The organism is Roseateles paludis, assembly GCF_039872745.1.
GTDB classification, from domain to species: Bacteria; Pseudomonadota; Gammaproteobacteria; order Burkholderiales; family Burkholderiaceae_C; genus Pelomonas; species Pelomonas paludis.
Window position 1 is genome coordinate 1 of the sequence record NZ_JBDPZD010000007.1, and the last position, 55,492, is coordinate 55,492.

Consider the following 55,492-nt stretch of genomic DNA (forward strand, 5'->3'; position numbering starts at 1 on the left):
CCGATCAACCAACCCGCCCACCGCCCCAACAAAACTCAAGCCACCAACCGCCCCGCCTCAATCCTCAACTGCCGCTCACACCGCGCCGCGATCTCTCGGTCGTGGGTGACGAGCACCAGCGTCGTGCCGGCCTCACGGTTGAGTTCAAACATCAGCTCCATCACCGCCGCGCCGGTCGCAAAGTCGAGGCTGCCGGTGGGTTCGTCGGCCAATAGCAAAGCGGGCCGCTGCACAAAGGCCCTGGCCAGCGCCACGCGTTGCTGCTCACCGCCCGAGAGCACGCGCGGGTAGTGGCCGAGGCGCTCGGCCAGCCCCACGCGGGCCAACATGGCCTTGGCTTGGGCGGCGGCGTCGGGCACACCGCGCAGCTCCAGCGGCAGCATCACGTTCTCCAGCGCCGTCAGGTGCGCCAGCAGCTGGAAGCTCTGGAACACAAAGCCCAGTTCGCGGGCTCGCAGCGCGGCGCGGCCGTCTTCGTCGAGGCTGAAGAGATCCTGGCCCCGCAAGCGCACCGTGCCGCCCGAGGGTGTGTCCAGGCCCGCGAGCAAGGCCAGCAAGGTGCTCTTGCCCGAGCCCGAGGCGCCGACGATGGCGACCGACTCATGCGCCCGAAGCTGAAAGCTCAGCGCATGCAGAATCGTCAGCTCGCCGGTGGCGTCCTGGACGCGCTTGGTGAGCTGATCGACTTCGACGAGGACTTCGGACATGGTGTGGCGCGCGTGGCGGGTGACGAGACGACAGGGGCTGGCGCACTGTAGCTTTGGGCTGCTGGCATTGCTTTCGTCAGGGCTCACGCTCGCGCAGGGCATCAACCGGCAGCAGATCGTCGTGGTGGGCGACAGCCTCTCGGCCGAGTACGGCCTGGCCGCGGGCACCGGCTGGGTGGCCCTGCTGCAGGACAAGCTCAAGGCCCAGAAGCTGCCGCACCAGGTGCGCAATGCCAGCATCAGTGGCGACACCACTGCCGGCGGGCGCAGCCGCCTGCCCGCCCTGCTGCGCGACGTGAAGCCGGGCATCGTGATCATCGAACTAGGTGGCAACGATGCGCTGCGCGGCCTGCCGCTCAAGAGCACGCGCGAGAACCTGCTGGCGATGACCGAGGCCGCCCAAGCCACGGGCGCCAAGGTGCTGATCGTGGGCATGCAGGTGCCGCCCAACTATGGCCCCAGCTATGGCCGCGAGTTTGCTGGCCTGTTTGCCGAGGTGGCGCAGGCGCGCAAGGCGGCCCTGGTGCCCTTTTTGCTGGCCGGCGTGGCGGACCGGGCGGATGCGATGGAGTGGTTCCAGCCCGACCGTATCCACCCGCTGGCCAAAGCCCACCCGGTGATGCTGGAGACGGTGTGGCAGGGGCTCAAACCCCTGCTCAAGTAGCCAGCGCCGCTCAGCGCTCTTGCATGCGCTCGCGCTCCTTGTCGCCGCGCATGCCGCCGTTGCGGCGGGTGGCGCCTTCATCGTTGCGACGCTCGGGCTGGGCCTGAGGCTGCGGCATGGGGCGTGGTGGCTCAAAGCCGCGCTGCGTGGACTGGGGCGGCATCTGGGTCGGCATCTGCGTCTGCATTTGGGGCTGCGGCTGTTGAGGCCGCTGGAAGCCGCCAAGACCCGGCTGCTGACCTTGGCCGCCTGAGCCCCAGGCCTCGCGGCGGGCTTGCTCGTCGCGTTGGCGTTGTTGCTGCTGTTGCAACTGCTGTTGCTGGCGCTGCAACTCGTCGAGCTGCTGTCGCTGCTGTTGGTCGCGCTGCATCTGTTCGCGCTGGAACTGCTCACGCTGCATCTGCTCGCGTTGCCGGGCCTGCTGCTCGGCCTGCTGGCGCTGCTCTTCGGCGGCGCGCTGCTGCTGGATCTGCATCGGCGCCGGCGACATCTGCGTGTGTGGCACCTGCTGCTGTTGTTGCTGCTGTTGCTCACGCTGCCGCTGCTCCCACTGCTGGCGGCGCAAGGCCTCCTCGCCGCCGACGGGCAAGCCTGGGTTCTGAGCTTGGGCCGGCGGCTGCGCTTGCATTTGCGGCGCGCTGGTCACCGGCTGCCCGGTGGCAGGGTTGAATGGCGCGGCCGGGGCGCGTGGCACGCGGCGTTCGGGCTCGGCGCCCTGGCCCATGCCGATGCCTTGGGGAACCTGCGGCTGGCCGGCTTGGGGCAGGGGCTGTGGGCGGGTGGGCCCGGGCGGGTTGAAACCATCGCGATCGGGGCCGCGCTCGCGGCGGGGGCGGCCGCCGTCGCTGCGCCATCCGATGTCAGGGCCCGGTTCACGCATCGCGCCCGCCGGCTGAGGCTGTGCCGGGCGCGGGGGCAGCATGGCGCTGAACTCACCACGCGAGGGCGCGCCGGGCAGCGGCTTGGCGCCGCGCCAGCCATCATCCTGGCCGCGCGGCAGGGGCTCGAAGCCGTGGCCGACGCCGGGGCGCGGCACCACGCTGACGGCGGCCGGCTGCTCGCGGTAGAGGTGCGGGCGGCCGGGGGGGATGGGGTCACGCGCGGCGCGCCAGTCGGGGCGGTCGTTCACCCGGTATTCGTAGCGGGGGCTGTGGCGGTAGGTCGGCACATAGACCTCACGCGGCGCCAGCGGGTACCAACCGACGCGCGGCGGCGCCGCGCGGCTGCCCAGCGTGATGCTGACGCTGACGCCGCCCGTGCCCACCCAGCCCACCAGGGCGGGCGCGTAGACCGGGCGGTGCACGTAGCTGCCCGGCGCCCAGCACCAACGCCCACCCCAGATGACCCAGCGTCCGTAGTGGAAGGGCGCAAAGCCCCAGGGCGCGTCGTCCACCCAAGTCCAGCCCCAGTGGCGGGTCCAGGCCCAGTGGCCAAAGCGGTAGGGCGCCCAGTTGGGGACGACGACGCTCGGGATCCACACCGTGCCCCACTCGGGCGCGGTCTCCCAGCGGCCGTGGCGGTCGAGGTCTTCGGCGCCGGTCATCTCGGGCGAGACGTAGCGGGCCACCTGCCAGTCGCCCTCGGCGCGGCTCTCAGCGAGCACCCAGTCGCTGAAGGCGTCAGCGTAGAGGCGCGAGCGCTCGGCGCGCGGGCCGCCGGGCCACCAGAACTCGACCTGCTCCCCCTCGGCCAGCCACAAGGGCGTAGCCTCCGCGGCACGTTGCCAATCAAAGCGCAGGCGCCCCTGGAAGGCATAAGCCTTGGTGCCGCGATCGAGTTGCTCGACGCGGTAGAGGCCCGCGGTTTCAGCGCCCAGCGTGCCTTCGCGGGTGCGCAGCCGCGTCTCCTGCACCGCCTCGGTGGTGCGCAGGCGCAGGGCCACGTCGCCGCGCTCGATGCTGATGAGGGTGCGATCTTCGTCGAGCTGGGTCAGTTCGACATCGCTGCGCTCATCGATCCAGAGGCTGGTGGAGCCGACGCGCACGGACACACGGGCGCGCTCGTCGGTGCGCAGGCGGTCGCCCTCGCCGACGGTCTGGTTGCGCACCAGGCGCTGCCATTCGCGGGTGTCGGCGTCGAAGAGCCAGGCATCGCCCAGCACCGCCGCAACACGGCCCGCGCGCGTGGGTGGGTCCTTGGGCTCGTCCGCCTGCGCGCGGCCGGCCTGGCCGAGCGCCATCAGGAGACTGAAGGCCACAGCGCGCCACATGGCGCGCGTGAGTGTGACGTTTCGGGTGGCGCTACCGGTACTGCGGTGGGCAACGGAAGGGGTGACGGTCGTCATGGCTCAAGGCCTCCTTGCGAGGCCTCAACGTGCTAGAGCGACCGCCGGTGGACCCGGATTACAAAAATCTACCCTTGCACGGTCAGCACGGCGGACTTGAGCTGCTCGCTGTCCGGCCCGGCGTAGATGGTGAAGGTGCCGGGCTCAACCACCCACTTCATCGCCACGTTGTAGAAGGCCAGATCCGCCGGCTTGAGCGTGAAGCTCACCTGCTGGCTCTCGCCCGGCTGGAGGTGGATGCGCTTGAAGTGCTTGAGCTCCTTCACGGGGCGGGTGACGCTGGCGAAGTCGTCGCGCACATAAAGCTGCACAACCTCGTCGCCCGCGCGGCTGCCGACGTTCTTGACCGTGACGCTCACCGCCACCGAGTCGTTCACGCCGATGCTGGCCTTGGCGAGCACGGGCTCAGAGATCTCGAACTTGGTGTAGCTGAGCCCGTAGCCGAAGGGATACAGAGGCTTCACGCTGCCCGCCAGGTAGCCGCGGCGTGCACTGGGCTTGTGGTTGTAGAACACCGGCAGTTGGCCGACCGAGCGCGGGATGCTGACGGGCAGCTTCCCGCCCGGATTGGCGCGGCCGAAGAGCAGGTCAGCGGCGGCGTGGCCGGTCTCCTGGCCGAGGTACCAGCCCTCGACGATGGCGTTGGCCTGGGCGTCCAGGAAGTTGATGCTGAGCGGCCGGCCATTGAGCAGGAAGACCACGGTGGGCTTCTTGAGCGCAAAGATGGCGGCGGCCAGTTCGTTCTGCTCGCCCATCAGCTCCAGGGAGTCGCGGTCGCCGAGGTGGGCGTCGGCCCAGGCCTCGCGGCTGGTCTGCTCGTTGTCGCCCAGCACCATGACGATGTGGTCGGCGTGCTTGGCGCGCTCCACAGCCTCGCGGATGTGCTGGCGGTTGACCTCGGGGTCGATGAAGTTGACGGCATCCTGGCCCCAGATGCGCTCCTTGGTGATGCCCACGCCGACGGCATAGTCCACCTCGAAGCCCGCTTGCTTGCCCTCGGCGCGCAGGCCGTCGAGCACAGAGACGACATGGGTGGGGATGTCGGAGTAGCCGCCGATGGGCGTGTCCACCGCGTGGGTGCCCAGCACCAAGAGGCGCTTGATCTTCTTGGCCTCCAGCGGCAGCACGCCGTCGTTCTTGAGCAGCACGGCCGAGCGCGTGGCGGCGCGGCGCGAGAGGGCGATGGACGCGGGCGTGGCGAAGAGTGCGTCGGCGGCAGCCTCCTCCACATACGGGTTCTCGAAGAGCCCCGCCTCGAACTTGAAGCTCAGCACGCGGCGCACGGCCTCGTCGATCAGGGCCTCGGGCACGGCGCCTTCGCGCACCAGGGCAGGCAGCTCTTTGTAGGTCTCGGGGTCGGGGGTCTCGACGTCCACACCGGCCAGCAGCGCGCGGATGGCGGCCTCGCGGTTGTCAGCGGCCAGGCGGTGGCGGGTGATGAGCTCGCGGTTGCCGAAGTAGTCGGACACCGTCAGGCCCTGGTAGCCCCACTCCTTGCGCAGGATGTCGCGCAGCAGCCAGACGCTGGCGTGCGAGGGTTGCCCGTCGATCTCGTTGTACGACGGCATGATGGCGCCGACGCCGGTCTCTTCGATGATGCGCTTGAAGGGCGGGAAGAAGGCTTCCCGCAACACGCGCTCGCTGACCTGGGCGGGGCCGATGTTGGTGCCGCTCTCGGGCTGGCCGTGGCCGGTCATGTGCTTGAGCGTGGCCAGCACCTTGCCGTTGGCCAGCGGCAAGCCGCGACCCTGCAGACCCAGCACGGCCGCCTTGCCGATCTCGGTGCTGAGGTGGGGGTCTTCGCCAAAGGTTTCTTCGATGCGGCCCCAGCGCGGGTCACGCGCCACGTCCACCACCGGCGCGAGCGCCAGTTGGGTGCCGGCGGCGCGCATCTCCAAGGCCGCGACGCTGAACACGGCTTCCACCAGTTCGGGGTCGAAGCTGGAGGCCAGGCCGATGGCCTGCGGGAAGCTGGTGGCGCCGCGCGCCACGTAGCCGTGCAAGGCCTCTTCGTGCATCAGCATCGGGATGCCGAGCCGGGTCTTTTCCATCGCCCACTTTTGCGCGGCGTTCACATAGCGCGCGGTCTCGCTCGCGGTGCGGTTGACGATGGTGCCGCTGTTGCCGGCCACCTGGGCCGCGCCACCCAACTGGCGGTCAGACGGCCGGGCGATCATGCCCATGCCGTGCGGGCAGGACTCGCTGGCCTTGACAGGGTCGAACTCGCCGTCCGGCGTCTGGATCTTGGGCTTGGTCTGCCAGAGGCACAGCATCTGCGCCACTTTTTCTTCCAGCGTCATCAGCGACAGCAGATGCTCGACGCGCGCGGCCACGGGGGCAGCTGGGTCCTTGTACATGCGTTTCTCTCCAGGATTCGGGCTGTTGGCGAGCGCGCCACGCACCACGGAACAGGCACCAAGCAGGCCAACAAAGCCGCGCCGGCGGATACGGGGGGTGGATCGGTCAGACATTTTGGGCGCGAAGCTTAGAGCATCGCGCGCGACCTGGCGCCAAGGCCCCCACGCAAAACCGCCCGCCGCGCCAACAAAGGCGGGGCGGGCGGCAGCCCGAGCAGAGCCGAAGCCGGTCAGGCCAGCAGCGTCTTCAGGTAGGCGCTGATCTCGGCGTCCTGGCTGTTGGCAAAGAACAGCTCCTGGAACTTCTCGCCCGCGCAGGCGGCCTTCAGCAGGTCCTGATCCACACTCTTGAGCACCTCGATCATCGGGCGGCAGCTGGCGCCCTTCAGGTCCTTCAGGATGCCGCGGTTCTTGGCCATGATGGCCGCGCGCTCCTTGGGGTAGCCCACGCCACGCTCATGCTCGAAGAGCTTGCGGTAGCAGTCCTGCAGGTTCAGCTCGGCCGCCCAGCCAAAGCCCTTGGCATAGGGCATGGACAGGCAGTTGCCGTCGTTGATCTGGCCGAAGAGGAAGGCGTCGGTCGGGTCGATCACCAGGCCGCAGAACACGCCCGGCATCGAGTTGCAGGCCAACATCGAGCCCATGCCCGTGCCGCAGCCCGTGACGACAAAGTCCGCCGCCTTGGCGTTGAGCAGGATGCCGGCCAGCAGGCCGTTCATCACATAGGTCAGCGAGGCCTTGTCCTCGGGCGCGTACATGCCGTAGTGGTGGACCGAATGGCCCAGCGGCTCGGCCACAGCCTTGAGCGCAGAGTGGACGATCTCAGACTTGGCGGCCTGGCTGTTTTCGATGATGAGGGCGATCTTCATGGTGGGTGGGGGCTGCACAAAACCGGCCGTGCGCACAGCACAAGGCCACAGTCAAAAAGGGGCGCCAAAGGATCAGCCAGCAGGGCCAAGGCAGGCGCAACAGGGGCCGAAGCGCGCACCTGCTCCAGTCGGCATGGACTGGCTCAGCGGCCCGGCCGGCTACGGCAGGCTCACAGGCCGCCGCAGCGCGTGACCGCCATTGTGCCGGAATTGGAACGTCGTTTCATCAAGAAGAACTAGGTACCCGTGAGCGCCGGACCGCCTGCGTTGCGGATGGGCTGCCGCCAGCGTGAGCTGGTTCCAGTCTGCTTAAACACCCATGAAAAAGGCCTCGACTCCAAAGAGTCGAGGCCCGGTTGAAAGCGCGCGGCTTTAAGCGGCGGACTGTCGGCGGCGGATTGCCAGCAGGAGGCCACCACAGAGCAGCAGAACCGCCGTCTCGGGCTCAGGTACGGCGCTGACTTCCAACGACAGGGTGTAGGGCAACACAAAGGCGCCTGGCTCAACCGCAACCTGGCCGAACACGGTCAAGCTGTACACACCCGGGCCGAGCGGCCGATCCAGCAGATTGGGACTGACGCCATTGATGGGGATGAACACGTTGACTGTCGGCGCCCAAGATTCGTCCGTCAGGTAGAAGTTGGCGCTGAAGCCTTTCGGCCCGACGGTACCGACGCTACTGAGGACGAGGCTGCGCAACTGAGTGCCCGCCTGAACGGTCAACAGAAAACTGTCTTGGGTATCTCCGTCACCAGGAGTGGCGGAATTGCAGCCGCCTGGGGCCAGTATGCAAACGCCGTTCAACGCGCCGGACACCGTGTTAGAGCCCACATCCAGCGCGCCCACCGAAGCGCTGGGATCTAAGGACATGTTGTCGGGCAGGTCGACTGACTCAACGTAGGTCAGCGCATTGGCAACGGTAGTGACGCAGAATAGCGCTGCGCAGATCAGGCGGTTCATCATCATGCTTCCTCCGAGGCGAACTGATATTGGCGTTCGTAAGCAGGAAGGATTGTCACCGCTGTCACCAGCACGGGTCGCCACCCGTTTCCGGGACGGGAAGCCCCTAGCTCAGCGGTGCATCTGGAGAGGCAGGCCGTGCGGAGGCAGGTCCGAGTCGGCACGACGACACCCGAACGCCCTGCCGTCAATCCTCGCCGGCCGCCTCCACCCCGGGAAACAGCACCTCCGTATACCCAAACCGTGTGAAGTCCTTAACCCGCATCGGGTAGAGCACCCCGACGAGGTGGTCGCACTCATGCTGGACGACGCGGGCGTGGAAGCCCTCGGCCTCGACATCGAGGGGCCGGCCTTCGAGGTCGAAGCCGCGGTAGCGGACGCGGTCATCTCGCTCGACAACGCCGCGCAGGCCGGGGACGGACAGGCAGCCCTCCCAGCCCTCGACCCTGCTGCTGCCCGGCAGTACCTCGATGACGGGGTTGATCAGCACGGTGGCGGGCAAGGGCGGTGCCTCGGGGTAACGGGCGTTCTGGCTGAAGCCGAAGATGACGAGTTGCAGATCAACGCCGATTTGCGGTGCGGCGAGGCCAGCGCCGTTCACGGCGGCCATGGTCTCGAACATGTCGGCCACGAGAAGCCGCAGTTCGGGCGTGCCAAACGCGGTGACGGACTGGGCCACGCGCAGCAGGCGGGGGTCGCCCATCTTGAGGATCTCTCGAACGGCCACGGCGCCCTCCTGGGTTGTGCTCGGGTATCGTGCGGGCCATTCTAGGAAGCCCCCTGGCGCGCCACGCGCGCCCTGCCCCATGCCTGATTTCATCGAAGACCTTGGCCACGGCATCTATGCCATCGACACGGGCTTCCAGCGCCCCCGCTTCGATGCGGCCTACCTGATGGTGGAAGCGGGCCGCGCGGCCTTCATCGACACGGGGACCAACTTTGCGGTGCCGCGCCTGCTGGCGGCGCTCGACCACCTAGGCCTGGCGCGCGAGGCGGTGGACTGGGTGATCCCGACGCATGTGCATCTGGACCATGCAGGCGGTGTGGGCCTGCTGATGCAGCAACTGCCGCAAGCACGCGCGCTGGTGCACCCGCGCGGGCTGCGCCACATGGTGGACCCCAAGGCGCTGTGGCTGAGCGCGCTGTCCGTCTATGGCGAGGTGGAGATGGAGCGCAGCTACGGCAAGCTGGTGCCGGTGGCGGCCGATCGGGCGCAGGCCAGCAGCGATGGGCAGGTGATTGAACTGGCCGGCCGTCCCCTGCGGCTGATCGACGCGCCGGGGCACTGCAAGCACCACCATGCGATCTGGGATGCGCGCAGCCAGGGCTGGTTCTGCGGGGACACGTTCGGGCTGTCGTACCGCGAGTTCGACCGCCAGTTGGGGCAAAACAGCCAAGCGTGGATCCTGCCGACGAGCACGCCGGTGCAGTTCGACCCCACCGCGCTGAAGACGACGGTGGCACAGCTGCTGGAGACCGGCCCCACCGCGATGTACCTGACCCACTATGGCCGCGTGGGCCACGATGCGGCCGACGTGCGGCGTCTGGCGGCAGGCATGCTGGCGCTGGTGGACGGGATGACGCAGATCGCGCTGGCGCTGCGTGAATCGCCCGAGCGGCATCGGCTGCTGAAGTCGGAATTGCTGGCGCTCTACCTGGCCGACCTGGTGCAACACCAGGGCCCCTTCGACGCCGACCGCGCCGCCGAATGGCTGGCGATGGACGTCGAACTGAACGCGCAGGGGCTGGAGGTCTGGTTGGGTCAGTCCTCCAAGCCCCTCGTTCAACGAGTACCTTGAACGGTCCCCCGAGGGGACGGCGCGCTGTGCGGCATTGAGCCGCCCGCGCACCAGACGGGCCGGCTTGGGGCGGCCCGGCGCACGGCCCGAGCCGGGGTACCGGTCACACGTCCAGCCCCAGCTCCTGGATCTTGCGCGTGATGGTGTTGCGGCCGATGCCGAGCTTTTGCGCGGCCTCGATGCGGCGGCCCCGGGTGATGTCCAGCGCCGTGATGATGAGCTGAGCCTCGAACTGACGGGTCAGCGCGTCCCAGACCTCGGGGTCGCCGGCCACCAGCAGGCGCCGCGCTTCCTGGGCCATGTCGGAGAGCCAGCCACCTTCGGACAGCGACGAGTTACCGCTGCCATTCCCGCCACCATTCACGGGCACCGCGCTGCGTGCCGGCTGGCCAGGGAAGCCCACGCCAGCCCCCGCCTCGGGGCGGCTTGGGTCCAGCGATACAGGCGCCGCCAGTGCACCGGAGGCGAGTAGCGACGCGCCACCTCCCAGGCTCGCGGAGCTGTCCTGCACTTCGGTCGGCAGGTCCTTGGGCTCGACGGTCTGGCTCGGGGCCATGACGCTGAGCCAGTGGCAGATGTTCTCCAGCTGCCGCACGTTGCCGGGGAAGTCGAACTGCGTGAGCTTGGCCAGCGCAGCTTCGGAAAGCCGCTTGGGCTCGACACCGAGCTGGGTGGCGCTGCGCTGCAGGAAGTGGCGTGCGAGGCCGGGGATGTCTTCACGGCGCTCGCGCAGCGGGGGCAGGCGCAGGCGGATGACGTTGAGGCGGTGGAACAAGTCCTCGCGGAAGGCGCCTTGCCGCACGCGGTCTTCAAGGTTCTGGTGGGTGGCGGCGATGACGCGCACATTGCTGCGCAGCGGGCTGTGGCCGCCGACGCGGTAGTACTGTCCGTCTGACAGCACGCGCAGCAATCGCGTCTGCAGCTCGAAGGGCATGTCGCCGATTTCGTCGAGGAAGAGCGTGCCGCCGTCGGCCTGCTCAAAGCGCCCGCGCCGCGAGGTCTGCGCGCCGGTGAAGGCGCCGCGCTCATGGCCGAAGAGTTCACTCTCCAGCAGGTCGCGCGGAATGGCGGCCGTGTTGATGGCCACGAAGGGGCCTTCGGCGCGCGGCGAGTGCTTGTGCAGTGCGCGGGCGACGAGCTCCTTGCCCGAGCCGCTCTCGCCGGTGATGAGCACGGTGACGTGGCTCTGCGAGAGGCGGCCGATGGCACGGAAGACGTCCTGCATGGCCGGGGCCTGGCCCAGCATCTCGGGCACCTCGGCGGCGGCCTCCTGCTCGGACGCTTCGCGTTGGCTTTCCTCCTGCGCACGGCGGATCAGCTCGACGGCGCGAGGGAGGTCGAAGGGTTTGGGCAGGTATTCAAAGGCACCGCCCTGGAAGGCGGAGACCGCACTGTCCAGGTCGGAGTAGGCCGTCATGATGATGACGGGCAAGCCCGGCAGCCGGGCCTTGACCTTGGCCAGCAGCTCGAGGCCCGAACCACCCGGCATTCGGATGTCGGAGACGAGGACCTGGGGGGTCTCGTCGTCGAGTGCAGCCAGCATGTCGCGGGCGTTGGAAAAGGTCCGCACAGGCAGACCCTCGCGGGCGAGCGCCTTCTCCAACACGAACCGGATGGAGTGGTCGTCGTCAACAACCCAAATCGATTTCATCAGGGCAATGGCAGAGTGATGCGGAAGTCGGTGTGACCTGGTTCACTCTCGACGTCGATCATGCCCTGGTGCTGCTGGGCGATGGTCTGGGCGAGCGTGAGGCCCAATCCTGAACCGCCATCCCGCCCCGACACAAGGGGCAAGAAGATGCGGTCTCGGATATCAGGCGGTATGCCAGGTCCGTTGTCCTCGACATGCAATTCCAATGCCAAGCGCCAGCGCTGCTTGCCGATGGTGATCTGGCGGGCCACGCGCGTGCGGATGACGATCTCGGCATCGCCCCGGGCAATCCGGGGTGCGAGGGCCTGGGCGGCGTTCTGGACGATGTTGAGCACGGCCTGGATCAACTGCTCGCGGTCACCCCGGAAGTCCGGCAGCGAGATGTCGTAGTCGCGCTGGATGGACAGGCCCTTGGGGTGCTCGATCAGGACGAGAGACCGGACCCGCTCACAGACCTCGTGGATGTTCACGTCGCCGATCACCTGGGCCTTGCGGTGCGGGGCCAGCAGGCGGTCCACCAGAGACTGGAGCCGGTCCACCTCGTGGACGATGACCTGGATGTATTCATTCAGCTCGGCCCCGCCGTCGAGGCTTTCAAGTTCGAGCATCAGCAACTGCGCAGCGCCCCGGATGCCGCCCAGCGGGTTCTTGATCTCGTGGGCCAGGTTGCGGGTCAGCTCCTTGGTGGCCTGGACCTGGTCGATGTTGCGCTCATCGCGGTCCTGCCGCGCCTGCTGCGCGCTCTCGATCAGCTCGACGACGAAGCGCTGCGAGCCCGGCCCGTCCATCTGGGAGACAAAGATATGGACCGGGCGCTGCTCGTCCTGCGCCCAGGCGCCCAGGCGCAGCTCGCCATCGAAGCGGCTGCTGGCATAGCGGTTGGCCGAGACGCCATCCAGCGTTTCGGTCAGGCGCAGTGGCTCGGAGAGCATGTCCTGCAATCGGGTGCCGACCAGGGTCTTGCGCGAGACCCGGGTGACGTTCTCGAACGCCATATTGGCGAACAGGCAGGCACCTTCGGCGTCGACGACGACGACCATGGTGGCCAGCAGGTCGAAGCTGGAGAGCTCCTGCTGGAGTGGCGGGATATCAGTCATGGCCAGACAACTGGCCGAAGCCAGACTTAGGGCAGTTTGGAGATTTCGCGCTTGAGGGCCTGCACATCGCCTTCCAGGCGCGTGATGCTGTCCTTGAGGCCGGCCATGCGGTCGAGGTAGCGCTGGTAGTTGCGCTCGTCGCCCCGGCGTTCGCCCTGGCCGTTGTTGAACTCCGCTCGCGCGGCAGACAGGCGGTCCTCGGTGGCACGCAGTTCGGCCTCCAGCAGGCGACGGCGTTCGGTGTCACGGAACTTCTGCTGATTGGCATCGATGCGCGCATCCCCTGGCGACTTGGCATTCGGATCGGCCGGCGCGCCTGACCGTGGGCGCGGCGCCTGCACGACGGTGATGGGCGTGCCCTCGATCGTGCGGCAGCCCTTGTCGGCCGCCTCGCGTGCGGACAGCGCGTCGGTGTAGAGCACCGGCGGCCCCGGGCAACGGTAGACGGTACCCTGGGCATGCACCGCCGATGCCAGCAGCATCAGGGCTGAGATCGCAAGGAAGGGACGGATCAGCATCGGGCGATTGTCGAACAACACGTCGGGCAACAAAAAAGGGGCCGCGCAGGCGGCCCCTTGATCGTGGAGCAGCAGGGATGCTGCCCGCTGCCATCACAGCGCGTAGTACATGTCGAACTCGACCGGGTGCGCAGCCATGCGGAAACGCGTGACCTCTTGCATCTTGAGCTCGATGTAGGCGTCGATGTAGGCATCGGTGAACACACCACCCTTGGTCAGGAAGGCGCGGTCCTTGTCCAGGTAGTCCAGAGCCTGGTCGAGGCTGTGGCAGACGGTCGGGATCTTCGCGTCTTCTTCCGGCGGCAGGTGGTACAGGTCCTTGGTGGCGGCTTCGCCCGGGTGGATCTTGTTCTCCACGCCGTCCAGACCCGCCATCATCAGTGCAGCGAAAGCGAGGTAGGGGTTGGCAGAAGGATCGGGGAAGCGCGCTTCGATACGACGGCCCTTGGGGTTGGCGACGTAAGGAATACGGATCGAGGCCGAGCGGTTCTTGGCCGAGTAGGCCAGCTTCACCGGGGCTTCGAAGCCGGGGACCAGACGCTTGTAGCTGTTGGTGCCGGGGTTGGTGATGGCATTCAGCGCGCGAGCGTGCTTGATGATGCCGCCGATGTAGTACAGCGCGTAGTCGGACAGGCCAGCGTAGCCGTCACCAGCGAACAGGTTCTTGCCGTCCTTCCAGATGGACTGGTGAACGTGCATGCCGCTGCCGTTGTCGCCCACCAGGGGCTTGGGCATGAAGGTCGCGGTCTTGCCGTAGGCGTGGGCGACGTTGGTGATGACGTACTTCTGCAGTTGCAGCCAGTCAGCGCGCTGCACGAGCGAGCTGAACTTGGTGCCGATTTCCATCTGGCCAGCGTTCGCCACTTCGTGGTGATGCACTTCGACCGGGATGCCCATCTGTTCGAGGATCAGGCACATCTCCGAGCGCAGGTCCTGGCCGCTATCGACCGGGGGCACGGGGAAGTAGCCGCCCTTGACGGTGGGACGGTAGCCGCTGTTGCCGTGCTCGTATTCCTTGGAGGAATTCCAGGCACCTTCTTCCGACTCGATCTTGAAGAAGGAGCCGGACATGTCATTGCCCCAGCGGACGCTGTCGAACACGAAGAACTCGGGCTCGGGACCGAAGAAGGCGGTGTCGCCCAGGCCGCTGCTCTTGAGGTAGGCCTCAGCGCGCTTGGCCAGCGAGCGGGGATCGCGCTCGTAGGGCTTGCCATCGGTCGGGTCGATGACGTCGCAGGTCAGGATCAGGGTGGGCTCTTCGAAGAAGGGGTCCACATTGGCGGTGCTGGGATCCGGCATGAGCAGCATGTCGGACGCCTCGATGCCCTTCCAGCCGGCGATCGACGAACCGTCGAACGCGTGGCCGGAGACGAACTTGTCTTCGTCGAAGTGCGAGACCGGCACGGACACGTGCTGTTCCTTGCCCCGGGTATCGGTGAAGCGGAAGTCAACGAACTTGACCTCGTTGTCCTTCACCATCTGCATCACATCAGCGACGGTCTTGGCCATCAAATGCTCCTCGCGAGAAAACGCTGTGGTTGGGTTGGATTGATCGGGCACACGCCATCGAAATCGCGTGCGTCCTCAAGGGGTGGTTGTAAGCAGTTTGCATGCCAGTCGGCCCGATCTGGTGCGTCTGATGGGGCGCTGGGAAGCAGGCGCATTATGCAGAGAGCGCCTCGCCCCTATCGCACCAGTTCGGTGCTTATGTTTGCACCAAATTGGATCACGCCCTGTTTCAGCGCAGCGTAGGCGGGATCGAGCCGGTCGGCGGCGCCCTTGACGCCCAGTTCGATGCAGCGGCCCCACTGGGGGTGATCGACGCTTGGCAGGCTAAACACCTTGATGCCCGGATGGGCCTGTTCGACAGCCTCCATCAGAGGCGTGAGGCTGGCTTCCATCGCGCCCTGCACGATGAACGAGAGCTCGCGGCGCTCGACGGGGCGGTGCAGCTCGGGGTGCTGGTCCAGGGCCCAGGCCATCATCGGGTGGGCCATCACGGGGAAGCCTGGCACGAAGTACACCTTGCCGACGAAGAAACCCGGGATGCGGTTGTACGGGTTGGGGACGATGCCCGCGCCAGCCGGAAAGACGCCCATCTCGAAGCGGCGCAGGGTGTCGGGGTGGCCAGGGTCGGGCGTGAGGCCGCGCTGGCGGTCCAGCTCCTGCACCCGCTCCCAGATCAGCTCGCGCGCTTCGGGGTGCAGGGCCAGCTCGCGGCCCAGCGCCGCAGCGGCAGCCTGGCGGGTGTGGTCGTCGGGCGTGGCGCCAATGCCGCCGCAGCTGACGACGAGGTCACCACTGGCAAAGACCTCACGCAGCTTGGCCACCAGCAGCTCACGGTCGTCGCCCAGGTACTGGGCCCAGTGCAGCTCCATGCCCCGCTCGGCCAGCAGCTCGATGAAGCGCGCCATGTGCGCGTCGCGCCGCTTGCCCGACAGGATTTCGTCACCGATGACCAGCAGTCCAATTTTCATCACACCACCAGTTCCACAGTGCCTCGCTGTGCGGCCAGCGCCGCCAGCGTGTAGTGGGCGAACCAGGCCGTGGCGAAGCAGAACACCCAGGTGTAAAGCCAGACCGAGACCAGGATCAAGAAGGGCGCCAGGAAGAGCGCCGCCGCATTCAGGGAAAAGATCAGCGCGGGCGCCGCCCCCAGGTAGCCGCAGGCCACGCCGATGGCCAGCAGCGGCAGCCGGTGCTGGCGGCGCAGGGCGATGCGCTCTTCAGCGGACGCATGCTCGGCCAGCACGTCATAGCTGAAGACCTTGTAGGTCAGCCAACCCCAGATCAGCGGCGGCAGGATGAGCACCAGCGGCGGGATGAACAAGAACGGCAGCGATGCAATCAGCATCAACAGCGCAGCCAGCGTGGCGCCCACTGCCGCGAACACGCCCACCAGGGCCGAGCCGCCCCGCCTGGCCTCCAGCCCCGGGAAGCGGCGCCGCGCCACGAGCTTGACGATCACCGGCGTCATGATCAGGCCCACCGACAGCAGCGCGACGGCCATGACCGCCGGCACCAGCATGGCCATCAGCACCAGGGGCGCGAGCACGCTGCGGAACTGCGGCAGGCCCATGCGGTCCAGAAACGCCAGCAAGGCCTCGACCACCGACCACTGTTCCAGCGTGGCGCGCACGGCGTCGATGGCGCTCTCCCAGAAGAAGAACATGAAGCCAAAGGCCAGCCCGCCGGCGATGAACAGCGGCAAAAAGGACAGCGCAATGACGCGCGGCAGCAGGCAGTAGCCCACGGCGCGCGCGGCCGCGTCGGCCAGCCGGCTCAGCGTGGGGCCCATCCAAGCATCCGCTTCAAGCCCAGGCCCTGTTGGGCCCAGAAGCCCTGGCCGTAGTCCACCGCGCCCTCGTCGGGCAGTTGGTCGCGTACGCCGGTGGGGTCGTAGCGCAGGTCGAAGTTGGCCGTGCCAAAGAGCTGGTCCCACCAGGGCAGCAGCACACCAAAGTTGTGGCCGCCCAGGGTGCCTCGGCCGCTGGACTCGTGCCCGATGCCGATGCTGTGGTGCAACCGGTGAAAGCGCGGGCTCACCAGCAGACGCTCACCCACGCGGCCAAAGTGCCAGCGCAGATTGGCGTGCTGCAGGCTCTGAAGCAGCCGCGTGATGACGGTGATGGCCACGAACTGCCCGGGCTCGACGCCCACCAGCACCGCCAGCAGCGCAAACACGCTGGCCAGCAAGGCGTCGTCGAGCAAGTGGTTGCGGTTGTCACTCCAGACCGTCATCTGGCGCTGGCTGTGGTGCACCGCATGCAGGGCCCACCACCAGTGGAACTGATGCTGGGCACGGTGCACCCAGTAGCCGACGAAGTCGAACAACACCAGGTAGATCAGCAGCGAGACCCAGCCCACATCGGTCACCCCGGGCCAGAGGCTGTCCAGGTGCCAGGTCTCCAGACCCCAAAGGCGTGCCTGCCCCAGCAGCGCGTCCCACAGCGGCTCCAGCGTGAAGAACAGCACCAGGCGGAACAGCCCCAGGCGATGCACCAGGCTGTAGATCACATCCACCGCCACGGCGGGCCGGTCGGTCACGGGCTCCACGGGCCAGCGGCGCTCCAAAACCAGCATGATGAGCAGCATGGCCGCCACCTGCAGCAGCCCGAGCAACAGCCAGCCTGTGGCCGCGTAGGCGTCTTCCAGCAGATTGCCAAGGCCGAGCGAGAACACCAGGGGCTGGACAAAGCCCTCGAACAGCAGGGTCTGGGCGGAATCGAAAAGATCAGCGATCACGGGGGCGAGTGTCGTTGGCGGCACGCAGGCGTGCAGCGTAGCGCGGGTGATCCCGCAAGGGCGCGAAGCACATGCCGCGAGCCTCCAGGCCCGCCATCAAGGGTTCCAGCACGGCCGGCGCCCAGGGTTCCTGGCGCTGCCAGATGCCGAGATGGGCCAGCAGGATGTCACCCGGCTTGATGTCGCGCAGCGCCTTGTCGAGCAGTTGCGCATTGGGGAAGCGGTCGCTCGGCAACTCGTCACCCAGGAAGCCCGCGCTGTTCCAGCCCACATGGGCATAGCCGCAACGCTGCGCGGCCGCCACCAAGGCTGGCGAGGTACGCCCACCCGGCGCCCGGAAGATGGGGCTCAGGCGGCGGCCCGTCATCTCCTGGAAGCGCTGATCGACGCGGCGCAGGCTGGCGCAGTAGTCATCCGCCGTCAGCTCCGCCACCTGCGGTGGCTGGATGCCCGCCTGGGTGCGCACCTTGAAGCGAGCGGGCTTGCCGTCTTGCTCGGGCAGGTCTTGCAGGAAGACGTGGTGCTCCCAGGTGTGGCTGCCAAAGTCATGCCCCTCGGCCACGCGCTCGCGCCACCAGGGCGCCCATTGCTCGTCCAGCGTGGTGCCGCCGGTCAGCGTGGGTTCACTCGCCAGAAAGAAGGTGGCTTTGGCGTTGTGGCGCTTGAGCGTCTCGGCGATCAAGGGCGCCACGCCCATGTGGCCGGTGTCGAAGGTCAGGTACACCGGTTTGTCGCAGGCCGGCTGTGCACAGGCAGCGCCTGACGCCAGCGCCACGACCAAGCTGCGCCATCGCGCCAGAAACTTCATAGTCTGGGCTGGTGGTCCAGCGTCCACACGCCGTGCGGCGACTTGCCCACCTTCACCTGCCGCAGCACCTTGCGCTGCGTGAGGTCGATCTCGGTCAGCTTGCCGGCCCAGCGCGAGGTAACGAGCAGGGTCTTGCCGTCGCCCAGCACCTCCATGTCGTCGGGGCCGCTAGGGCCGGGGATCTTGTCCACCACGGCCAGTGTGGCCGTGTCGATCTTGCTGATGAAGTTGGCCGCGCGATTGCTCACCAGCACATGCCGCCCATCGCCCAGCGCGCGGAAGCTATGGGCACCGTCGCCTGTGGCAATGCGCTTCACGAGCTTGGGCGCCGTACCGCTCACGTCATAGACCTCCACCTCGCGCCCGCCGGTCAAGGCCACCAGCAGGTGCTTGTCGTCGCCGGTCAGGAAGATGTCGGCCGGCAGCTTGCCCACGGCCTGCTTCCAGCGCACGCCCTGCGTGGCCAGGTCGACGGCCAGCACCTCATCGCTGTCCTGCAGGCTGACGTAGAGCACCGTGCTCTTGCGGTCGATGAAGAGGTGGCTCGGGGTCTTGGGCGCCGGGATGCGCTTGACGAGCTGCAAAGGCTCCTTGGCATCCGAGCCCAGCCAGCGGTAGAGGTCAACGTGATCGAGCCGGTTCGAGGCGGTCACGAACCACTTCATGTCGGGCGAAAAGCGCAGGTGGTAGGGGTCGGCAATGCCACGCACCACGCGCTGCACTTCGGCCGTGCGCGGGTTGATGAAGGTGAGCGAGTCACCCAGCGCATTGGCCACGATGAGGCTCTTCTCATCGGGCGTCAGATAGAGGTGGTGCGGCTCCTTGCCGGTGGGGATGCGCTTGATCTGGGTGAAGCTCACCGGGTCGATCACGGAGACGTCGGCGTCCAGCGAGTTCAGTACGAAGACCGGCGGCCGCGCCTCGGCCCAAGCCTGCGCGCCCCACACCAAACCCAAGACCAAAACCAGACTGCGAAGCATCGTGAATCCCAATGAAAAGGGCGGCCCTGGCCGCCCTGATACCTGTCGTGCGCAGCAGTTTAGTGCGCTGCACCACACGCCACTTGAGCCACCTCAATCGTCGTTGTCACCGCCGATCAAGCCGCCCAGCAGGCCCGCGCCGGCAAAGCCGCCGAGCACCGAGCCCTCTTCACGCCCGCCGCCGTTCTGCGGCGCAGCTGCAAAGATGCGCGAGGCCAGGCGCGAGAACGGCAGGCTCTGCAGCCACACCTCGCCCGGGCCCGTCAGCTTGGCCAGGAACAGGCCCTCGCCGCCAAACAGCGCCGTCTTGATCTTGCCCACGTACTGGATCTCGAAGTTCACATTCGGCGTGTGCGCCACCAGGCAGCCGGTGTCCAGCAGCAAGGTCTGCCCGGGCTGCAGCGTGCGCCGCACCACCGTGCCGCCGGCATGCACAAAGGCCAGGCCGTCGCCCTCGAGCTTCTCCATGATGAAGCCCTCGCCGCCAAAGAAGCCAGCCGACAGCTTCTGCTGGAAAGCAATGCCCAGCGACACCCCGCGCGCCGCGCACAGGAAGGCGTCCTTCTGGCAGATCAGCGTGCCGCCCAGCTGGCGTAGGTCCATCGGGATGATCTTGCCCGGATAGGGCGCCGCAAAAGCCACGCGCTGCTTGGAGGGCGCCTGGTTGGTGTAGACCGTGGTGAAGAGCGACTCGCCCGTCAGCAGCCGCTTGCCCGCGCCCAGCAGCTTGCCCAGGAAGCCACCGCCCGAGTTGGAGCCGTCGCCAAAGACCGCGTCCATGCTGATGCCCGCGTCCATGAAGAACATCGAGCCCGCTTCGCCAATCGCCGCCTCGCCGGGATCCAGCTCGACCTCGACAAACTGCATCTCCGAGCCCTTGATCTCGAAGTCAACCACATCCATTGCCATTGCAAACACTCCTGAGGGAAGGCACAAACGGCGCGGATCTTAGCCAGCCGCGCATCACGGGCCAGAGGGCATGGCCTCCCATGCCCGAGCCCTACCATGCGCGCCATGAAAAGTACGAAGTTCAAGGGCCGCGATTGGCCTCTCGCATCACTGGCCCTGGCGGTTGCCGCATTGGCCGCACCGCTTGCATCCGCACAAGAAGCCAACAGCGCAGGCACCACAAGTCTGCGCCGCAGCGAAGCCCGCCTGATGCTGGACTACCAGACCGTGCGCGTCGAAGGTGACCGCGCGATCGACCTGGCTGCGCTGCAGCTCTACGCGCCAGTGACCGAAGGGCTGTCCGTGGGGGCGGGCCTGATGGGCCCGCTCGTCTCGGGCCAGTACGGCGGCTTCATGGGCGCCAGCGTGGGTGTGCAGGGGCGTGTGCGGCTAGGTGGCCGCTTTGTAGCGCTAGCCGCGCTGTCGGCCGGCGGTGGCGCAGGCGGGCGGAGCCCTGAGCATGCCAAGCGGCTCTCGGGCACCGGCAGCTTTGTGCGTGGCCAGCTCGGGCTGGGCTATGAGGCGGGCAGCTTCACGCTCGGGGCTGGGGTGTCAGCGCTCAAGTTCCGGCGCTCGCTGATCGACAGCCGGCAGCTGAACGTCTTTGTGGAAGTGCCCTTCAGCTATTTAAGTGGCCCCTACGACGCGCGTGGCCAAACGCTGCCGGCCGTTGACGACCAACGCGCCGCACGCGAGATGGGCGAGAGCATGCTGAGCCTGTCGCTCGACAACTACCGCCAGCTGCACCCGGCGGGCAGCTACGGCGGCACGGTGCGCACCGGCGAGTTCCAGTTCTCGCACTTCCTCACGCAGGACCTGTTCTGGTTTGCCAACTTCGCCAGCGCCTACGCCGGCCTGCCCACCTACAACCAGCTGCTGGGCGGCCTGGGCTGGCGCTGGCGCCCGGCACCGGCCTGGCGGCTCTATGCCCAGCTCGGCGTGGGCTCTGGGGGCTATGCGCCCGAGCAGATCGACACCGGGCCGGGCTTGTTGGTCTACCCCAAGCTGTCGGCCGAATATGCGCTCTCCAAGGACCTGGGCTTGGCGGTCACGGCCGGCTACCTGACCGCCCCCAAGGGCAGCTCGCGCAACCCGAGCTATGGCCTCACGCTGACGCGGCATCTGCGCGCCAGGCAGGGCCCCGACGACACGTCGGCACCCGCCGTCTACCAAGGCCTGCGCGTGACGCTGCTGCACCAGTCAGACACCCAGCTGAGCTACCGCGATGTCGGCCGCCCGGCCCTGCACATGCTGGGCCTGCAGCTCGACATGCCGATCAACGAGCGCTGGTACCTGCCGCTGCAGGCCTCGGCGGCCTACACCTCCTACCTGGGCTACCCGGGCTATGCGGAGGTCTTTGCTGGCCTGGGCGTTCAGTCTCGGCTGGCGCCCGGCGAACGCCTGCAGGCCTTTGCCCAGTTGATGGCGGGCGCCAATGTGCACGGCAAGGGCGCCAAGCTGGGTGCCGGCCTGCGCTACTTGCTGAGCGACCAATTCGCCGTCAGCCTGAGCCTGGGCCGGATCGAAGCGCGCAGCCCGGGTGGCGGGCACTACCGTGCCAACAACCCGGTGCTGGGGCTGGACTATCGGTTCTCGGTGCCGGCGCGTTGAAAGACGCGGCAAGGCGCTCAGTGCGTCGACGACCCTGCCTCGGCACGCAAGACGTGCTGAGTCGTTCGCCAGGCACAAGACAGTCCTCAGGACTGCGTTCGGGTTGGCGGCCTGAAGACCCGGCCCGCCGCTGCAAGACAGCGGCGGTCGTTCGGCGCGCGTCGCTGAGTCCTCAGGACTCAGCTCGGTCGCGCCTCACCCCATGTGCAACCCGCCGTTGCAGGAGAAGTCGGCGCCGGTGGTGAAGCCGCTGTCGGGGCCGGCGAGCCAGGCCACGACGGAGCCGATTTCCTCGGGGGTGCCGAGGCGCTTGACCGGGATGGTGGCGACGATCTTTTCGAGGATCTCGGGCTTGATGGCCTTGACCATGTCGGTGCCGATGTAGCCGGGGCTGACGGTGTTGACCGTCACGCCCTTGGCAGCCATCTCCTGGGCCAGGGCCATGGTGAAGCCGTGCATGCCGGCCTTGGCGGCCGAGTAGTTGGTCTGGCCGGCCTGGCCCTTTTCGCCGTTGACCGAGCTGATCTGGATGATGCGGCCCCAGCCCTTTTCGACCATGCCCGGCACAACCTGCTTGGTCACGTTGAACATGGAGTTGAGGTTGGTGTCGATGACGGCCTTCCAGTCCTCGGGCGTCATCTTGAGGAACATGCGGTCCTTGGTGATGCCGGCGTTGTTGACGAGCACGTCGATGGGGCCGTGTTCCGCCACGGCCTTTTCGAAAGCGGCGACGGTGGAATCCCAGTCCGCCACATTGCCGACGGAAGCGAAGAACTCGTAGCCCTCGGCCTTCTGCTCATCGAGCCACTTTTGGAAGTCACGGCTCGGGCCGCAGCCGGCGATGACCTTGAAGCCGTCTTTGGCAAGGCGACGGCAGATGGCGGTGCCGATGCCGCCCATGCCGCCGGTGACGTAGGCAACTTTTTGACTCATGTTCTTCTCCTGGTTCAAGTAGTTCGATTCTGTGCGCATTTGACTTCAATGGGCCGAGCGCCGGGCCGCCCCAAGCCGGCCCACCTGAACCTGCAGGCGGCTCAACGCCGCGAGCAGGTTCGTACCCTCGGGGGACCGACCAGACCCGCCCGCGTTCAGCGCGGCGGATCTGGGCGAGGGGCTCAACGCTCTATGGTCAAAGCGACGCCCATGCCGCCGCCAATGCAAAGGGATGCGATGCCCTTCTTGGCGTCACGCTTGATCATTTCATGCAGCAGGGTAACGAGCACGCGGCAGCCGCTGGCACCGATGGGGTGACCGAGGGCGATGGCGCCGCCGTTGACGTTGACCTTGCTCAGGTCCCAGCCCATCTCCTTGTGCACGGCGCAGGCCTGGGCGGCAAAGGCTTCGTTGATTTCGAGCAGGTCGAGGTCGGCGGCCTTCCAGCCGGCGCGCTCGAGGGCCTTGCGGCTGGCGGGCACCGGGCCCATGCCCATGATGGCGGGGTCGAGGCCGCTGCTGGCGTAGGAGGCGATGCGGCCCAGCGGCGTGAGGCCCAGCGCGGCGGCCTTGGCGGCGCTCATCACCATCACGGCGGCGGCGCCGTCGTTCAGGCCCGAGGCATTGCCAGCGGTGACGCTGCCGGCCTTGTCGAAGGCGGGGCGCAGGCCAGCCAGGGCGTCGGCATTGGTCTTGCGGTTGACGAACTCGTCGGTGTCGAAGATGAGCGGGTCGCCCTTCTTCTGCGGAATGGTCACGGGGACGATCTCGTCCTTGAATCGGCCGGCGTCGATGGCGGCCGCCGCCTTTTGCTGCGAGGCCAGGGCCAGGGCGTCCTGCTGCTCGCGGGTGATGCCGTACTGCTTGGCCACGTTCTCGGCGGTGATGCCCATGTGGTACTGGTTGTAGACGTCCCAGAGGCCATCGTTGACCATGGTGTCGATCAGCTTCCAGTCGCCCATGCGCTGGCCGTCGCGCGAGCCGGGCAGCACGTGCGGGGCAAGGCTCATGCTCTCCTGACCACCGGCGATGACGATGTCGGTGTCGCCGTCGCGGATGGACTGCGCGGCCAGCATCACGGCCTTGAGGCCGGAGCCGCAGACCTTGTTGATGGTCATGGCCGGCACGCCCTGCGGCAGGCCCGACTTGATGACGGTCTGGCGCGCGGGGTTCTGGCCGCTGCCGGCGGTGAGCACCTGGCCCAGGATGACCTCGCTGATCTGCTCGCCACTGAGGCCGCTGCGGCGCAGCAGGTCCTTGACGACGGTGGCGCCGAGTTCGGGGGCGGCCGTCTTGGCGAGCGTGCCGCCGAACTTGCCGATGGCGGTGCGGGCAGCGGCGACGATGACGATGTCCTGGGTCATGGGAGGGGCTCCGGTGAAGTTGAAAACTGGGAATGAGGGTCAGGCGGCCTGCTTGACGTAGCGGCCGGGCGCGGGCTCGATGGCTTTGTACTTGCGATTGCCGGGCGCCTTGGGTGCCGGCACCTGGCCTGTGCCGGCGTGGCTGGCGAGCCAGGTGGACCAGTCCGTCCACCAGCTGCCGGGGTGCTCGGTGGCTGCGGCAAACCATTCGTCCGCCTCAGCGGGCAGGCTGGCGGTCTTGCCGATCCAGTGGCTGCGCTTGTTCTTGGCAGCGGGGTTGATGACGCCCGCAATATGCCCCGAAGCGCCCATCACGAAGCGCTTCTTGCCCTTGAAGATTTGTGTCGAACGGTAGGCCGCTTTCCAGGGCACGATATGGTCCTCGCGCGAGCCGTAGATGTAGACCGGCGCCTTGATGAGACCGAGGTCGAGCGGCTCGCCGCAGACGGTGAGCTTGCCGGGCTGCTTGAGTTCGTTCTGCAGATAGGTGTGCCTCAGGTACCAGCAGTACATGGGGCCGGGCAGGTTGGTGGAGTCGCCGTTCCAGTAGAGCAGGTCGAAGGCCGGCGGCTTCTCGCCCTTGAGGTAGTTGCCGACGACGTAGTTCCAGACCAGGTCGTTGGGGCGCAGGAAGCTGAAGGTGGTGGCCAGTTCGCGGCCAGGCAGCAGTTGCGGGCCACCAGGGGCTTCGGGACCCAGCGTGGTCTCGCGCATGCGCACCAGGGCTTCGTCCACAAAGATGTCGAGCACGCCGTTGTCGCTGAAGTCGATCAGCGTGGTCAGCAGCGTGACCGACGAGGCCGGGTGCTGCCCACGCGCCGCCAGCACCGCCAGCGCCGTGGCCAGCAAGGTGCCACCCACGCAAAAGCCCAGGGTGTTGAACTGGGGCTGGCCGCCAATCTCGCCCACCACGCGCAGCGCCTCGATCACGCCGTGCTCGACGTAGTCGTCCCAGGTCAGGGCCTTGCAGCTGTCGTCGGGGTTGCGCCAGCTGACGACGAAGACGCGGTGGCCTTGGCTCACCGCATAGCGGATCAGCGAGTTCTCGGGCTGGAGGTCGAGGATGTAGTACTTGTTGATGCAGGGCGGCACCAGCAGGAAGGGCCGCGGGTGCACGGTGGGCGTGAGCGGTGCGTACTCGATGAGCTGGAAGAGTGCGTTCTCGAACACCACGCTGCCCGCCGTGGTGGCCACATTGCGACCGACCTCGAAGGCTTCCTCGTCAGTCTGCGAGACATGGCCGCGCCGCACGTCGTCGAGCAGGTTCTGCAGGCCCTTGGACAGGGTCTCGCCGCTGCTGTCCAGTGCCAGCTTCAGGGCCTCGGGGTTGAGCGCGAAGAAGTTGCTGGGCGAGGCAGCATCCACGAACTGGGCCACCGCGAAGCGGATGCGTTCGCGCGTCTTGGCGTCGGCCTCGACGGCGTCGGCCATCTGGTTGAGCGTGCGGCCGTTGAGCAGGTAGAGCTGCGCGAGGAACTGCGACATCGGGCTGGTCTGCCAGGCGTCGGAGGCAAAGCGGCGGTCCTGCGGCTTGGGCAGCTCGCCGCTGCCGAGCGCGGCGTTCCAGAGCGACGAGGCCTGCTTCAGGTAGTCACTCTGCAGCTCGGCCAGGCGCGCGGCCGAGATCTGGGGCAGGTGCGTGAGCGACTGATTCAACGACTGCATCATCGAACCCAGGGCGTCGCCCTCAGGCTGAGACGACGCAGCAGCCGGGGTGGCTTTGACCTTCTTGCGGGCGACCATGAAACTCCTAGACAGCTTGCCTTGCCATGCACTAGCAAGCAGCTTGCCATCTTGGCATGACAGCAGGCTTGCGCTAGATCAGAACGCACAATCCCCCCCATGTTCCTGAACCTCGTCGTGCTGGGCTGGGCCTACGTCGTGCTGATGATGGCGGCGGCCGAGGCCATGAGCCCGCAAGGCAGCTGGCTGGGCGCGCTGGTGACCCTGCTGCTCTATGGGGTGCTGCCCCTCAGCATCGTGGGCTACATCCTGGCCACCCCCGCCCGCAAGCGGGCCCGCGCGCTACGCGAGCAAGCGGATGCAGGCGGCCATGCGCCCGGCGGGCCGGCCGAGAAGCTCCCCGCGGAACGAATAGAACCTTGAGCTTTCGGTGAGCGTGCAATGCCCGCCACCGCTCACCGCCCTCACTCCGGCAGCGGCCAGGCGCTCGCGCGCAAGCGCATAGAGGTCGGCGCGCCAGCGGGGCTCGCTCGCCACGTTGGGCTGGTAGATGAAGGCGGGCTGGTCACGCGGCACCGCCTCGCGCCCAAAGGCCTGCACCACCTCGGCCCCCACCTCGAAGGCCTGCGGGCCGATGCTGGCGCCGAGCCAGGTCTCGATCTCGCGCGGCTCGCAGGCCGCCGCTTCACACAGCGCCTGCACGGTGTTCTCAAGCACCCCGGCAGCCAGCCCGCGCCAGCCGGCATGCGCGCCGGCCACACCGCCCGGCGCCTTGAAAAGCACGGGCAGGCAGTCGGCCACCAGGATGGCGACCGCCAGGCCGGGCTCGGTGCACACCGCCGCGTCGGCCTCGGGTGGCGGCTCGGCCGGCAGGCTGGGTTGCAGGCGCACCACCTGGGTCCCGTGCACCTGGCTCAGGAACACCGGCGTCGCGCCCAGGCAAGCCGTCAGCTCGGCTTGGTTCGCGCGCACATCGCCCTGGCGCCAGCCGAGGTTGAAGCCGAGCGTCGTCTGGCACGCACGCACGCCCGTCCAGCCGGGGCTCAGCCATTCACTCCGCATCGGGGCAGCTGCTAGGCTGGGTCTTGGCGAAGGCGTCGAGCCGCATGCAGGCCTCGAACACCAGCATCACCCGCGGCACGTGGTCCAGCTTGGCGTCAAAGCGCCGGGCATTGAAGATCTGCGGCACCAACAGGCAGTCGGCCAGGCTGGGCTCGTCGCCCCAGCAGAAGCGGCCCGCCGTTTGCGCCAGGCGGCGCTCCACGGTGGCCAGGCCGGTCTCGACCCAGTGGCGATACCAGCGCGTCTTGTCGTCCTCGTTCAGCTTGAGGTCGTTCACCAGGTAGCGCAGCACGCGCAGGTTGTTGAGCGGGTGGATCTCGCAGGCGATGTCCTGCGCCAGCGCGCGCACCTGGGCCCGCGCGAAGGGGTCACGCGGCAGCAGCGGTGGCTCGGGGTGGGTCTCGTCCAGGTACTCGATGATGGCCATCGACTGGGTCAGCCAGCGGCCGTCGTCCAGCTTCAGCGCTGGCACCAGGCGCGAATTGGCGTCGCTGGCGAAGGGCTCGGCAAAGTGCTCGTTGCGGCCCAGGTGCACGGGCACGTAGTCATAGCTCAGGCCCTTGAGGGCCAGTGCGATGCGCACCCGGTACGAGGCGGAGGAACGGAAGTAGTTGTGCAACTGCATGGGCCCGATTCTGGCCTCCTACACTGCCCGCATGTTGATCCGCCACAAGCACTGCCCCGCCTGCGGCACGGCGGTGGAGTACCGCGTCCCCGAAGGCGATGGGCGCGACCGGGCCTGCTGCCCGGCCTGCGGCGCCATCCACTACCAGAACCCGCTGTGCGTGGTGGGCACCCTGCCCGTGTGGGAGACCCCCACCGGCCCGCAGGTGCTGCTGTGCAAACGCGCCATCGAGCCTCGCTACGGGCTGTGGACCCTGCCCGGCGGCTTCCTGGAGCTGGGCGAGACCACGGCAGCTGGTGCCGCCCGCGAGACCGACGAGGAAGCCGGCGCCCAGATCGAGCTGGGCCCGCTCTACACCCTGCTCAATGTGGTCAAGGTCGGGCAGGTGCATTTCTTCTACCGGGCGCGGCTGCTCTCGCCGGTCTTCAACCCGGGGCCTGAGTCGCTCGAAGCGCGGCTCTTTGCCGAGCACGAGGTGCCCTGGGACGAGATCGCCTTCCGCACCTCGCGGGTGACGGTGGAGCGATTTTTTGACGACGTGCGCGCCGGGCGGCCGCTGGGGCTCTACTGCGCGGACATCAACTAGCGACCGCGCAGCACCCGGGCCGGCAGCACCACCAAAGCCGCCAGCAGGGCAAACACCGCCGTGACGGTGAAGCCCAGCAACCGGAAGGGCAGCAACAGCAGCCACACGACCGGATAGAGCAGCAGCGCCAGCAAGGCGAGCGGCCAGCACAGCACGAAGAGGATGCACCAGAGCAGAAAGCTGACCACGACAGGTCTCCGTTGAATCGGGAGCCTGTATTGCAGCGCCGGGGGCGGGCGCTGTCGCCCGGCGTGCGACGAACTGCCGTCAGGGCTGGATGAACGCGTAGAAGATGCTGTCTTGGAGGGCGCGATAGGCTGCCACTTGCCCCAGGTCATGCCCCGCACCGGGGTAGACGACCAGGTCCACCTTCACGCCATCAGCCAGCAGGCGTTTGTTCATCTCGGTCGCATTCAGCACGGGCACGGTCGCATCGGCGCCGCCGTGCTCCAGGTAGACGGCGCTGACGCTGCGCAGCATCGGGAAATGAAGGGCCGACGCCGCGATCATGGCGCTGCGCGATTGCTCAGCCGTCTTGCCCGTGAAGAACTGGCACTGGAACATCTTGCCGTAGGCAGCCGCAGCGTCGGCCCGGTAAAAGTCCACCGGCGCCGAGCCCGCGGACACGACGCGCACCCGCGCATCACGCTGGCCCAGCAGCAGCGCCACACTGCCCCCACGGCTGCCCCCGCGCACCAGCAGGCGCGAGACATCGGCCGCCGGCTCGGTGGCCTCCAGCACGTTCAGCAAGGCCATGGTGTCGTCGGCTGCGCCGTCGAAGCCATCGCAGAAATCGCCACCTGCCGTCCAGCTGCGCCCGGCGAACTGCAGGGTCCGCCCCCGGAAGGCCGGCATCACCACGATGGCGTCTCGGGTCTGCACGCCCAGGCCGGTCAGCTTGCGCGCAAGGTCGAGCGGCGGGTTGTCGTCGTCCATGCCATCCAGCTCCACCACCACGGGCAGCTTGGTCGTGTAGCGCACCGTGGGGATGGTGACCGCACCGTAGTGGTCCACGCCGTTGACGCTGTGCCGGATGATGCGCAGCACATAGGTGCTGTTCGAGCTGTCCTCGTAGGCCACGGCCGCATTGCGCGGCGACAGGTCACGCGCCTTGATCGCCTGGGCCACGGCCGCAATCTGGGCTGTGGTGGCAGGCGCGAACTCAAAGCCCGCCGGCTGGGCTGTTCCGCCCGACGAGGAACCACCGCCGCCACAGGCACTCAGGCACAAGGCCAAAGCGACGCCGCACACCGCAGCAAGGCGAGCTCGATCGATCCCATTCAAAGCACCCATGTCCACCCTAAGTTCTCGCAAGTTTTAGAAGCCCCAGCGCGTGGGCCGGCGATGATAGCCATGGACCTGGGCCGCAAAACCGCAAGCGGCCAGGCAGCCACCAGCTGTTTGCCGACAATCCCGGGCCATGCCGCGCCCACGTCGCTCCGACCACTTCCACGTCTACGTCGTGCTGCTGGCCGACCAGGTCTGGAACGAGCCAGCCTACCGCAAGTGCAACCCCGACAAGGACCTGCTCAAGCCCTGCCTCTACGTGGGCATGACCGGCCTGGACCCCGACCTGCGCTTTGACCGCCACATGGCCGGCGTGCAGGCCAACCGCTTCGTGCTGAAGTACGGCGTGCGGTTGCTGCCCGAGCTCTACGAGGCCTACAACCCCATGCCCTATGCGGCGGCCCAGGAGATGGAGGTGGAGCTGGCCATCGCGCTGCGCGAGGCCGGCTACGGGGTGTGGCAAGCCTGACGTGTAGACACGCCCTCAGACGTGGCTATGCTGCTGGGCCGCCGGCAAGGCAAGCCCTGCCGCTTCAAATCAACCCCACAACCGGAGACCCCGCATGACTGCCCGCACCACGCCCCCCTTCCGCGCCGATCACGTTGGCAGCTTCTTGCGCCCGGCCTACCTGCTGGAAGCACGCGATGCCTTCTTCAACAAGAAGACCATCAATGCCGAACAGCTGCGCGCCGTTGAAGACCGCGCCATCACCGAGATCGTGAAGTTCCAGCAGGACGTGGGTCTGCAGAGCATCACCGACGGCGAGTTCCGCCGCACCTATTTCCACATCGACTTTCTCGACCAGCTGGGTGGCGTGAAAACCGACATCCCCGTCACCATCAAGCGCCCGGACGGCACCGAAGAACTGGCCCCGCCGGCCATTCGCGTCATCGACACCGTGCGCCATGTGAAGGACATCCAGCTGGCTGACTTCAATTACCTGAAGAGCCAGCTCGCCCCGGGCATGACGCCCAAGGTGACCATTCCCAGCCCCACCATGCTGCACTTCCGCGGCGGCCGCGCCGGCATCAGCAAGCAGGCCTACCCCGAGCTGGACCCGGTCTTCTACGACGACGTGGCCAAGGCCTATGGCGAGGAGCTGAAGAGCCTGTACGCCGCCGGCTGCCGCTATGTGCAGATGGACGACACCAATATGGCCTACCTGCGCGACGAGAAGATGCGCGAGGCCGCGCGCCAACGCGGCGATGACCCCAACGAACTGCCGCACCGCTACGCCAGCTTCATCAACAAGGTGGTGGCCCACAAGCCCGAAGGCATGACCCTGGCCATGCACCTGTGCCGGGGCAACTTCAAGAGCACCTTTGCCGCGCAAGGCAACTACGAGCCCGTGGCCGAGGCCCTGCTCAGCGAGATGAAGCTCGACGCCTTCTTCCTGGAGTACGACGACGACCGCTCCGGCGACTTCCGCCCCCTGCGCTACCTGAGCAAGGGCAAGATCGTGGTGCTGGGCCTGGTGACCACCAAGTTCGGCCAGCTGGAGACCAAGGACGACCTGAAGCGCCGCATCGACGAGGCCGCCCAGTACACCTCGCTCGACCAGTTGTGCCTCAGCCCGCAATGCGGCTTCAGCAGCACCGTGCACGGCAACAACATCGCCGTCGAAGACCAGCGCCGCAAGCTGGCCTTGGTGGTGGAAACGGCCCGCGAAGTCTGGGGCGGCTGAGAACGAGTTTGAGAGGTCAGGCGCCTGACTGGTTCGGGTTGCGCCAGGCCCTCTCGAAGGGCAGGCGCCAGGCGTGCGGGGCGATCAGCTGGTGGACCGACTTTGGGCCCCAGCTGCCGGGCTCATAGAGCCGCACCGGCGGCGGGGACTCCAGCAGCTTGGTCGAGACCTGCCACAGCTGCTCGATGCCCTCGGCCGTGCAGAACAAGGTGTGGTCGCCGCGCATGGCGTCGAGGATCAGGCGCTCATAGGCCTCCAGCACCTCGCCCGCCAAGCCGGTGTCGCGCATCGCGAACTGCAGGCTCAGCTTGTCCAGCCGCATGCCGGGGCCGGGGCGCTTGCCGTAGAAGCTGAGGCTCATCTTGCTGGCGTCGGCCAGGTCAAAGGTCAGGTGGTCGGGGCCCTGCGCGCCCACCCCGCTGCCCGGCGGGAACATGCTCTTGGGCGGCTCGCGGAAGGCGATGGAGATGATGCGCTGGCCCTCGGCCATGCGCTTGCCGGTGCGCAGGAAGAAGGGCACGCCGGCCCAGCGCCAGTTGTCGATGAAACACTTGAGGGCGATGAAGGTCTCGGTCTCGCTCTGCGGGTCCACGCCGGGCTCGTCGCGGTAGCCGTTGTACTGGCCGCGCACCACGTCGCCCGGCTCGATGGGCAGCATGCTGCGAAAGACCTTGTTCTTCTCCTCGCTGATGGGCTGGGGCTCCAGCGACGTGGGCGGCTCCATGGCCATGAAGCCCAGGATCTGGAATAGGTGCGTGACCACCATGTCGCGGTAGGCACCGGTTTGCTCGTAGAAGGCGCTGCGCTGGCCCAAGCCCAGGGTCTCGGGCACGTCGATCTGCACGTGGTCGATGAAGTTGCGGTTCCAGATCGGCTCGAACAGGCCGTTGGCAAAGCGGAAGGCCAGGATGTTCTGCGCCGGCTCTTTGCCCAGGAAGTGGTCGATGCGGAAGATCTGCTCTTCGGCGAAGACCTCGTGCACCGCACGGTTGAGCTTCACCGCGCTGGCCAGGTCGGTGCCGAAGGGCTTTTCCATCACGATGCGCGCATTCGCCATCAGGCCCGCCTCGCCCAAGGTTCGCACCGCAGAGAGCGCCGCGCTGGGCGGCACGCTCAGGTAGTGCAGGCGCTGGCTGTCCTGGCCGATGCTGGCCTCGGCCCTCGCGGCGGCTGCCGCCAAGGCGGCGGCGCCGGCTGACAGCGGCACATAGGCCAGGCGCTCGGCGAACGCGGCCCAGTCGTCATCGGCAATGGGCCGGTTGAAGTGCTGCGCCAGGGCCTCGCGCGTCCTGGCGCTGAACGCGGCGGTGTCGATGTCGTCCAGCGACACGCCAATGATCCGGTAGTCCGGCAGAAAACCCGCCGCGCACAGGTGGTACAGCCCTGGCAGCAGCTTGCGCTTGGCCAGATCGCCGGTGGCGCCGAACAGCACCACCACCTGCGGAAATCGCGGCCCGACGCCGGGGGGAACCTTGGCCATGTTCGGGGTGCTCCTGCAGTCAAAGAGGACATCGAGAGCCCAAGCAAAGATCGAACCACCGGGCGGTGGTTCAAGCTGTGCGCGGGCGCCGTGCCTTCACGCCGGCCACTTTGCCAGTCCGGTGGCTGGCCGCCAAATAGCGGTCGGCAAAAAGCCCATACCAGGGAAGGCTCCTAGGGCGCCAGCAGGCTGACGTTGTCCAACCCAAGCTTGGCTGCCCTGCGCACCAGGCTCTTGTCGAACGTGACCAAGCGTTGCGGCTGAGCCTGCAGCGCGTGCAGCGCATCCGCGAAGTCGAGCCCAGATTCAAAAGCCGCCAAAGCCGCGTCCGCGAGGGCCGGCTCCTGGGCGTCGATGTTCTGCAAACCCAGCAAGCCACGCAGCAGCGCCGCAATGGTCGGGGCGTCAAAGCCGTATGCGCCCCGCAGTACCCACTCGCACTCCATCAGCACACAGGCCGACACCGCGCATGCTTCAGCGGCCACCAGAGCCTCAGCAGCCCGTGCCTGCACCTTGTCGTCCCCGACCAGGAGGCGAATGACGACATTGGTGTCGAGCGCGGCCATCAGCGGCGCTTGGCGGGTGCGGGGTTGCGCCGCGCCGCCTCTGCCGCGACCGCCTCCGACATCGTCTCGACCGACACCGCAGGGCCCGCGTAGCTGGCCAACTTGCGCAGCGCCGCCAGGCCCTCAGCCAAAGGCTGCTTGTCTCCTGCCACCACCGGGGTGAGCAGCAGGCCCTCAGGCGTCTCTGTTACGTCGAACCGCGTCCCCGGCCCCCAGCGCCGGGACTCCCGCAACGCTTTGGGGATGACGACTTGGCCTTTGACGGACAGCAGGGTGGACGACATGGGAGGCTCCGGGTAAGGCGGCAATCTTACCGAACCGCCCCTCCGCACGCGCCGAGCGGGCACGGAAGGGCGGGCAGAAGCGGTGTGGCCTTAAGACTTGAACCTGACCCTATGGTGCAGCCCGGCATCGGCCACGCGCCGCGTCATGTTCGCTTTAACGTGACGGGCGGATCGGCGGGGCCTGAAAGTAGTGCGGCGAGCGCAAATCGGATCGAAGGTGGCAGGAATTCCAGACTCAGGTCCGCCGCCGCCACTTGCCGACTTCAGGACTCAAAAAATCCAACTGGCATCAGTGGGCCGCGACCACCACCACACGCCTTCCTTGCCTCGTGAAATTAACCTTCATCTTCAGATCACCACGAATCAGGTCAATGAACAGGCCTGAATATTCGCTGCTTCGAGTCACTCTCCAGCCCAGCCCCTTAGCCTGATCTAGAAACTGCTCGGTCCAGCTTTCTCGGCTCAGACGAAGATCCTGAATGCATTGAATCGAACTTCCATCCGAGGTTTCCTGGCAGACATTCTCTGACTGAGGATTCAATATGGCTGGAATCAAGGCCATCATGCCTTGCCCTTGCGCACTCTTGACGGGACTGGAGAACTGCGGTGTAGATGCGTCTGGGCGAATCAGGAATTGAATCGCCACCACCAGAGCCAACGCGATGAAGAAGGGCGCTTTTCCCCGAATAGGGTTGCCCACAAAACCACCCATCCAATCCTCCGCAGGTCGACCTAGAAACTCGCCTGCGGCAGCACTGCCAGTAGTCGCTACGAATCAGGGCTCGGGGTCGAGCGCCAAATCTTAGGCCCCCTGGCTGCGCGCCGTTTGGAAGGCGCCCAGCCCAAACTTCAAGCTGTCGGACGCCCGCCAGCCGTCCGTAAACCAAGGAACGACATTCAGGTTCACGCGTGAAGCACCCGCCGCCCCGCCACATACACCGCCCGCAGATTGCGCTCGTCCGCCAGCGTCATCCACGCAAAGACCCGCTCGTGCAGCTCACGCGCCACCGCGTCCCGCGCCTGGGCCACATCGCCCACGGCCCAGTCCCACACGCAGACATCGGCCGTCTGACCGGCTGACAGGCCGCCAATCTCGTCCCCCAGTCGCAAGGCCTCGGCCGCACCGCGCGTGGAGGCGTGCAAGGCCACCCAGGCAGTGAGCCGCACACCACGCAGCGCCTGGATCTTGTAGGCGTCTTGCGCGTTGCGCAGCAGGTTGAGGCTGGTGCCGCCGCCGACGTCGCTGGCCAGGCTGACGTTGAAGGGCGCGCCGCGCCAGTCAAAGAGGCCACTGCCCAAGAACAGGTTGCTGGAGGGTGAGTGGGCGATCTGGGCGCTGCGATCCTGCAGCAGGCGCTTGTCCGCCTCGTCGAGCCAGATGCCGTGGGCCAGCACGGCGCGTTCATGCAGCAGGCCGGCGCGCTCGTAGACATCGAGGTAGCTGCGCGCCTCGGGGAAGAGCTGGCGCACCCATTCGACCTCGGCGCGGTTCTCGGCCACGTGGGTCTGCATGTAAAGGCTGGCGTCCTCGCGGCACAGGCGGCCCGCCATCGCCAATTGCTCGGGCGTGCTGGTGGGCGCGAAGCGCACGGTCACCGCGTAGGCCAGTCGGTCCTGGCCATGGAAGCGGGCGATGAGGTCGCGGCAATCCAGCTCCGCCTGCACCACGTCATCCCGCAGGCCATCGGGCGCATGGCGGTCCATCAGCACCTTGCCGGTGATGAGGCGCATGCCCCGTGCTTGCGCGCCCTCGAGCAATGCCTCGGCCGAGACCTTGTGGACGGTCGGGAAGACCACCGCCGAGGTCGTGCCATGGGCCAGCAAGGCGTCCAAAAAGAGCTCGGCCCCCGCGCGGCTGCGGGCGGGGTCGGCAAAGGCACGCTCGGCCGGGAAGGTGTAGCGCTCCAGCCAGTCGAGCAGCTCGGTGCCATAGGAGCCCAGCACCTCGATCTGCGGGCAGTGCACATGCGTGTCGATGAAGCCGGGCAGGATCAGGCGACCCGCGTGGTCCTCGCGCGCCCACGACGCATCGGGCTCGCTGGCCTGGCGCCCCACGATGTGGCCGTGCTCGATCAGCAGCCAGTGGTCGCGGTCAAAGCGCACCGCCGGGGTGTCGGTGGCGCCCCAGGCTGGGGCGGCGACGAAGTCCAGCAGGTCGCCGCGCACGGCCAGACGGTGTGCTGCAGGGCCCGGCTTTTGCTTTTCCAAACTCATTCGCGGATTCTCCTGCGGGGTTCAGAATCAAGACCACCCATGACGCCACGCCCCCTTCGCTTCTTCCATCGCGGCCAGATCACCGAGGTGAACGGCCTGCCCACCACAACCACCGTGCTGCAGTACCTGCGCGAGCACGCGGGCTGCACCGGCACCAAGGAAGGCTGCGCCGAGGGCGACTGCGGTGCCTGCACCGTGCTGCAAGCCGAGCTGGACGTGGATGGGCAATTGAGGCTTAGCAACGTCAATGCCTGCACCCAGTTCCTGCCCACGCTGGACGGCCGTGCGCTGCTGACCGTGGAGGACCTGGGCACGCCCGAGCAACTGCACCCCGTCCAGCAGGCGATGGTGAGCTGCCATGGCTCGCAATGCGGCTTCTGCACCCCGGGCTTTGTGATGAGCCTGGTGGCCTGCTACGAACGCCATCAGGCCGCTGGCAGCGTGCCCACCCGACAACAACTGGCTGACGCGCTGGCCGGCAACCTGTGCCGCTGCACGGGCTACCGCCCCATCCTCGACGCGGGGCTCAAGGCCTTTGCGCTGCCCCCGCAGCGGCTCCATCTCGCGCCCGTTGAGGCGGCCTTGCGCCAGCTGGCGGCTGATGCGCCGCTGGACCTGCCCGGCTTCCAGGCTCCGCAGACGGCCGACGCGCTGGCGGCTGCTTGCGCCGCCACGCCTGGCGCGCGACTGCTGGCGGGCTCGACCGACATCGGCCTTTGGGTGAACAAGCAGTTCCGCGAGCTGGGCCCGTTGATCTACACCGGCCGCGTGGCCGAGTTGCGTGCCCTCAAGCGCAGCAAGGGCCGGCTCTGGATCGGCGCCGCCGTCACGCTTGAAGACGCCTGGGCCACCCTGGTGGCCGAGGTGCCGGCTTTGCGCGAGCTGTGGCTGCGCTTTGCCAGCCCGCCGGTGCGCCACGCCGGCACCTTGGGCGGCAACATCGCCAACGGCTCGCCCATCGGCGACGGCGCCCCGGCCCTGATGGCGCTGGGCGCCGACATCGTGCTGCGCAGCAGCGCGGGCCAGCGCCGGCTGCCGCTGGAGCAGTTCTACCTGGGCTATATGAAGAACGCGCTGCAAGCCGGCGAGTTCGTCGAGGCGCTCGATGTGCCCTTGCCAGGCCCCGACTGGCGCATCAGCGCCTACAAGATCGCCAAGCGCTACGACAGCGACATCTCGGCCGTCTGCGCGGTGCTGGCCTTGCAGATGAAGGGTGAGGTGGTGCAGCAAGCGCGCTTTGCCTTTGGCGGCATGGCCGCGACGGTGAAACGTGCCGCCGCAGCCGAGGCCGCCGTGCAAGGCCAAGCCTGGAGCAAGGCCACGGCCCAGGCGGCAGCGGCGGCGCTGGTGCAAGACTTCAAGCCCCTGTCGGACCTGCGCGCCAGCGAGCACTACCGGCTGCGCGTGGCGCAGAACCTGTTCACCAAGTGCTGGCTGGAGAGCGACGCCGGCCAGCCGCTCAGCGTCTGGAGGCTGCCCACATGATGATGGTCTGCACCAGCGTGCCGCATGAGTCGGCGCCCCTGCACGTCACCGGCCGCGCGCCCTACACCGACGACATCCCCGAGCCTGCTGGCACTCTGCATGCGGCGCTGGGCCTCTCGCCGCTGGCGCACGGGCGGCTGATCGGCATCGACCTTGAGCGCCTGCGCGCGCAGCCCGGCGTGGTGGCCGTGCTGACGGCCGACGACGTGCCGGCTGAGAACAACATCGGTCCCCTGGCGCACGACGACCCCATCCTGGCCCATGGCGAGTTGCGCTACCTGGGCCAGCCCGTGTTTGCGGTGATTGCCACCACACGCGACGCAGCCCGGCGCGCCGCCGCGCTGGCGCCGCAGGTGATCCAGGCCGAGGCCCTGCCGGCGCGCTTGAACGCGCTGGAGGCCCACGCGGCGGGCGAGTACGTGGTGCCGCCCATGCACCTGGCGCGCGGTGATGCCGCCACCGCCCTGGCCCGGGCCCCGCTGCGCCTGCAGGGCGAATGGCAGCTGGGCGGGCAGGAGCAGTTCTACCTGGAAGGCCAGATCAGCTTTGCCATGCCGCAAGAGGGCGGCACGGCGCTGCTGCTGCATTGCTCCACCCAGCATCCCAGCGAGATGCAACAGCTGGTGGCCCATGCGCTGGGCTGGGGCAGCCACCGCGTCAGCGTGCAGTGCCGGCGCATGGGCGGCGGCTTTGGCGGCAAGGAGTCGCAGTCGGCCGCATTTGCCTGCGTGGCCAGCATCGCGGCACTGCGGCTGGGGCACCCGGTCAAGCTGCGGGTGGACCGCGACGACGACTTCCTCATCACTGGCCGGCGCCACCCCTTCCACTATCGCTGGGATGTTGGCTTTGACGCCGAGGGCCGCGTGCTGGGCGTGGAGGTGGACCTCATCTCCAACGCCGGCCACAGCGCCGACCTCTCGGCCCCCGTGATGGCCCGCGCGCTCTGCCACTTCGACAACGCCTACTGGCTGCCCAACTTGAGCCTGCACGGCTACAGCGCCCGCACCCACACCCAGAGCAACACGGCCTTCCGCGGCTTTGGCGGGCCGCAGGGGGCGCTGGCCATCGAGATGATCCTGGACAGCATCGCGCGCCGCCTGGGGCTGGACCCGCTGCTGGTGCGCGAGCGCAACTTCTATGCGCAGGGCCGCGACATCACGCCCTATGGCCAGCGGGTCGAGGAGCTGCACGCGCAGTCCCTGGCCGCGCGCCTGGCCCACAGCAGCCAGTACGCCGAGCGCCGTGCCGAGATCGCGGCCTTCAATGCGCGCAGCCCGGTGCTCAAGCGCGGCATCGCCTTCACGCCGGTCAAGTTCGGCATCAGCTTCAACGTCGCCTTCCTGAACCAGGCTGGCGCGCTGGTGCACGTCTATGCCGACGGCAGCGTGCTCGTGAACCACGGTGGCACCGAGATGGGCCAGGGCATCAACACCAAGGTGGCCCAGGTGGTGGCGCATGAGCTGGGTGTGCCGCTTTCCAGCGTGCGCTGCTCGGCCACCGACACGGCCAAGGTGGCCAACACCTCGGCCACGGCGGCGTCCACCGGGGCCGACCTGAACGGCAAGGCCGCGCAGGCGGCGGCCCAGGTCATCAAGGCGCGGCTCACCAGCCTCGCGTCCGAGAAGCTCGGCAGCGCGCGCGTCAGCTTCGTGAACGGCGTGGTGCATGGCAATGGCCGCAACATGCCCTTCAGCGAACTTGTGCGCCTGGCCTATCTGCGCCGCATCCAGCTCTGGAGCGACGGCTTCTACACAACGCCGGGCCTCAGCTGGGACAAGGACAAGCTGCAGGGCCACCCCTTCTACTACTACGCCTGGGGCGGTGCCGTGGTGGAGGCGGTGGTGGACCGCCTGACCGGCGAGACCCGCATCCTGCAGGCCGACCTGCTGCACGACGTGGGCGCCAGCCTCAACCCGGCCATCGACATTGGCCAGATCGAGGGCGGCTTCGTCCAGGGCCTCGGGTGGCTGACGAGCGAAGAACTGGTCTGGGATTCAAGCGGCCGTCTGCGCACCCACGCGCCCAGCACCTACAAGATTCCCACCGCCAACGACTGCCCGCCCAAGCTCAAGGTCGAGCTCTTTGGCGCGGCCAACAGCGCCGACACCATCCACCGCAGCAAGGCGGTGGGCGAGCCGCCACTGCTGCTGGCCTTTGCCGGCCTGCTCGCCATCAAAGACGCCTGCGCCGCCTGCGGCCCCGTGGGCTGCGACCCACCGCTCAGCGCACCGGCCACACCGGAGGCAGTGCTGCGGGCGATCGACTCAGTGGCCGGCTGACTTTTGCAGCATCGCCACCGCCTGCACGCGCGAGGTGGCACCCAAAGCGCGCAGGATGGCGGCCACGTGGTCCTTGACGGTGTCCACGCTCAGGTGCAGCTCGCGCGCGATCTCCTTGTTCTGCTGGCCAGCGGCCAGCAGCGGCAGCACCTGGCGCTGGCGCGGCGTGAGCGCGAGGCCGGGCATCAGCGCCTCGGGCTTGGGCGGTGCGGCGGCCACGGCCGGGCTGGGCTTGCCCTCGTCCTTGAGCGGCGGCACGAAGATGCCGCCAGCCATCACCAGATTGAGGGCCGAGACCAGGGTCTCCAGGTCACTGCGCTCGGGCACATAGCCCACGGCCCCGGCGGCCAGCGCGGCGCGGGCGGCCGCGGCGTCGTCGTGACCGGAGATCACCACCACCTTGAGCAGCAAGTGCTCGCGGTGCAGGTCACGCAGGAAGGCGGGCCCGCCGTCGATGTGCAGGTCCAGCAGCACCAGCTCGGGCAGGCTGGCCGCCAGCGCCGTGCGGGCCTCCGCCACCGAGCCCACGCCCGTGACCTGCGCCCCGCCAAAACGCGACTCGACCAGAGAGGTCAATGCCGCCCGCACCATCGGGAATGCATCGACCAGCAAGACCTTCATGATTGCCCTCTTCCGTCCGGCAGCCTGCTTGGGCCGCTCCTCGTGGCCCGGATGATAGGAGAGTGGGGGCTTGGCTTTTCGGCCCGGCAGGCGCGGAGACAATAGCGGTTTCGCTGACCCCGACCCGCTTCCCGCCATGCCCACCTACCGCTCCAAGACCTCCACCGCCGGCCGCAACATGGCTGGTGCCCGCTCGCTGTGGCGTGCCACGGGCATGAAGGACGATGACTTCAGCAAGCCCATCATCGCCATCGCCAACAGCTTCACCCAGTTCGTGCCCGGCCATGTGCACCTGAAGGACCTGGGCCAGCTGGTGGCCCGCGAGATCGAGGCTGTGGGCGGCGTGGCCAAGGAGTTCAACACCATCGCGGTGGACGACGGCATCGCCATGGGCCACGACGGCATGCTGTATTCGCTGCCCAGCCGCGACATCATTGCCGACAGCGTCGAGTACATGGTCAACGCCCACTGCGCCGACGCGCTGGTGTGCATCTCCAACTGCGACAAGATCACCCCCGGGATGCTGATGGCCGCGATGCGGCTCAACATCCCCGTGGTCTTCGTCTCCGGCGGCCCGATGGAAGCCGGCAAGGTGCGCCTGGCGGTGCCGGGCACCGGCCAGATCGAGATCAAGAAGCTGGACCTGATCGACGCCATGGTGATGGCCGCCGACAGCAAGGTCAGCGATGCCGACGTGGCCGAGGTCGAGCGCAGCGCCTGCCCCACCTGCGGCAGCTGCTCGGGCATGTTCACCGCCAACTCGATGAACTGCCTGACCGAGGCCCTCGGCCTCTCGCTGCCCGGCAATGGCACCGTGGTGGCCACGCACGCCGATCGTGAGGCTCTCTTCAAGCAAGCCGGCCGCACGGTGGTGGAGCTGTGCAAGCGCTACTACGAGCAAGGCGACGAGAGCGTGCTGCCTCGCGCCATCGGCAAAGCAGCGTTCGAGAACGCGATGACGCTCGACATCGCCATGGGCGGCTCCACCAACACCATCCTGCACATCCTGGCAGCAGCGCAGGAAGCCGGCATCGACTTCGACATGACCGACATCGACCGCCTCTCGCGCTCGGTGCCGCAGCTGTGCAAGGTCGCGCCCAACACCAACAAGTACCACATCGAAGACGTGCACCGCGCGGGCGGCATCATGGCCATCCTGGGTGAGCTGGCCCGCGGCGGCAAGCTGCACACCGGCGCGCCCACCGTGCACAGCAAGACCTTGGGCGACGCGCTCGCCAAGTGGGACGTGACCGTCAGCCAGGACGAGGCCGTCCGGCACTTCTACATGGCCGGACCGGCGGGCATTCCCACGCAGGTGGCCTTCAGCCAGAACACCCGCTGGCCCAGCCTCGACCTCGACCGCGCCGAAGGCTGCATCCGCTCCGTCGAGCACGCCTTCAGCAAGGAAGGCGGCCTGGCCGTGCTGCGCGGCAACATCGCGCTGGATGGCTGCGTGGTCAAGACCGCCGGTGTGGACGACAGCCTGCTCGTCTTTGAAGGCCCGGCCCACGTGGTCGAGAGCCAGGACGAAGCCGTGGCCAACATCCTGGCCGACAAGGTCGTGGCCGGCGACGTGGTGGTGGTCCGCTACGAAGGCCCCAAGGGTGGCCCCGGCATGCAGGAGATGCTCTACCCCACCAGCTACATCAAGTCCAAGGGCCTGGGCAAAGCCTGCGCGCTGCTGACCGATGGCCGCTTCTCGGGCGGCACCTCGGGCCTGTCCATCGGCCACTGCTCACCCGAGGCTGCCGCTGGCGGCGCCATCGGCCTGGTGCGCAACGGCGATCGCATCCGCATCGACATCCCCAACCGCACCATCAATGTGCTGCTGAGCGACGAAGAACTCGCCCGCCGCCGCGCCGAGCAAGACGCCAAGGGCTGGAAGCCCGCCGAGGCCCGCCCCCGCAAGGTCAGCGCGGCGCTCAAGGCCTATGCGCTGCTCGCCACCTCGGCGGACAAGGGCGCGGTGCGCGACCTGGGGCAGTTGGAAGGCTGACCGCGCCTTTCACAACTTGCAACACCCTGGCGGCGCGCCGGTCAGCGCGCTGCCCGGTAGCTTCGTTCAAGATGGCAGCCACCCGGACCTGCAAAAGGAGCCCTTGATGAAGCACCCTGCACTGACCACCCTGCTCGCCGCCGCCTGCGGCTTGGGCGCACTGGCCGCCCTGCCCGCCCACGCTGCCGACGTCGACGTCGGCGTCTCCATCCGCGTCGGCCAGCCCGGCTTCTACGGCCAGATCGACATCGGCAATATGCGCCCGCCGGTGGTCTACGCCCAGCCCATGATGATCGAGCGCACCACCGTGCGCGTCGCCCCCGTCTACCTGCGCGTACCGCCCGGCCACGAGAAGAACTGGGCCAAGCACTGCCACGCCTACCAGGCTTGCGGCCGACCGGTCTACTTCGTCAAAGGCGACTGGTACGAGCGCGAGTACGTGCCCGTCTACCGCGACCGCTACGACAACGACCGAGGTCGCTGGCGCGACGATGACGACGGCCCAGGCCGCAGTAAGGGCAAGGGCCACGACCATGGCAAGGGGCATGGGCACGGGCGGGACTGACGCCCATGCCGGCCTGGCCTCTCACGCGTATGGCCTGAAGCTGCGCCCGTGCAGGCTGCGCCGCATCCAGCGGCGGCGGGCCGCTTCAAAAACAAGCAGTGCGATCGCCGTCTGCCACAGCGCCAGCGTCGCACCGCGCTCCAGCGGTTGGCCAAGCGCGGCCATGCCCCAGGCCAGCCCTGCATGGAGCAGGCCATAGCCCAATGCACCGGCACCCACGGCAGACCGCCGGTTGGCCACGCTGCGCAGCCAGGCCGCGCAGGCCACGGCGAGCAGCGCGTCGGACGCCAGCACCACAAAGGCGTCAGGGTGCTCCCACACGTTGAAGGTCAGGGCAGTGACGAGCACATTCAGCACCGCGCTGCACAGCCAGAACGCAGCTGAACCCAGCAGCATCGCGGCGACACGCCGCCCCTGCGCCAGGCCTTGGGGCGCCAGCCTCAAGCGCCGATGTTCATCGCGGACAAACAGCAGCCAGCCGCACCAGCCAAACATCTGCAACTGCCAGACGAAGAGCGCTGCAATCCACCAACCGGTAACAGTAGCCGCCCCCATCACCAGGCCGGCTGGTGCGACGAGGCTGTAGACCAAGCCGTTGTTCAACAGCAGGCGCGTCAAGCTCCTCTCCGGCCCCTCCGGTCCCGAGTCGAAGGCGAGCGCATCCCAACGCCGTTTGGGGCTGGTGCGAACGGCGGGGTCCGGCAGCACGCCGGGCTTTTGACGCATGCCGCACCAGAGCGGCACCGTTTGCCGCAGACCCTGCAGCGCGAGCTTGCCGGCATAGCCTGCGCCCACCAGAGCCAGCGACGCCAGCATGGCCGACAGCGCCGGCATCTCCAGCAGGCGGGGCCACGCGGCAACGAGCAGGAAGCCCGTCACCGGGAAGGCCGGCCACACCCACAGCGCCCGCCTGGGGGCCAGGCCAAACCATGCAAAGCCCGCCCAGGCGCCCAGCGCAGCGCCCAGGAGCGTCTCGGCCAGCACCCACAGCGCTGATGACCATTGCTGGCCATCGCCCAACCGGGACGCCAGGACCAAGGGGCCAAGCAGCCCACAACCCAGCGCCCACAGCAGCGTGCGGCGCCACTGGCGACGCTCCCGCGAGAGCGCCGCATCCGGAGCCTGCCGCTGCACCCAAAAGCCCACGCGACTGGCGACACGCCCCGACGCCATGGCCGCCGCCCAGGCCATGCAAAAGGCATGCAGCCCCAGCAACACCGGCAGCACGGCGTGGTCCACCTGCACCATCACGCCATAGATCGCCATGAAGAGCGAGGTAGCGATGGGCGGCAGCAGGCTGAAGTCAGCAAAGCGGAAGGGTTGGCGCTCGTCTCTCATGGGTCCTTCTGGGTCGTTGTTTCCATCAGCACGATTGGGGCACGTTGGCTCAGTGCCGGTGCAACTCGCGCTCACCCCGCATCACCCGGCGCTGCCAAAGCCAGACCGACAGGCCCGCCAACACCGCCGTGACCAGTGCCTGGACCCAAAGTCGCCCCTGCACCTGCTCCGGAGCAAGGGGCGTATCGCCGGTCGCCCCCACCCGAACCATCAACAACACGAAGAATGCGATGCAGGCCGCGACAAACACCACACGACGATTCCATAGGCCGCGCAGACAGGCGGCCAAGGCGACCGCAAGCGCCGCATTCAAGGCGGAGCGCAACAGCGGCAGCTGCAAATCCTCGATGGCAAGTGACCGGCTCCAGGCGCCGGACGCGATCAGGGCCCACAACACCAAGGTCGCGCAGATCGTGGAAGCTGCCAGCATGGTCAGCGTGCGCACCACTGGGTTGGGGCCGCCGGGCGCAAGCCGCCGTCGCCAATGGCCCAGGGGAATCAGCAGCTGATCTGCGCAGAGGGCCATGAGCCAAACGGTGTTCATGGCCTGCAAGGACGCATCGAAGTGGTTGCTGGGCGTTTCGAGCAGCGCCTTCAGCGGTGTACTGCCGGCAAACCCCAGCAGCATGTAAACACCCCAGGCACGAAACCACCGAAAGAACCCCGCGTCGGGCAGCCCTTCGGGCAGCCCATCGTCGTAGGCCAAGCGATCCCAGCTCCACAGCCGCGACGAGGCATCCCACTTGCGCCACTGCGGCCGGGGCAACAAGGCCGGCACGCCAGCCCACTGCGGCGCAAGGGCATTCAGTTGCCGATGCAGCAGCACCAGCGCCCCCACCATCGACGCGCTGCCCACCAGCGCAACGAGCGTCGTCTGGCTGACGAGTGGCGGCGCCAGGCACAGCAGGTACAGGCCCCACGCGCCCACGGGGACGGCGATTAGCCAGGCGGCCCGCAGCGCGCCAAACCAGGCCCAGGTTGCGAGCGTGCCCAGGGCCACGCCCACGGCCGGCAGGCTCAGCACCCACAGGGCCACGCTGGGCTGGCCCAGGATGAGCGCTTTGACCGCCAGGCCCACGGGACCAGCCACGCCAAGTGCGAACTGGGCCTTGGCTTTGTCGAGCCAGTCGGCCCGGACCTTGTCACGGCTGCCACTGGGCGCGGCGCGGCGTTGCCAGTCCAGCAAGCGACTCGCGGCCACTGCGGCAGGCGCGGTGGCCGCGAGGGCCATGAAGCCAAGCTGCACAGCCATCAGCAAGCCCACGGTGGTGAGCTGCCAGGCGCCAAACAACGCCCAGCACCACATGAACAGCGACATGAGGCCTGGCGGGAAGTAGCTGGCGTCCAGCCACCGCAGCAAGAAGCGTTGATCACTCATGTGTTCAACACCTCCATCAAGTCCTCCATGCCCAGCGCCTGCGCGCCGGCGGCAGCGTCAGTGCGGCGGGTGTCCACCAGCAGGCGGCCACCGCCGGCGGCCGACCAATGCAGCTCGCCGGCTTGAAGGGCCTGCGGCCGCTCAGCACAGGGGCGCACACGGAGGTGCTCGGCGCAGTCGTCCCAGGCCTCGAAGAGTTGCACCCGGCCCTCGCGCAGAAAGAGCACGTGGGTGACGACGCGCTCCAGGTCGGAGAGCAGGTGGGACGAGATCAGCACGGTGCGCGGGGTCTCGCGCTGGCGCATCGAGAAGAGCACGCGCATGAAGTCGCGGCGGCTCAAGGGGTCGAGGCTGGCAACGGGCTCGTCGAGGATGACGAGGTCGGGGTCGTGCGCCAGGGCGAGGACGACGGCGAGCTTTTGCTGGTCGCCGAGCGAGAGCTGGTCGGCGTTGCGGCCCAGGGCCACGTCGAGCTTGCAGGCCAGCGCCATCGCGAGCTTGCGGTTGAAGCCGGGGTAGACGGCGGCCATCTCGTCAAAGTGCTCGTCACCACTGAGGCCGGCAAAGAGGTCGGGGGTTTGAGCGGCGTAGCCCAGGCGCTCCTTGACGGCATCGGTCAGCGCGAGGCTGGGGCAGCCCAGCAGGCGGGACTCGCCCTCCTCCACGGTCTGCAGGCCGAGAAGCGCGCGGATCAAGGTGCTCTTGCCGGCGCCATTGCGGCCGACGAGGCCGACCACGGCGCCTTCAGGGATGGCGAGGTCGATGCCCTGCATCACATGGCTCTTGGACAGCGACCACTTGTCGTAGCGAAACACGCCCAGGCTCTGGGCCCAGATGGCTGGTGCGGTGGATGTGGATGCAGTCATTGCGAGTCCTCCTGATCGAGTTTTTGTTCGAGCGCGGCCAGCACGGCGGCAGCAGAGATGCCAAGCTGCCGCGCTTGCTGGGCCAGGGCGTCCAGCGCGGGGGCCAGCAGCGCCAGGCGGTCAGTGCTCTCGGCCGACAAGCCCTGACCGGCGGCCACCGTCATGCCGAGGCCCCGGCGGCGCTCCAGCACGCCTTCGCTCTCCAGCAGGCTGTAGGCCTTGCTGACGGTCATGGGGTTGATGGCATGGCGCTCGGCCACGGCGCGCACGCTGGGCAGCTCGGCCCCGGGCGGGAGCACGCCGCCAGCCACCAGGCGCTGCACCTGCTCCACGATTTGGCGGTAGAGCGGCGTGGCGGCCTGGGGGTTGAGGTCGAAGGGGTCTGGGCCGGGAGCGCTGTTTGGCGGCATGTGTATTACTGTATTACATACACAATACACGTCAAGCGGAATTTGCCGCTGAGGCCGCCAGCGGCCAGTTCAACGCGGGGTCAGCGGTGCAGCAGCCGCCGCACCCGGCGCTTCAGGTCCAGCCACTGCCGGCCGCGCGAGCGGTCGATGCGCTTGACGTCGATCAGCGTCAGCTCGCCGCAGGCGCTCAGGGTGTGCAGGCCGGCGCCGTGGCTGGCGCTGGCGAGGTCGCCGGTCAGGCGCTCGGTGCTCAAACCAGCCTCGAAGTGATCGGGGCTGAGCGAGTTGATGTGCAGCAGGCGCGTGGCGCTGCCGTAGCCGCCGCTGGAGTCCTGCACGGGCAGGACGAGGCCGCCATCCAGACCGACAAAGGGCCGGCCAGCGGGGCGGGCGCCGGCCAGGTCGTCGCGCACGGGGTTGCGCAGGTGCAGCGTCCAGGGGCCAGTCAGGCGCGGTGCGTGGGCGATGTGCAGCTCACGCTGGTCCTGCCGGCGCGGGCCGACCACGGTGTAGAACATCCACCAGCGGCCCTGCCATTCGATGAGCGAGGCATCGGCACCGGCCACGCCGGGCAGCAGCGCGCAGTCGCGCTCCCAGTGGTCGAGCCTAGCGTCGGTGGCGCGGTAGAGCGCGATCTCGCCGGCCTGGTGGCACTCGGGGACCATCCAGACCTCGCCCTCGTGCTCGAAGACATAGGGGTAGGACAGGTGGCGCGCGCCCGCCAGCACGCTGCGGTGGCCCAGGGGCTGGAGGCTGCCAAGCGCGTAGTCATGCCGCTCAATCCAGGCGCGCTTGATGCGGTAGTCGTAGGCCTCGACGAAGACGTGCAGCCGCTCGCCACGCACCAGGCCGAAGGGGTCGGCCAGGTAGCGCCAGCGGTCAAGGTCCTGCAGCCAGACGATGCGGTCGGCCAGGGCCGCGAGCCGCGCGGCGTCCAGGGTCTCGATGCGCGCCGGCACGAGGCCGACCTGCCAGAAGTCGCTGCGCGGCGCCTCAAGCATGCAGTGCGGGTTCGTGCCCCTCGGGGATGCGGGCCGGCTCGGGCTGAAGCGCACGGCGTACCGCTTGGCGGTAGAGCGCCACGATGCGGGCCACTGCCTGGTCGCGCCCAAAGGCGTCCATGGCATAGCTGAGGCGCTCGCGGGGCGCACGCAGGGCCTCGGCCAGCGCGCGGCCCAGGGCATCGGCATCGCCCACGGGCACGAGGCTAGCGGGCTGGCCGGCCAGCATCTCCAGCGGGCCCTGGGTTTCGCTCGCGACGATGGGGCAGCCGGCGCGCATGGCCTCCAGCACCGCCAGTGGGAAGGCGTCCTCGCGCGAGGGCGAGACGAAGAGGTCAAAGTCGGCGAGCGCCTGCTCGACATCCTCACGCTGGCCCAGTAGGCGGATGCGCGGGTCGCGCGCGGCGCAGGCCTCCAGCTCGGCGCGGGCGGGGCCGTCGCCCAGCAGGGCCAGGCAGGCATCGGGCGGCGCATGGCGGCTGAAGGCCTCGGCCAGCAGGTCCACGCCCTTGGTCAGGTGCAGGCGCCCGAGGAAGCCGACCAGGCGCTGGCCATCCTGCAGGCCCAGCTCGGCCCGCAAGCGGCCGGGCACGACGCGCGACTCGGGCCGCACGGGCGCCCAGTTGTAGACGACCTCGGCACAGGCCTGCCGCTCATCCGGCAAGCCCCGGAACTGCGCGCGGTTCACGCACACCAGCGCATCCATGCGCGCATGGTGGTGGGCCTTGTAGCCCACGTGCAGGGTGCCGACCCGCGCCACACCGGGCACGCGGGCCACCGCCTTGCAGGCCGGGCCCAGGTGGCCGTGGCAGACCTGCGCGCCCAGGCGCCGCACCAGGGCCGCCACGCGCCGGCCGCGCAGCAAGGGCAGCGCGAGGCCATGGAACTCCACATTCGGTGCCAGTGCGGCCCGCACGGCCGAACCCGCCGTCCCGATCACGTGCACGCAGTGGCCCAGCGCCGCCTGGGCATTGGCCAGGTCCACGCAGTGCCGCTCTCCACCGGCCAGGCGCGACGAGAAGACCACATGGGCGATGGTCAGAGCCTCTCGAAATTCCACGGTGCCAAACCCCTAACTTGAAGTCGGCGGACTTTACGAAGCTTCACAGTCAGAAAACTTTCTGAACCTTGCGCCAAGCCGCCAGCAGGCCTTCGCACCGGGCAAGTCCTGCCCGGACTAACCCCAGCCGCCGGGCGCCAGCGATCAGAAATGGGAATCGCTGCCCCGCCGCCCGGGCATCTCTCACCCCTGGCTGCGGGGCTCAAGCTCGGCAGCCAGATGCCGAAGTAAAGCGGGTTCACCCCGGCTTTTCGCCCGCTTATCGGATTCCAGCCCCGGAAGAATCGGCCGAGTGAAAAACCGTCTCGTCACCTTCCTGGCCCTGCTCCTGCTCCTTGGCACAACGGCAGGCCCGGCCCTGGCCGCGCGCATCAAGGAGGTCGCCGCCGTGGCGGGCGTGCGCTCCAACCCGCTGACGGGCTATGGCCTGGTGGTGGGGCTCGACGGCACGGGCGACCAGACCACCCAGGCGCCCTTCACCGGGCAGAGCCTGCAGGCCATGCTGCAGCAGTTCGGCGTGATCCTGCCGCCGGGCGTGACCATGCAGCCGCGCAATATCGCGGCCGTGATGGTGACGGCGCAGCTGCCCGCCTTTGCCCAGCCGGGGCAGCAGCTGGACGTGAACGTCTCGTCCATCGGCAACTCCAAGAGCCTGCGCGGCGGCACCCTGATTGCCACGCCGCTGCGTGGTGCGGACGGCCAGGTCTACGCCATCGCCCAGGGCAACCTGATCGTGGGCGGCGCCGGCGCGTCGGCCGGTGGCTCCAAGGTCCAGATCAACCATCTCAGCGCGGGCCGCGTGCCGGCCGGGGCGCTGGTGGAACGCTCAGTGCCCACGCCACTGGCCCAGGGCGACTTCATCCAGTTCGACCTCAACAGCAATGACTTTGCGACCGCACGCGCCGTGGCCCAGGCCATCAACAAGGCCAAGGGCGCCGGCATGGCGCAGGCGCTGGACGGCCGCGTGGTGCGCGTGAAGGCGCCGCTGGATGCCAATGACCGCGTGGCCTTCCTGGCCGACCTGGAGAACCTGCCCGTGGACACCGCCCCGGCAGCGGCGCGCGTGGTCGTCAATGCACGCACCGGCTCGGTGGTGATGAACCAGTCGGTCACCCTGGCGCCCTGTGCCGTGGCGCACGGTTCGCTGTCGGTCACCATCAGCTCGACGCCCATCATCAGCCAGCCTGGCCCGCTCTCCAGCGGCCAGACAACCGTGGCCGAGAAGACGGACATCGCGATCCGCCAGGAGCCCGGCTCGCTGATCCAGATGCCGGCTGGCACCCGCCTGGCTGACGTCGTGAAAGCCTTGAACAGCCTGGGCGCCACGCCCCAGGATCTGCTCGCCATCCTGCAGGCGCTCAAGAGCGCCGGCGCCCTCAACGCTGAGCTGGAAGTGATCTGATGGCCAACGTTCAATCCCTCTCCGGCGGCAACCTCTCCATCGAGCAGCTGCGCGCCGCCGCCTCGCGCGACCCCAAGGGCAGCATCAAGGAGGCGTCGAAGCAGTTCGAGTCCCTCTTCATGCAAGAGGTGATGAAGAGCATGCGCGCCGCCACGCTCAGCTCCGGGATGCTGGAGAACTCCGGCACCCAGCTCGGCACCGAGATGCTGGACACCCAGTTCGCCAGCAAGATGGCCGGCCTGCCGGGCGGGCTGTCCAGCAGCATCGAGAAGCAGCTGGCCCGCCAGCTCGGCATCAAGGACCTGACCCCCGAGCGCATTGCCGAGGGCAGCCGCACCACCCTGGCCCAGGCCCTGCCCCACTTGGCCAACAAGGGCATCCCGCAGCACGTGCAGGGCTTCATCCAGCAGCACGACGCCGCCGCCCGCGCCGCCAGCAAGGCCACCGGCATCCCGGCCAGCTTCATGGTCGCGCAGGCGGCGCATGAGTCCGGCTGGGGCAAGCGCGAGATCACCGCCCCCGACGGCAGCAAGAGCCACAACCTCTTCGGCATCAAGGCCACGTCTGCCTGGAAGGGCAAGACCGTCGAGGTGCAGACCACCGAGGTCATCGATGGCCGCGCCCAGAAGGTGACCGCCAAGTTCCGCGCCTACGGCAGCTACGAGGAAGCCTTCCAGGACTACGCCCGCCTCGTCAGCAACAACGACCGCTACGCCCATGTGGTGGCGCAGGCCCGCACCGGCAACGCCAGCGGCTTTGCGCGCGGCCTGCAGGATGCGGGCTACGCCACCGACCCGGCCTATGCCGACAAGATCGCCCGCGCGATCTCCACCACCCAGCGCGTGCAACGCACGCTGGCTTGAGCAAGGACTGAAACATGGCCGGCCTACTCTCCATCGGCGCCCGCGCCATGCTCGCCAACACGGCGGCGCTGCACACCATTTCGCAAAACATCGCCAACGCCAACACGCCGGGCTACTCGCGGCAGTCGGCGGTGATGACGACATCGCCCGGGCAGTACACCGGCGCGGGCTTCTTCGGGCGCGGCGTGGACGTGAGCACCGTCGTGCGCACGCACAACGACTTCCTCACCACCGAGGCCGCCAACACGTCGGCGATGGCCTCGCAAGACACCGTGCGCATGGAGCAGCTGCAGCGGCTGGAGAAGGTCTTCCGCCCCGGCACGGACGGCATCGGCTACTCGGCCAGCCAGTTCCTCAACGCCATGGTCGACGTGACCAGCCGCCCCAACGACCCCTCGGCCCGCCAGGTGGCACTCGGCCGCGCGGCCGAGCTGTCGGCCCGCTTCACCAGCGCCGGTGCGCAGCTGGACCAGATGCAGGCCGGCGTGGTGGGCGACCTCAAGGCGCACGTCGTCGTCATCAACCAGTTGGCCGACCAGATCGCCCACATCAACGAGCTGATCGCCAAGACCCGCGGCACCGGCCACGAACCGAATGACCTGCTCGACCAGCGCGAGCGCCTGATCTCCGACCTCAGCACCCACATTGCCGTCACCACCTTGCCGGCGGACGACGGCACCGTGGGCGTCTTCATCGGCGGCGGCCAGCGCCTGGTGCTGGGCAATGCCGCCCAGCAGCTGGAAGTGGGCGCCGACGCCTACGACCCCGCCAAGGCCACCCTCAATCTGCGTGAAGGCGCCAAGCTCCGCAACCTCGACGCCAGCGTGCTGACCGGCGGTGCCGTCACCGCCCTGCTCGCCTTCCAGAACGAGGACCTGACCGACGCCCGCAACATGCTGGGCCAGCTGGCGGCCTCGTTCGGCACGCGCATCAACACCCAGAACGGCCTGGGGCTGGACTTGTCCAACCCACCCGGCAAGGGCGCCGCGATCTTCAACGTCGCTGCCCCGCGTGTGATGCCGGCCGATACCAACCAGCGCGACGCCAGCGGCATCTTTGTCAGCGGCATCAGCGCCAGCATCGTCGATGCCTCGCTGCTGCAGGCCAGCAGCTACAAGCTCACGGCTGACAGCTCCGGCACCTACACGCTCACCCGCCAGTCCGACGGCTACGTCCGCACCGTGGCCGATGGCGACAGCGTCGACGGCTTCAAGCTCAGCTTCACGCCGGCCGCTCCGCTGCCGGGCGAGAGCTTCGTGATCGAGCCCGTGGGCGCTGCAGCCGCCAACTTCCGCCGCGTGCTGGACCTGCCCAGCGGTATCGCCGCCGCCTCGCCGCTGACGGGTTCGAGCTCGGTCAACAACACCGGCACCCTCAGCGTGGACCGCCTCTACGCCGTCAACGACAAGCTCGACATCACCCAGGCGCCCATCCAGCTCGACTTTGGCGACCCCGACCCGGCCGATGCCACCAAGATGCAGTACACGCTGACCCTGGCCGACGGCACGGTGCTGAACGGCACCTGGTCAGCCGGCCAGCCCATCGGCAACGAGCCGGCACTGGGCATCGACCTCGGCTTCGAGCTGCGCACCAACGGTGTGCCGCGCAAGAACGACCGCATCACGCTCGAAACCACCATCTACACCGGCACCAACAATGGCAATGCCAAGGCCTTCCTGGACATCCAGTCCGAGACCTTCGTGGGTCGGCGCGTCAAGCCCGACGGCAGCATCGCCGTGGGCTCCACCATCACCGACGCCTACGCCAGCTCGATGAGCGAGATCGGCGCCCGCGTGCAGGGCGCCACCTATCTGTCCAGCGTCTCCACCACCACCGCCAACGACGCGCGCACCGCCGCCGAGGCGCTCTCGGGCGTCAACCTCGACGAAGAGGCCGCCCGCCTCATCCAGTACCAGCAGGCCTACCAGGCCGCCGCCAAGGTCATGCAAACCGCACAGACCATCTTTGACGAGCTGATGCGCGTGGCCGCGCGCTGAAGCCCCGAGGATTGAGAGGCCGCCATGAGAGTCACCACCGCCAACCTCTTTGACCGCAGCGTTGCCACGCTGCAAGGCCGCCAGCAGCGCATGCAGCAGCAGCAGCAACAGCTGGCCTCGGGCAAGCGCATCGAGCTGGCCAGCGACGACCCCACCGGCGCCGCACGCTCCGAGCGGGCGCTTGCCGCCATCGGGCGCATCGAGGCCAACCAGCGCGCGCTGGAAGCCAGCCGCAATGCCATGACCCTGTCCGAAGCCGCGCTAGGCGACGCCAACGAGCTGATGCAGCAGGCCCGCGAGCTGATGCTCTCGGCCGGCAACGCCAGCTACTCCGACGCCGAGCGCAAGGGCCTGGCCAACAAGCTGCAAGGCCTGCGCGACCAGTTGATCTCCATCGCCAACCGGCCCGATGGCTCGGGCGGCTATCTGTTCTCGGGCCAGGGGGCCAGTGCGCCCCCCTTCCTGGACGAAGCCACCGGCGTGCGCTACGTGGGCACGCCCGGCACCATCCAGACAGGCAACCTCGACAACTTCCAGCTCACCGTGGACGGCCGCGCTGCGTGGGAAGAAGCACGCAGCGGCAATGGCAGCTTCGTCACCTCGGCCGCCGCCAATGCCCTCACCGGCCTGCCCGCCAAGGGCTGGATCGACTCCGGCCGCGTCACCGACCCCAGCCAGCTCACCGGCAACAACTACCGCATCGACATCGCCGGCACGCCGCCCGCCCAGACCTACAGCGTCACCAATGTCGACACCGGCGCGGGCGTGGCTGCTGGCACCTTCCTGCCCAACACCACCATCGCCTTCGACGGCATGGCCGTGGGCATCTCGGGCAACGCCACCGATGGCGACACCTTCAACATCGCGCCGGCCACCAACGACCTGCGCGTGTTCGACGTACTGGACGGCGCCATCAAGGAGCTGAACACGCCGCTACGCAGCAGCGTCGAGATCGCCCAGGCCAACGTCGGCCGGCTGCGCGACATCGACGCCGCGATGAACAACCTGCAAAGCCTGCGCGCCCAGGCCGGCGAGCGGCTCAACACCCTGGACGGCACCGAGTCCCGCATGGCGGCGCTCAAGCAGTACAACAACGAAGAGCGCAGTGCCGCCGAGGACCTGGACATGGTGCAGGCCATCTCCGAGTTCCAGAACCAGCAGTCCGGCTACGACGCCGCGCTCAAGACCTACGCGATGGTGCAGCGGCTTTCGCTGTTCAACTACATCAACGGCTGAGGCCAGGTCAGGCGGTCAGCGCACGCGGCCGTCCACCACCTCGATGGTGCGGTCACAGCGCGCGGCCAGCGCGGCGTTGTGCGTCACAAAGAGCACGCTGGTGCCGTGCTCGCGGTTCACCTGGCGCAGCAGCGCAAACACGTCCTCGGCGCTCTTGGTGTCGAGGTTGCCCGTCGGCTCGTCGGCCAGCAGCAAGGCCGGCTGCATGGCCAGCGAGCGCGCCACCGCCACGCGCTGCTGCTGCCCGCCGCTGAGCTGGTCAGCCCGCCGCTCGGCCAGGTGCGCCAGGCCCACACTGGCCAGCAGCTGCTCGGCCCGCTCGCGCATGCCGGGCCGGGGCCGGCCGGCGGCCGCCACCAGCGGCATCATCACGTTCTCGGCCGCCGTGAAGCAGCCGATCAGGTGGTGGTACTGGAACACGAAGCCAATCGCGTGGCCACGCAGCGCGGTCAGGTGGGCGTCGTCCAGCTCGGTCGTCTCCTGCCCCGTCACGGCCAGGCGGCCCTGCGTCGGGCGGTCCAGCAGGCCGATCAGGTTGAGCAGGGTGCTCTTGCCCGAGCCCGACGGCCCCACCACGGCGGCAAACTCGCCGCGCGCCAGCTGCAGGTCAATGCCGTGCAGCACCTCGTTCTCGATGGGCGTACCGACGTTGAAAGCCTTGGTCACGCCCGCCAGGCGCACCACCTCGGGTGAACTGACCGCCTCAACCACGGATGGCCACCACCGGGTCCAGCCGCGCGGCGCGCAGCGCAGGGGCAAAGGCCGCCAGCAGGCCGCTGAGGCTGGCCAGCAGCAAGGCGGTGGCGTAGAGGCTGGGCTGTGCCTCCAGCACGAAGAGCGGCGTGCCATCGGGGTTGCGCTCCAGCTGCTGCCACAGCCACAGGCCCGCCGCGCCGGCCGCGCTGCCAGCCACCGAGCCCGCCAGGCCCAGCAGCCCGCCCTGAAGCAGGAAGAGCCGCAAGATCTGCCCCCGGCGCACGCCCATGGCCCGCAGGATGCCGATCTCGCGCGACTTCTGAACCACCGACACCACCAGCACGCTGGCAATGCCAAAGGCCACCGACAGCCCGACAAAGAGCCGAATGGCGGTGTTGGCCGTGCTCTGCGCGCTGATGGCGGCAAAGAACTGGGCGCTGGTCTTGATCCAGCTGTCGGCCTGCACGCCGGTGGCGGCGGTGATGCGCTGGGCCATGCGCTCGGCGGCGTAAACGTCGTCCAGGGTCACGTCCAGGCTGGTCACGCCGCCGGGCAGGCCCAGCAGGCTTTGCGCGGTGTGCAGCGCCAGGTAGGTGGTGCGCTGGTTGGCGCCCTTGTTGCCGAGGTCAAAGATGCCCAGCACGTTCAGCACCACGGCACCGCCGGCGGCGGTGCTGAGCCGCAGCTTGTCGCCCAGGTCCAGGCCCAGGTCGCTGGCCAGGTCGATGCCGATCAGGATGTCGGCCGAGCCGACGTCGCCCCGGCCGCGCACCAGCTTGCCCGGCACGTCGACGATGCGGTAGTAGTCCGGCGGGTCCATGCCCAGGATGGACACCGCCCTGCTGGCACTGCCGCGCAGGGCCAGCGCCGAGCCCGACACCAGGGGCGCCACCACGCGCACGCCGGGCATCGCGCGGATCTGCCCGGCCACGGCCTGCCATTGGTCAATCGACTTGAGCCGCTGCAGTGGCGGCTGCACGGTGGCGGCCTCCAGCTCGGGGCCACCGCCGCGCAGCGGGCGCGTCACCTCCA

52 protein-coding genes (1 of these 52 cut by a window edge) are annotated in these 55,492 nt (G+C 68.3%); 15 read left to right on the forward strand and 37 right to left on the reverse strand.

Annotated elements, in window-relative coordinates; all coding sequences use genetic code 11:
- Positions 1-35: 35 nt before the first annotated feature.
- Positions 36-707, reverse strand: coding sequence for an ABC transporter ATP-binding protein (locus tag ABDJ85_RS18190; protein ID WP_347706223.1), 672 nt, complete (start codon positions 705-707; stop codon positions 36-38).
- On the opposite strand from ABDJ85_RS18190, the gene ABDJ85_RS18195 reads away from it, so the two are divergent.
- On the forward strand, positions 706-1,371 hold the full coding sequence (locus ABDJ85_RS18195; RefSeq protein ID WP_430765568.1) for an arylesterase: 666 nt from the start codon (positions 706-708) through the stop codon (positions 1,369-1,371). The two genes, ABDJ85_RS18190 and ABDJ85_RS18195, sit on opposite strands and share 2 nt — an antisense overlap.
- Positions 1,372-1,381: 10 nt before the next feature.
- On the opposite strand, the gene ABDJ85_RS18200 is transcribed toward ABDJ85_RS18195, so the two are convergent.
- From ABDJ85_RS18200 to def, 5 genes are all read right to left on the reverse strand, one after another.
- Positions 1,382-3,655, reverse strand: a complete 2,274-nt coding sequence (locus tag ABDJ85_RS18200) for a DUF6600 domain-containing protein (protein WP_347706225.1) — start codon at positions 3,653-3,655, stop codon at positions 1,382-1,384.
- A 68-nt stretch (positions 3,656-3,723) separates the two neighbouring features.
- Positions 3,724-6,012, reverse strand: a complete 2,289-nt coding sequence (locus ABDJ85_RS18205) for a glycoside hydrolase family 3 N-terminal domain-containing protein (RefSeq protein WP_347706226.1) — start codon at positions 6,010-6,012, stop codon at positions 3,724-3,726.
- A gap of 230 nt (positions 6,013-6,242) precedes the next feature.
- Positions 6,243-6,881, reverse strand: a complete 639-nt coding sequence (locus tag ABDJ85_RS18210) for an RpiB/LacA/LacB family sugar-phosphate isomerase (RefSeq protein ID WP_347706227.1) — start codon at positions 6,879-6,881, stop codon at positions 6,243-6,245.
- Between the two features lie 372 nt (positions 6,882-7,253).
- Positions 7,254-7,841 (reverse strand): PEP-CTERM sorting domain-containing protein, encoded by a 588-nt coding sequence (locus tag ABDJ85_RS18215; protein ID WP_347706228.1) that lies wholly within the window; start codon positions 7,839-7,841, stop codon positions 7,254-7,256.
- A 187-nt stretch (positions 7,842-8,028) separates the two neighbouring features.
- On the reverse strand, positions 8,029-8,568 hold the full coding sequence (gene def / locus ABDJ85_RS18220) for a peptide deformylase (protein WP_347706229.1): 540 nt from the start codon (positions 8,566-8,568) through the stop codon (positions 8,029-8,031).
- Between the two features lie 79 nt (positions 8,569-8,647).
- On the opposite strand from def, the gene ABDJ85_RS18225 reads away from it, so the two are divergent.
- The gene (locus tag ABDJ85_RS18225; protein WP_347706230.1) at positions 8,648-9,640 is read left to right on the forward strand and encodes an MBL fold metallo-hydrolase; all 993 of its coding nucleotides are present in this window, start codon (positions 8,648-8,650) and stop codon (positions 9,638-9,640) included.
- Between the two features lie 103 nt (positions 9,641-9,743).
- Here ABDJ85_RS18225 and ntrC read toward each other — a convergent pair whose 3' ends face one another.
- The 10 genes from ntrC to ABDJ85_RS18275 form a co-directional block, all read right to left on the reverse strand.
- Positions 9,744-11,291 (reverse strand): nitrogen regulation protein NR(I), encoded by a 1,548-nt coding sequence (ntrC, locus tag ABDJ85_RS18230; RefSeq protein WP_347706231.1) that lies wholly within the window; start codon positions 11,289-11,291, stop codon positions 9,744-9,746.
- A complete protein-coding gene (glnL, locus tag ABDJ85_RS18235) occupies positions 11,291-12,388 on the reverse strand; it encodes a nitrogen regulation protein NR(II) (RefSeq protein ID WP_347706232.1) in 1,098 nt (365 codons plus the stop codon). Before glnL ends, ntrC begins: the two co-directional genes overlap by 1 nt.
- 26 nt (positions 12,389-12,414) lie before the next feature.
- A complete protein-coding gene (locus tag ABDJ85_RS18240) occupies positions 12,415-12,906 on the reverse strand; it encodes a hypothetical protein (RefSeq protein WP_347706233.1) in 492 nt (163 codons plus the stop codon).
- A gap of 93 nt (positions 12,907-12,999) precedes the next feature.
- Entirely contained in the window at positions 13,000-14,415 is a 1,416-nt protein-coding gene (gene glnA, locus ABDJ85_RS18245; protein WP_347706234.1) for a type I glutamate--ammonia ligase, read from the reverse strand.
- Between the two features lie 176 nt (positions 14,416-14,591).
- Positions 14,592-15,383, reverse strand: a complete 792-nt coding sequence (locus tag ABDJ85_RS18250) for a competence/damage-inducible protein A (RefSeq protein ID WP_347706235.1) — start codon at positions 15,381-15,383, stop codon at positions 14,592-14,594.
- Positions 15,383-16,204, reverse strand: a complete 822-nt coding sequence (locus tag ABDJ85_RS18255; RefSeq protein WP_347706236.1) for an EI24 domain-containing protein — start codon at positions 16,202-16,204, stop codon at positions 15,383-15,385. Before ABDJ85_RS18255 ends, ABDJ85_RS18250 begins: the two co-directional genes overlap by 1 nt.
- A complete protein-coding gene (locus ABDJ85_RS18260) occupies positions 16,189-17,151 on the reverse strand; it encodes a sterol desaturase family protein (protein WP_347706237.1) in 963 nt (320 codons plus the stop codon). Before ABDJ85_RS18260 ends, ABDJ85_RS18255 begins: the two co-directional genes overlap by 16 nt.
- A complete protein-coding gene (locus tag ABDJ85_RS18265; protein ID WP_347706238.1) occupies positions 17,141-17,959 on the reverse strand; it encodes a polysaccharide deacetylase family protein in 819 nt (272 codons plus the stop codon). Before ABDJ85_RS18265 ends, ABDJ85_RS18260 begins: the two co-directional genes overlap by 11 nt.
- A complete protein-coding gene (locus tag ABDJ85_RS18270) occupies positions 17,956-18,939 on the reverse strand; it encodes a YncE family protein (RefSeq protein WP_347706239.1) in 984 nt (327 codons plus the stop codon). Before ABDJ85_RS18270 ends, ABDJ85_RS18265 begins: the two co-directional genes overlap by 4 nt.
- Before the next feature lie 93 nt (positions 18,940-19,032).
- Positions 19,033-19,848 carry a TIGR00266 family protein gene (locus ABDJ85_RS18275; RefSeq protein WP_347706240.1) on the reverse strand — a complete coding sequence of 272 codons (816 nt, stop codon included), beginning with the start codon at positions 19,846-19,848 and terminating at the stop codon, positions 19,033-19,035.
- Between the two features lie 105 nt (positions 19,849-19,953).
- On the opposite strand from ABDJ85_RS18275, the gene ABDJ85_RS18280 reads away from it, so the two are divergent.
- Positions 19,954-21,498, forward strand: coding sequence for a hypothetical protein (locus ABDJ85_RS18280; RefSeq protein ID WP_347706241.1), 1,545 nt, complete (start codon positions 19,954-19,956; stop codon positions 21,496-21,498).
- A 195-nt stretch (positions 21,499-21,693) separates the two neighbouring features.
- On the opposite strand, the gene phbB is transcribed toward ABDJ85_RS18280, so the two are convergent.
- From phbB to phaC, 3 genes are all read right to left on the reverse strand, one after another.
- Positions 21,694-22,431 (reverse strand): acetoacetyl-CoA reductase, encoded by a 738-nt coding sequence (gene phbB / locus ABDJ85_RS18285; protein ID WP_347706242.1) that lies wholly within the window; start codon positions 22,429-22,431, stop codon positions 21,694-21,696.
- 182 nt (positions 22,432-22,613) lie between these two features.
- Positions 22,614-23,795, reverse strand: coding sequence for an acetyl-CoA C-acetyltransferase (locus ABDJ85_RS18290; RefSeq protein ID WP_347706243.1), 1,182 nt, complete (start codon positions 23,793-23,795; stop codon positions 22,614-22,616).
- A gap of 39 nt (positions 23,796-23,834) precedes the next feature.
- Positions 23,835-25,538: a class I poly(R)-hydroxyalkanoic acid synthase gene (gene phaC / locus ABDJ85_RS18295; protein ID WP_430765569.1), complete on the reverse strand. Its 1,704-nt coding sequence runs from the start codon at positions 25,536-25,538 to the stop codon at positions 23,835-23,837.
- A gap of 99 nt (positions 25,539-25,637) precedes the next feature.
- Here phaC and ABDJ85_RS18300 point away from each other — a divergent pair, with 99 nt between their 5' ends.
- Positions 25,638-25,901, forward strand: a complete 264-nt coding sequence (locus ABDJ85_RS18300) for a hypothetical protein (RefSeq protein WP_430765570.1) — start codon at positions 25,638-25,640, stop codon at positions 25,899-25,901.
- On the opposite strand, the gene pgeF is transcribed toward ABDJ85_RS18300, so the two are convergent.
- The gene (gene pgeF, locus ABDJ85_RS18305; protein ID WP_347706244.1) at positions 25,821-26,540 is read right to left on the reverse strand and encodes a peptidoglycan editing factor PgeF; all 720 of its coding nucleotides are present in this window, start codon (positions 26,538-26,540) and stop codon (positions 25,821-25,823) included. The two genes, ABDJ85_RS18300 and pgeF, sit on opposite strands and share 81 nt — an antisense overlap.
- Positions 26,530-27,165 carry a maleylacetoacetate isomerase gene (gene maiA / locus ABDJ85_RS18310; RefSeq protein WP_347706245.1) on the reverse strand — a complete coding sequence of 212 codons (636 nt, stop codon included), beginning with the start codon at positions 27,163-27,165 and terminating at the stop codon, positions 26,530-26,532. The genes pgeF and maiA overlap by 11 nt, the downstream gene beginning before the upstream one ends.
- A 31-nt stretch (positions 27,166-27,196) precedes the next feature.
- Here maiA and ABDJ85_RS18315 point away from each other — a divergent pair, with 31 nt between their 5' ends.
- Positions 27,197-27,751 (forward strand): NUDIX hydrolase, encoded by a 555-nt coding sequence (locus ABDJ85_RS18315; protein WP_347706246.1) that lies wholly within the window; start codon positions 27,197-27,199, stop codon positions 27,749-27,751.
- On the opposite strand, the gene ABDJ85_RS18320 is transcribed toward ABDJ85_RS18315, so the two are convergent.
- Both ABDJ85_RS18320 and ABDJ85_RS18325 read right to left on the reverse strand, forming a co-directional pair.
- Positions 27,748-27,939: a hypothetical protein gene (locus tag ABDJ85_RS18320; RefSeq protein WP_347706247.1), complete on the reverse strand. Its 192-nt coding sequence runs from the start codon at positions 27,937-27,939 to the stop codon at positions 27,748-27,750. The two genes, ABDJ85_RS18315 and ABDJ85_RS18320, sit on opposite strands and share 4 nt — an antisense overlap.
- A gap of 79 nt (positions 27,940-28,018) precedes the next feature.
- Positions 28,019-29,002: an alpha/beta hydrolase family protein gene (locus ABDJ85_RS18325; RefSeq protein WP_347706248.1), complete on the reverse strand. Its 984-nt coding sequence runs from the start codon at positions 29,000-29,002 to the stop codon at positions 28,019-28,021.
- Between the two features lie 169 nt (positions 29,003-29,171).
- On the opposite strand from ABDJ85_RS18325, the gene ABDJ85_RS18330 reads away from it, so the two are divergent.
- Entirely contained in the window at positions 29,172-29,507 is a 336-nt protein-coding gene (locus ABDJ85_RS18330; protein WP_347706249.1) for a hypothetical protein, read from the forward strand.
- Positions 29,508-29,601: 94 nt separating this feature from the next.
- Entirely contained in the window at positions 29,602-30,723 is a 1,122-nt protein-coding gene (locus tag ABDJ85_RS18335) for a 5-methyltetrahydropteroyltriglutamate--homocysteine S-methyltransferase (protein WP_347706250.1), read from the forward strand.
- 16 nt (positions 30,724-30,739) lie between these two features.
- Here the strand turns inward: ABDJ85_RS18335 and zwf are convergent, their stop codons facing one another.
- The 5 genes from zwf to guaD form a co-directional block, all read right to left on the reverse strand.
- Positions 30,740-32,203 (reverse strand): glucose-6-phosphate dehydrogenase, encoded by a 1,464-nt coding sequence (gene zwf, locus ABDJ85_RS18340; protein ID WP_347706251.1) that lies wholly within the window; start codon positions 32,201-32,203, stop codon positions 30,740-30,742.
- A 173-nt stretch (positions 32,204-32,376) separates the two neighbouring features.
- On the reverse strand, positions 32,377-32,769 hold the full coding sequence (locus ABDJ85_RS18345; protein ID WP_347706252.1) for a PIN domain-containing protein: 393 nt from the start codon (positions 32,767-32,769) through the stop codon (positions 32,377-32,379).
- Positions 32,769-33,053, reverse strand: coding sequence for an AbrB/MazE/SpoVT family DNA-binding domain-containing protein (locus ABDJ85_RS18350; protein ID WP_347706253.1), 285 nt, complete (start codon positions 33,051-33,053; stop codon positions 32,769-32,771). The genes ABDJ85_RS18345 and ABDJ85_RS18350 overlap by 1 nt, the downstream gene beginning before the upstream one ends.
- Before the next feature lie 289 nt (positions 33,054-33,342).
- A complete protein-coding gene (locus ABDJ85_RS18355; RefSeq protein ID WP_347706254.1) occupies positions 33,343-33,765 on the reverse strand; it encodes a hypothetical protein in 423 nt (140 codons plus the stop codon).
- 191 nt (positions 33,766-33,956) lie between these two features.
- Positions 33,957-35,267: a guanine deaminase gene (gene guaD / locus ABDJ85_RS18360; RefSeq protein WP_347706255.1), complete on the reverse strand. Its 1,311-nt coding sequence runs from the start codon at positions 35,265-35,267 to the stop codon at positions 33,957-33,959.
- Positions 35,268-35,306: 39 nt separating this feature from the next.
- On the opposite strand from guaD, the gene xdhA reads away from it, so the two are divergent.
- Both xdhA and xdhB read left to right on the forward strand, forming a co-directional pair.
- On the forward strand, positions 35,307-36,752 hold the full coding sequence (gene xdhA / locus ABDJ85_RS18365) for a xanthine dehydrogenase small subunit (RefSeq protein ID WP_347706256.1): 1,446 nt from the start codon (positions 35,307-35,309) through the stop codon (positions 36,750-36,752).
- Complete coding sequence (xdhB, locus tag ABDJ85_RS18370) at positions 36,749-39,031, forward strand: xanthine dehydrogenase molybdopterin binding subunit (RefSeq protein WP_347706257.1); 2,283 nt, start codon at positions 36,749-36,751, stop codon at positions 39,029-39,031. The genes xdhA and xdhB overlap by 4 nt, the downstream gene beginning before the upstream one ends.
- Here xdhB and ABDJ85_RS18375 read toward each other — a convergent pair.
- A complete protein-coding gene (locus ABDJ85_RS18375; protein WP_347706258.1) occupies positions 39,017-39,652 on the reverse strand; it encodes a response regulator transcription factor in 636 nt (211 codons plus the stop codon). The genes xdhB and ABDJ85_RS18375 overlap by 15 nt on opposite strands.
- A 136-nt stretch (positions 39,653-39,788) precedes the next feature.
- Between ABDJ85_RS18375 and ilvD the strand changes: the two genes are divergently transcribed.
- Both ilvD and ABDJ85_RS18385 read left to right on the forward strand, forming a co-directional pair.
- Positions 39,789-41,648 carry a dihydroxy-acid dehydratase gene (gene ilvD, locus ABDJ85_RS18380; RefSeq protein WP_347706259.1) on the forward strand — a complete coding sequence of 620 codons (1,860 nt, stop codon included), beginning with the start codon at positions 39,789-39,791 and terminating at the stop codon, positions 41,646-41,648.
- A 106-nt stretch (positions 41,649-41,754) separates the two neighbouring features.
- Positions 41,755-42,213, forward strand: coding sequence for a hypothetical protein (locus ABDJ85_RS18385; protein ID WP_347706260.1), 459 nt, complete (start codon positions 41,755-41,757; stop codon positions 42,211-42,213).
- A gap of 21 nt (positions 42,214-42,234) precedes the next feature.
- Here the strand turns inward: ABDJ85_RS18385 and ABDJ85_RS18390 are convergent, their stop codons facing one another.
- The 6 genes from ABDJ85_RS18390 to ABDJ85_RS18415 form a co-directional block, all read right to left on the reverse strand.
- Entirely contained in the window at positions 42,235-43,551 is a 1,317-nt protein-coding gene (locus ABDJ85_RS18390; protein WP_347706261.1) for a hypothetical protein, read from the reverse strand.
- Between the two features lie 49 nt (positions 43,552-43,600).
- The gene (locus tag ABDJ85_RS18395) at positions 43,601-44,782 is read right to left on the reverse strand and encodes a hypothetical protein (RefSeq protein ID WP_347706262.1); all 1,182 of its coding nucleotides are present in this window, start codon (positions 44,780-44,782) and stop codon (positions 43,601-43,603) included.
- 143 nt (positions 44,783-44,925) lie between these two features.
- On the reverse strand, positions 44,926-45,795 hold the full coding sequence (locus tag ABDJ85_RS18400; RefSeq protein ID WP_347706263.1) for an ABC transporter ATP-binding protein: 870 nt from the start codon (positions 45,793-45,795) through the stop codon (positions 44,926-44,928).
- On the reverse strand, positions 45,792-46,205 hold the full coding sequence (locus tag ABDJ85_RS18405; RefSeq protein ID WP_347706264.1) for a GntR family transcriptional regulator: 414 nt from the start codon (positions 46,203-46,205) through the stop codon (positions 45,792-45,794). The genes ABDJ85_RS18400 and ABDJ85_RS18405 overlap by 4 nt, the downstream gene beginning before the upstream one ends.
- A gap of 80 nt (positions 46,206-46,285) precedes the next feature.
- Positions 46,286-47,206: a glucosamine inositolphosphorylceramide transferase family protein gene (locus tag ABDJ85_RS18410; RefSeq protein WP_347706265.1), complete on the reverse strand. Its 921-nt coding sequence runs from the start codon at positions 47,204-47,206 to the stop codon at positions 46,286-46,288.
- Positions 47,199-48,266, reverse strand: coding sequence for a glycosyltransferase (locus ABDJ85_RS18415; protein ID WP_347706266.1), 1,068 nt, complete (start codon positions 48,264-48,266; stop codon positions 47,199-47,201). Before ABDJ85_RS18415 ends, ABDJ85_RS18410 begins: the two co-directional genes overlap by 8 nt.
- Before the next feature lie 292 nt (positions 48,267-48,558).
- Between ABDJ85_RS18415 and ABDJ85_RS18420 the strand changes: the two genes are divergently transcribed.
- Genes ABDJ85_RS18420 through flgL form a run of 4 tightly spaced genes read left to right on the forward strand, consistent with a single transcriptional unit; the run spans position 48,559 to position 53,764 of the window.
- Positions 48,559-49,668 (forward strand): flagellar basal body P-ring protein FlgI, encoded by a 1,110-nt coding sequence (locus tag ABDJ85_RS18420; RefSeq protein ID WP_347706267.1) that lies wholly within the window; start codon positions 48,559-48,561, stop codon positions 49,666-49,668.
- Entirely contained in the window at positions 49,668-50,531 is an 864-nt protein-coding gene (flgJ, locus tag ABDJ85_RS18425; RefSeq protein WP_347706268.1) for a flagellar assembly peptidoglycan hydrolase FlgJ, read from the forward strand. Before ABDJ85_RS18420 ends, flgJ begins: the two co-directional genes overlap by 1 nt.
- Before the next feature lie 14 nt (positions 50,532-50,545).
- Complete coding sequence (flgK, locus tag ABDJ85_RS18430; RefSeq protein ID WP_347706269.1) at positions 50,546-52,528, forward strand: flagellar hook-associated protein FlgK; 1,983 nt, start codon at positions 50,546-50,548, stop codon at positions 52,526-52,528.
- A gap of 24 nt (positions 52,529-52,552) precedes the next feature.
- On the forward strand, positions 52,553-53,764 hold the full coding sequence (flgL, locus tag ABDJ85_RS18435) for a flagellar hook-associated protein FlgL (protein WP_347706270.1): 1,212 nt from the start codon (positions 52,553-52,555) through the stop codon (positions 53,762-53,764).
- A gap of 15 nt (positions 53,765-53,779) precedes the next feature.
- On the opposite strand, the gene ABDJ85_RS18440 is transcribed toward flgL, so the two are convergent.
- Both ABDJ85_RS18440 and ABDJ85_RS18445 read right to left on the reverse strand, forming a co-directional pair.
- Positions 53,780-54,475, reverse strand: coding sequence for an ABC transporter ATP-binding protein (locus ABDJ85_RS18440; protein WP_347706271.1), 696 nt, complete (start codon positions 54,473-54,475; stop codon positions 53,780-53,782).
- On the reverse strand, positions 54,468-55,492 hold the 3' portion of the coding sequence (locus ABDJ85_RS18445) for an ABC transporter permease (RefSeq protein WP_347706272.1). Its footprint extends 205 nt past the window's final position; 1,025 of the gene's 1,230 nt are visible here — the last part of the coding sequence; the start codon falls outside the window, past its right edge — the gene reads right to left on this strand; its stop codon occupies positions 54,468-54,470. The genes ABDJ85_RS18440 and ABDJ85_RS18445 overlap by 8 nt, the downstream gene beginning before the upstream one ends.

Bases quoted from the DNA above. Each gene is read 5' to 3' on its own strand.
- flgJ (WP_347706268.1), top strand. From the start codon at position 49,668: ATGGCCAACGTTCAATCCCTCTCCGGCGGCAACCTCTCCATCGAGCAG.
- guaD (WP_347706255.1), bottom strand. From the start codon at position 35,267: ATGAGTTTGGAAAAGCAAAAGCCGGGCCCTGCAGCACACCGTCTGGCC.
- ABDJ85_RS18270 (WP_347706239.1), bottom strand. From the start codon at position 18,939: ATGCTTCGCAGTCTGGTTTTGGTCTTGGGTTTGGTGTGGGGCGCGCAG.
- ABDJ85_RS18280 (WP_347706241.1), top strand. From the start codon at position 19,954: ATGAAAAGTACGAAGTTCAAGGGCCGCGATTGGCCTCTCGCATCACTG.
- ABDJ85_RS18400 (WP_347706263.1), bottom strand. From the start codon at position 45,795: ATGACTGCATCCACATCCACCGCACCAGCCATCTGGGCCCAGAGCCTG.
- ilvD (WP_347706259.1), top strand. From the start codon at position 39,789: ATGCCCACCTACCGCTCCAAGACCTCCACCGCCGGCCGCAACATGGCT.
- glnL (WP_347706232.1), bottom strand. From the start codon at position 12,388: ATGACTGATATCCCGCCACTCCAGCAGGAGCTCTCCAGCTTCGACCTG.
- ABDJ85_RS18390 (WP_347706261.1), bottom strand. From the start codon at position 43,551: ATGAGAGACGAGCGCCAACCCTTCCGCTTTGCTGACTTCAGCCTGCTG.
- ABDJ85_RS18345 (WP_347706252.1), bottom strand. From the start codon at position 32,769: ATGGCCGCGCTCGACACCAATGTCGTCATTCGCCTCCTGGTCGGGGAC.
- ABDJ85_RS18200 (WP_347706225.1), bottom strand. From the start codon at position 3,655: ATGACGACCGTCACCCCTTCCGTTGCCCACCGCAGTACCGGTAGCGCC.
- ABDJ85_RS18255 (WP_347706236.1), bottom strand. From the start codon at position 16,204: ATGGGCCCCACGCTGAGCCGGCTGGCCGACGCGGCCGCGCGCGCCGTG.
- ABDJ85_RS18225 (WP_347706230.1), top strand. From the start codon at position 8,648: ATGCCTGATTTCATCGAAGACCTTGGCCACGGCATCTATGCCATCGAC.
- maiA (WP_347706245.1), bottom strand. From the start codon at position 27,165: ATGCAGTTGCACAACTACTTCCGTTCCTCCGCCTCGTACCGGGTGCGC.
- ABDJ85_RS18300 (WP_430765570.1), top strand. From the start codon at position 25,638: ATGTTCCTGAACCTCGTCGTGCTGGGCTGGGCCTACGTCGTGCTGATG.
- ABDJ85_RS18275 (WP_347706240.1), bottom strand. From the start codon at position 19,848: ATGGCAATGGATGTGGTTGACTTCGAGATCAAGGGCTCGGAGATGCAG.
- ABDJ85_RS18335 (WP_347706250.1), top strand. From the start codon at position 29,602: ATGACTGCCCGCACCACGCCCCCCTTCCGCGCCGATCACGTTGGCAGC.
- ABDJ85_RS18250 (WP_347706235.1), bottom strand. From the start codon at position 15,383: ATGAAAATTGGACTGCTGGTCATCGGTGACGAAATCCTGTCGGGCAAG.
- ABDJ85_RS18240 (WP_347706233.1), bottom strand. From the start codon at position 12,906: ATGCTGATCCGTCCCTTCCTTGCGATCTCAGCCCTGATGCTGCTGGCA.
- xdhA (WP_347706256.1), top strand. From the start codon at position 35,307: ATGACGCCACGCCCCCTTCGCTTCTTCCATCGCGGCCAGATCACCGAG.
- ABDJ85_RS18395 (WP_347706262.1), bottom strand. From the start codon at position 44,782: ATGGCCCTCGCGGCCACCGCGCCTGCCGCAGTGGCCGCGAGTCGCTTG.
- ABDJ85_RS18315 (WP_347706246.1), top strand. From the start codon at position 27,197: ATGTTGATCCGCCACAAGCACTGCCCCGCCTGCGGCACGGCGGTGGAG.
- ABDJ85_RS18190 (WP_347706223.1), bottom strand. From the start codon at position 707: ATGTCCGAAGTCCTCGTCGAAGTCGATCAGCTCACCAAGCGCGTCCAG.
- ABDJ85_RS18385 (WP_347706260.1), top strand. From the start codon at position 41,755: ATGAAGCACCCTGCACTGACCACCCTGCTCGCCGCCGCCTGCGGCTTG.
- ABDJ85_RS18355 (WP_347706254.1), bottom strand. From the start codon at position 33,765: ATGGGTGGTTTTGTGGGCAACCCTATTCGGGGAAAAGCGCCCTTCTTC.
- ABDJ85_RS18265 (WP_347706238.1), bottom strand. From the start codon at position 17,959: ATGAAGTTTCTGGCGCGATGGCGCAGCTTGGTCGTGGCGCTGGCGTCA.
- phbB (WP_347706242.1), bottom strand. From the start codon at position 22,431: ATGAGTCAAAAAGTTGCCTACGTCACCGGCGGCATGGGCGGCATCGGC.
- ABDJ85_RS18215 (WP_347706228.1), bottom strand. From the start codon at position 7,841: ATGAACCGCCTGATCTGCGCAGCGCTATTCTGCGTCACTACCGTTGCC.
- flgK (WP_347706269.1), top strand. From the start codon at position 50,546: ATGGCCGGCCTACTCTCCATCGGCGCCCGCGCCATGCTCGCCAACACG.
- ABDJ85_RS18205 (WP_347706226.1), bottom strand. From the start codon at position 6,012: ATGTACAAGGACCCAGCTGCCCCCGTGGCCGCGCGCGTCGAGCATCTG.
- phaC (WP_430765569.1), bottom strand. From the start codon at position 25,538: ATGGTCGCCCGCAAGAAGGTCAAAGCCACCCCGGCTGCTGCGTCGTCT.
- ABDJ85_RS18405 (WP_347706264.1), bottom strand. From the start codon at position 46,205: ATGCCGCCAAACAGCGCTCCCGGCCCAGACCCCTTCGACCTCAACCCC.
- glnA (WP_347706234.1), bottom strand. From the start codon at position 14,415: ATGGCCAAGACCGTCGCTGATGTGATGCAGATGGTGAAGGACAACGAG.
- ABDJ85_RS18290 (WP_347706243.1), bottom strand. From the start codon at position 23,795: ATGACCCAGGACATCGTCATCGTCGCCGCTGCCCGCACCGCCATCGGC.
- ABDJ85_RS18410 (WP_347706265.1), bottom strand. From the start codon at position 47,206: ATGCTTGAGGCGCCGCGCAGCGACTTCTGGCAGGTCGGCCTCGTGCCG.
- flgL (WP_347706270.1), top strand. From the start codon at position 52,553: ATGAGAGTCACCACCGCCAACCTCTTTGACCGCAGCGTTGCCACGCTG.
- ABDJ85_RS18330 (WP_347706249.1), top strand. From the start codon at position 29,172: ATGCCGCGCCCACGTCGCTCCGACCACTTCCACGTCTACGTCGTGCTG.
- pgeF (WP_347706244.1), bottom strand. From the start codon at position 26,540: ATGCGGAGTGAATGGCTGAGCCCCGGCTGGACGGGCGTGCGTGCGTGC.
- zwf (WP_347706251.1), bottom strand. From the start codon at position 32,203: ATGGCCAAGGTTCCCCCCGGCGTCGGGCCGCGATTTCCGCAGGTGGTG.
- ABDJ85_RS18350 (WP_347706253.1), bottom strand. From the start codon at position 33,053: ATGTCGTCCACCCTGCTGTCCGTCAAAGGCCAAGTCGTCATCCCCAAA.
- ntrC (WP_347706231.1), bottom strand. From the start codon at position 11,291: ATGAAATCGATTTGGGTTGTTGACGACGACCACTCCATCCGGTTCGTG.
- xdhB (WP_347706257.1), top strand. From the start codon at position 36,749: ATGATGATGGTCTGCACCAGCGTGCCGCATGAGTCGGCGCCCCTGCAC.
- ABDJ85_RS18375 (WP_347706258.1), bottom strand. From the start codon at position 39,652: ATGAAGGTCTTGCTGGTCGATGCATTCCCGATGGTGCGGGCGGCATTG.
- ABDJ85_RS18210 (WP_347706227.1), bottom strand. From the start codon at position 6,881: ATGAAGATCGCCCTCATCATCGAAAACAGCCAGGCCGCCAAGTCTGAG.
- ABDJ85_RS18195 (WP_430765568.1), top strand. From the start codon at position 706: ATGGTGTGGCGCGCGTGGCGGGTGACGAGACGACAGGGGCTGGCGCAC.